This window comes from Nocardiopsis halotolerans DSM 44410, from assembly GCF_000341065.1.
Classification (GTDB): domain Bacteria; phylum Actinomycetota; class Actinomycetes; order Streptosporangiales; family Streptosporangiaceae; genus Nocardiopsis; species Nocardiopsis halotolerans.
This window is the reverse complement of record NZ_ANAX01000348.1, coordinates 1-46,868: the sequence shown is the minus strand read 5'-3', so window position 1 is coordinate 46,868 and position 46,868 is coordinate 1. Positions and strand designations below refer to the sequence as shown.

The following is a 46,868-nucleotide window of genomic DNA, read 5'->3' as shown; positions in this document are numbered from 1 at the left end:
GTGCCACCAGTGCGCCGCCAGCAGTTCGGCCACCAGCGGCTCCACCAGCAGGCTCACGTCCGGATCGGAGTCGCCCGGATAGCGCACGGTCAGCTCCGCCCCCGGCACGCGCTCGCGTCCGGGGGTGGGGCCCACCGCCACGAACGCGCCCCGCAACTGCCCCAGGTGCTCGGCGAACCTCTCGTCGTAGGCCGACCCCGCGAACAACAGCGCCCGGTAGTCCGTCACCGCCGCCAGGTACCGGTCGGTGTGCGACCACTCCCCGGTCTCGCACGCGTGCGCCACCCGCACCGGCCCTCCGCGCAGCGTCCGCGCCCCCTGCCAGGCCGACGCCACACGCTCGGCCGGAGCCACCAGGTGCACGCCGTGCGGCGACTCCAGCGCCCGGGCGGCCTCGGGCACCCACCCCGGCGCGCTCTCCAACAGCGACGTCGTCGCGTTCGCCACACGGCGCAACAGCCCCGGGAAGTTCTGACTGCTCCCCGACACCGGCGCTCCCAGACGATGCCCCAACAGCAGGAGCAGGGCCAACGCGTGCTGGTAGGCGCGACACCCCAGACCGCTCGCCTCCTCGCCCGCGTGCAGCGGAACCAGCAGGTCCGCCTGACGCCCCACCACCGCGTCCACGGACGGGGCCAGCACGATCACCGGCGACCGCGCCACGTAACGGTCCAGGGCCGTGTACAGCTCGCGCTGCCCGCCGCCCAGACTCACCGCGACCACCAGCGTCTCCGGGCCCGCGGGCGGCTCCTCCGCCGACGAGGAGAAGTCCGCGCTCGCCGCGATCCCCGCACGGCGCAGCCGCGCCGCCGCCACCCCACAGGCGTGCCGCGCCGCACCCAACCCGAGGAAGCGCACCGCCGCGGGCTCGTCCTCCAACAGGGCGGGCAGCGCCGCGTAGGGGTCCCACCGGGGGAAGCGGTCGGCGAGCCGGACCAGCGCGTCGGGCTTGCCCGCGAGGTCGAGGGACAGGGACTCGGCTGTCACGAAACCCCCAGGAGGCGAGGAAGGAGCGGCGACGGTACGGACGCACGAACTCTAGGACATCTCCCACGTGTTCCTCTCCCTCCCCTCCGACAGGCACCACCCGGTGCGGGACGCTCCACAGGCGGCCATAACCTGGACGGCATGAGCGTCACCAGCCTCGCCCCGGAGATCGCTGCCCGCCTCAAGCGGAACCCGGACGGCCTCGTCCCCGCCGTCGTGCAGCAGCACGACACCGGGGAGGTACTCATGCTCGCCTGGATGGACGACGAGGCACTGCACCGCACCCTCACCACCGGCGCCGCCACCTACTGGTCGCGCAGCCGCGGCGAGTACTGGGTCAAGGGCGCCACCTCCGGCAACACCCAGCGTGTGGTGTCGGTCGCACTCGACTGTGACGGGGACACCCTCCTGGTCCGGGTCGACCAGAACGGCGCCGCCTGCCACACCGGTGACCGCACCTGCTTCGACGCCGGGAGACTCCTGTGAGTTCCTCCACGTCCACGGCCCGCGTGCGCCGCGAGTACGGCCTGGCCATGCTCGTCCTGGTCGCCGGGGCCGCACTGCTGCTCGCCGCGGGCGGGCGCCAGTGGGTGACCGGCCAGCTCACCGCGCCGGGACCGGTCGAACCCGTACCCGTCACCCTCACCGGAACCGACCTCACCGGCGCCCTGAGCGGTCTCGGCTGGGCCGGCCTGGCCGGGATCGCTGGCCTGTACGCCACCCGGGGATGGGCCCGCCGCGTGGTCGGCCTCCTCGTCGCCGCGGGCGGCGCGGCGGCCCTCGACGCCGTCTGGGGCGCCACCCGCCCCGACGCCCTCCTGAGGGCCATGGTCGAGAACACCACCGACGTCGCCGGGACCGCCGAGGTGGCCGCCGATCCCCACCTGTCGGCCCTCGGCCCCGCCCTGGCCGTGGCCGGCGCCCTGCTCCTGGTCGGGGTCGGGCTCCTCGCGACGGTACGAGCCCCTGCCTGGCCAGGTATGGGCACCCGGTACGATCGGGACGCCGCACCGCGCGCGAACCGGGCCGAGACACCCTCCGACCTGTGGAGATCGCTGGACGCCGGTGACGACCCCACACTCGACGCCCCAGGAGGCGCCACGTCCTCGGACGCCGAGGGCCCCGGCGGCGCCGCACAAGCCCCGCTGGCAGCACGCCCAGCCGAACCGAAGGAGAACACCTGATGGCCGACGAACACCACGACGACCACGGAAACACCGTTTCCGCCTGGTTCCTCACCGGCTCCTGGATCGTGGCGTGGAGCGTGGCGGCCACCGCCATCGTCCTGGGCGGCTCCCTGCTGATGTGGACCGGCATCGCCCTCGGCGCCAGCGTCGTGCTCGCGGTGATCGCCGGGGTCATGAAGAAGGCCGGTCTGGGCCGCAAGGAGCCCCGTCCCGTGCCGCTCACCCGCGAGGAGTGGGAGGCCGGCCGCAAGGCCGCGACCCAGGCCGAGCCCGCGGCCGCCGAGCCCGCCCCCGCCCTGGACCCCGACGCCGAGTCGGCCAAGGCCTGAGCCTCCTCCGCATCACGGAAAACACCCAGCTCACAACAAGTGAGTCACAGAAAATGGACGAAGGTCCCACAGGGCGGGTAGATTCTCCCCACCGGCCACGACTGCCGCGTTGGCTCGGTTCGGTGGGAGTCTCACCGATCTGGCATGATCCGTTGCTGCCCGCGGTGTATGCGAGCCGGTGATCCAACCCTGCCCCATGTTGGGCCGGTGTGTTTTCCGTGCGCCGCGTAAATCCCTTGTCCTCTTCCTGAAAGTTGCACCGAGCATGAGTTACGGTCCCCCGCCCCCTGGTAACCCCGGCCCGCCCCCCGGAGGCTACGGTCCTCCCAGCGGCGGTTACGGCGCTCCCGGCGGCGGTTACGGCGGCGCTCCCAGCAGCCCCCCGCCGGACAACGGCCTCGTCTGGGCCATCGTCGCCATCTTCTGCTGCTGGCCCTTCGCCATCCCCGGCATCATCAACGCCACCAAGGTCAACGACCTGTGGAACCGCGGTGACCAGGCCGGAGCGATGGAGGCCCAGGCCCAGGCCAAGAAGTGGACCAAGATCGCCTTCATCTGCGGTGGCATCCTGTGGGTGCTGCTCATCGGCTTCTACGTCCTGCTCTTCCTCATCGGTCTCGGCGCCGCGGCCAGCACGCCGGCGTACTACTAAGCGGGTGGGGCCCCAGCCCCGCCGCGCCCATCCGCCCCCGAGCACCCCGGTGCTCGGGGGCACACTTTTCGTCAGCCCCGAGCCCTAAGCTGGTCACGTGTACCCACAGCACGAAGAGCCGTCCCAGAGCCCGCCCCCCGCGCCCCCGACCGCGCCCTCCCTCAAAGAGCGGACCAGACGCCGGATCGAGTCCCTGCACCCGGCCGTGTGGCCCCTGGGCCTGGGCGTTCTGGGCCTTGCGGGAGCCACCCTCCTGCACTTCGTGGACCCCAACGAGCCCGGGCACTACCCCACCTGCCCCTGGCTGTTGATCACCGGCACGTTCTGCCCCGGCTGCGGGAGCATGCGCGCGATCGCCCTGATCACCCGGGGTGAGTTCCTCGCCTCCATCAGCATGAACCCCCTGCTGTGGCTGCTGCTGCCCTACATCGCCTGGTCCTACGGACGCTGGCTCCTGCACTCCGTCCGGCCGCCCAGGAGATATCCCAAACTGACCCCGGGCTGGTTCCTGTGGGGCATGCTCATCGTCATCATGGCGCACTGGGTCCTGCGCAACCTGCCCTGGTTCTCCTTCCTGGCCCCCGAGACACCCCTCTTCCCCGGGTGGTAGATCACGACCGGGGCGGATCTCCTGCGGTCTGAGCCGACGGCGTCCTCACGAGATCCAGGACCACACGACACAACAGATTCCGGAGAACGCTCCGCATGAGCTACGACTCCCCTCCCCCCGGCAACTACGGCCCCCCGCCGCCTGGTGGTTACGGTCATTCTGGCGCCTACGGGCCGCCGGGCGGATACGGCTACAACCCCCAGCCGCCGGGCGAACCACCGAAGAACCACCTGGTGCTCAACATCCTGGGCATCATCTCCTGCATGCCGGTGATCGGCATCGTCGGCCTGGTCTTCGCGATCATGGTCAGGAGTCAGTGGATGAGCGGCGACTACCACGGCGCCCAGTCCTCGGCGCGCCTCGCCAAGATCCTGGGCATCATCGGCACGGTCCTCTTCGTCCCCGTCGCCCTCTACGTCCTCTTCATGATCACGGGCGTCATCATGGTCATCGTGACGGAGACCTGAGTCCCCGGAGCGTGACAGCCGTCCCACCCGCCGAAGAACACACGGAGCCGGGCGGGACGGCGCCCCTCCTCCCGGGGTGGTGACCGTGGGCCGCCCACCGGGCCCGACGGCGACGACGCCCACGACAACCCACCCCTTCAGCGGAAAGCGAGCCGGACATGAGCTACGACCCCCAACCGCCCGGCGGATACGGATACGGCCCGTACGGCGGGCCGCCGCCCAGCGGGCCTCCCAAGAACTACCTGGTGCACAACATCCTGGGCATCTTCGGCTGCACCGTGGTCGGGATCATCGGCCTGATCTTCGCCCTCCAGGTCAACAGCAAGTGGGAGATGGGCGACTACGCCGGAGCCGAGTCCTCCGCCCAGACCGCCAGGATCCTGGGCATCATCGGCCTGGTCGGCTTCATCCTCATGATCGTCTTCGCCGTGCTCTACGTGCTCTTCTTCGTGATCATGTTCGGCACGATCTTCGCGACCATGCCGTAGCCCGCCGCCCGGTGTGTCGGGACGACACACCGGGGAAGCGGGCCCCGCGGCGCCCCGCCCCGCCCGACGAACACCCGCAGACGGGTGGGGCGAAGGCCCCCCGGTCCCCACGGGTGGATACGATGACCAGCAACACGGTGCGGCGGCGGTGTTCTTCCGTCCCGCCGCCTGACGCGCCCGCCCCACGGGCCGCCACCGTGACCGGACCACTTTCACGAGGGAGCAGTAACTGGTGAGCGTGCTCGACGAGATCCTCGACGGAGTACGCGCTGACCTGGCGCGGCGGCAGGAGGACCTGCCCCTGGACCGCCTCAAGGCACAGGCCGCGTCGGCGCCCACCCCGCAGGACGCCGAAGCCGCACTGCGGCGCCCGGGCGTGCACGTCATCGCCGAGGTCAAGCGGGCCAGCCCCTCCAAGGGCCCCCTCGCCTCCATCGCCGACCCCGCCGTCCTGGCCCGCGACTACGAGGCGGGCGGCGCCACCCTGATCAGCGTCCTCACCGAGCAGCGCCGCTTCAAGGGCAGCCTCGCCGACCTGCGGGCCGTCCACCAGGCCGTCGACACCCCGCTGCTGCGCAAGGACTTCGTGGTCAGCTCCTACCAGCTGTGGGAGGCCCGCGTCTTCGGCGCCTCCGCCGTCCTGCTCATCGTCGCGGCACTGTCCCAGGAGGCCCTGGTCTCCCTGGTCGAGCGTGCCCGCTCGCTGGGCCTCATGCCGCTGGTGGAGGTCCACGACGAGGAGGAGGTCTCCCGCGCCCTCGACGCCGGGGCCACCGTCATCGGCGTCAACGCGCGCAACCTCAAGACCCTGGAGGTGGACCGGGACACCTTCTCCCGGCTCGCCCCCCTCATCCCCTCCGACATCGTCAGAATCGCCGAGTCCGGGGTCCGGGGCCCGCACGACCTGCTGGCCTACGCCGGCGCCGGAGCAGGCGCCGTCCTCGTCGGTGAGAGCCTCGTCCGCGGTCGGAACCCGCGCGAGGCCGTCGCCGACCTGGTGACCGCCGGAGCACACCCCGCCCTGCGCGACCGGAACTAGGGGAGAGCACGTGAGGGACCGGACGCAGGCACCGACGGCCGCGGTGGGGACACCCCCCGGCCGCGGACGTCGATGGCCCTAGGGAGCCCGCGGGCGTGAGCCGCGGGTTCCCGACGCCGCGTCGACCCCAGACGAGAACGCGCCGCCGGAACCGTGTGGCGCACAGACGGTCGGCGCGCGGACCCCGCGGCGCGAGGGCCGCGGGGAACCCCGCGTCCGGCCCTTCCCAGGAGAGCTTCCATGAGCCACGACCAACCACTGCCCGACCCGCACGGGCACTACGGCCGCTTCGGCGGCCGCTTCGCACCCGAGGCACTCATCGCCGCGCTCGACGAGGTCGAGTCCGAGTGGGACAAGGCCAAACAGGACCCCCAGTTCCAGGCCGAACTCGCCGACCTGCTCAGGGACTACACCGGGCGCCCCAGCGCCCTGAGCGAGGCCCGCAACTTCTCCGGGCACTGCGGCGGCGCCCGCGTCCTGCTCAAGCGCGAGGACCTCAACCACACCGGATCGCACAAGATCAACAACGTGCTCGGCCAGGCCCTGCTCACCCGCCGCATGGGCAAGACCCGCGTCATCGCCGAGACCGGCGCCGGACAGCACGGCGTGGCCACCGCCACCGCCTGCGCCCTCCTCGGCCTGGACTGCGTGATCTACATGGGCGAGGAGGACACCCAGCGCCAGGCGCTCAACGTCGCCCGCATGCGGATGCTCGGCGCCGAGGTCGTCCCCGTCACCATCGGCAGCCGCACCCTCAAGGACGCCATCAACGAGGCGTTCCGCGACTGGGTCGCCAACGTCGACCACACCCACTACCTGTTCGGCACCGTCGCCGGTCCGCACCCCTTCCCCAAACTCGTGCGCGACCTGCACTTCGTCGTCGGTGAGGAGGCCCGCGCGCAGGTCCTGGACCGCGTCGGCAGGCTCCCCGACGCGGTCGCCGCCTGCGTGGGCGGCGGCTCCAACGCCATGGCGATCTTCGCGGCCTTCATCCCCGACGAGGACGTGGCCCTGTACGGGTTCGAGGCCGGGGGAGAGGGCGCCCAGACCACCCGCACCGCCGCCTCCATCACCGCGGGCAGCCCCGGCGTCTTCCACGGCGCGCGCACCTTCGTGCTCCAGGACGAGTACGGGCAGACCCTGCCCAGCCACTCCATCTCCGCCGGACTCGACTACCCGGCGGTCGGCCCCGAGCACGCCCACCTCGCCGACACCGGCCGCGCCACCTACGAGCCGGTCACCGACGCCGAGGCCATGGAGGCCTTCCGGCTGCTGTGCCGCACCGAGGGCATCATCCCGGCCATCGAGAGCGCGCACGCCCTGGCGGGCGCCCGCAGGCTGGGCGAACGCCTCGGCCCCGAAGCCGTCATCCTGGTGAACCTCTCCGGGCGCGGCGACAAGGACGTTGACACCGCGGCCGCCTACTTCGGCCTCGTGGACCCGGAGGGACAGGCGTGACGACCGCCACCGCACTACAGAACACACTGACCGCGGCCCGCGAGGCCGGACGGGCCGCCCTGATCGGCTACCTGCCCGCCGGGTTCCCCGACGTGGAGTCCTCCATCCGGGTCATCGAGGCCATGGTCGAGGGGGGCTGCGACGTCATCGAGGTCGGCCTGCCCTACTCCGACCCCATGATGGACGGCCCCACCATCCAGCGGGCCGCCGACAGGGCCCTGGCGGCCGGGACCACCACCGACGACGTGTTCCGCGTGGTCGAGGCCACCGCCGCCACCGGCGCCGCCGCCGTGGTCATGTCCTACTGGAACCCGATCGAGCGCTACGGCGTCGAGCGCTTCGCCGCCGCCCTGGCCAAGGCGGGCGGCGCGGGGGTGATCACCCCCGACCTCATCCCCGAGGAGTCCGAGGAGTGGACGGCCGCGTCCCGGGCCTCCGGACTCGACCGGGTCTTCCTGGTCGCTCCCTCCTCCACGGACCGGAGGCTGGCCCTGACCACCCAGGCGTGCAGCGGCTTCGTGTACGCGGCCTCGCTCATGGGTGTGACCGGCACACGCGCGCAGGTCTCCGACACCGCCGCCGTGCTGGTGCGACGCACCCGCGAGGTCACCCGGGACTCCGGGCTCCCCGTCTGCGTGGGCCTGGGCATCTCCACCGGCGCCCAGGCCGCCGAGGTGGCCTCCTACGCCGACGGGGTGATCGTCGGCGCCGGGTTCTGCCAGCGGGTCCTGGACGCACCCGACCTGGAGACCGGGCTCGTCGCGGTCCGCTCCTTCGCCCAGGAACTGGCGGAGGGGGTGCGCTCGGGCCGCGCCTGAACGACCACGGGCACCCCGGGCAGCCGGGGATACCCACAGCACGAAAGGGAGGCCGTCCTCGGGGCGGCCTCCCTTTCTCGTGGGATCGGTCACCCGGACGGGACCCGGCGGTCCCACGCCGTTCAAGGGAATGGTTAAGGCGGTGAGAATCCGGTGAGAGAGCCCCCGAGAACCCTCACGACGCTCCCGTGACCAGGTACCCCTGAAGGTGGCGGTGGTGCCCGCGGTCCGGGCGCGTCGGCCGCTGCGCCCGAAACCCCGGACGCAGCGTCACGCACTCGCCACAACCAGTAGGATCTGACGCGACACGAAGGGCGACGAGTGCATCACCCAAAGAAGTCACGGGCCCTCTCCCCCGCAGGAGGAGGCGTCCGTCCCACGTGTCCGACGTCCGCCCTCGCCAGCACCAGCCGACATCCGGGGAGGTGACCCGTTGGCCGCGTTCCGCACAGGACGGCGGGCCCACCGGGCCGTGCCTCCCCACCCGCCCGCGTGGGAATTCGTTCCGCGTACCGGGGCTCACCCCCGCCGGGCGGCGGTGCACGGAAACGGCGACCACGTCCCGGGAACTCCGCACGCCCCGGTGACGACTCCATGGACGAACCCGCGTCCGCCCCTGTACGCGGACGGCGACGCCCACACCACACGGAAGGAGGCCGGGGCTCCCACTCCCGACCGAAGGCGGGACGTATCCGCCCCCACACCAGATGATCCGCCCCCTCTCCCCGAAGGCCGCAGTGATGGACACACCCGACCGAACGCCCGCCCCCCGATCGCGCTGGGAGGCCCTCCAACCCTGGCTCACCCTCGCCTGCCGCGTCGGGCTGGCCGCCGTCCTGATCTTCGCCGCCGTCTCCAAGTTCCCCCCGGCCCTGTCCATCCAGGCCGTCGAGGCCTACGACCTCTTCCCGACCGACATCGCGCGGTTCATCGGCTACACCCTCCCCCTGTTCGAGCTCGCCCTGGCCGTCCTGCTCCTGGCCGGACTCGCCACCCGCTACGTCGGCGCCGTCAGCGCGCTGCTCATGATCGCCTTCATCGCCGGGATCGTCTCGGCCATGGCACGCGGCCTGAGCATCGACTGCGGCTGCTTCGGCGGCGGGGGACAGGTCGACCCGGAGGAGACCACGTACGGGCTCTCCATCGCCCGCGACATCCTCTTCGCCGCCCTGGGCGGCTTCGTCGCGATCTGGCCCCGTTCGCCCCTCGCCCTCGACCGCGCCCTCGGACTGTTCCGGTGACCCCGGACCAGGGCACGACCGACCGTATCCAGCAGTGAGAAACAGAGGAAAGCATGGGGAGTGAAGCGCGCAGGCGCTCCCGCGAGAAGCTCAGGGAACAGCGGGAGAAGGAGAAGCGGTCGGCACAACGCAGGAAGACCCTCCTCGTCGTGGGCGCCGCCGTCGTGGTGGTCCTGCTCGTCGTCGGCATCGGCTACGCCATCCTGACCGCCGACCGGCGCAGCGGCGAGTACGAGGGGGCCCTGGCGCCGACGACCCTCCAGCAGGACGGCAGCGTCGTCATGGCACGGGAAGGCGTGGAGGCACCCGTCGTCGAGGTCTACGTCGACTACCAGTGCCCCGCCTGCCGCCAGTTCGAACTCCTCAACAGCGGCGTCCTCAAGGAGAACGCCGCCCAGGGCGAGGCCATCGTCCACTACCGGCCGGTGAGCATCTTCGCGCAACAGCCCGTCCCCGTCAGCAGCAACTCGCTGCGCGCCGGGGCGGCGGCCCGCGCCGCCGCCGACCACGACCGGTTCGTCCAGTACACCGACATCCTCTTCCAGAACCAGCCCACCGAGCGGACCGTCGGCTTCACCGTCGACGAGCTCAAGGAGTGGTTCGCCGAGACCGACCCCACCGAGGGCCAGCAGGAGGAGTTCAACCAGCGAGTGGACGAGGAGGCCGCCGTGGTCACCCGCTTCACCGAGGAGTACCTGCCCGCCCTCACCGAGGACGCCATGGCGCAGGTCGGCCAGGAGACCCTCGGCACCATGGTCCTGACCGACCTCATCGCCTGGGGCGACGAGCACGGCCACGACTCCTCGTTCCTGGAGGGAACGTACACGGGCCAGATCATCGAGGCCACCGGGAACGCCTACACTCGCTACAGCGGAGACAACGCCTTCCGCGGAACTCCCTCCGTGTACATCAACGGTGAGTTGCTCGACAACAACACCGCCATGACCTCCCAGGGCCTGGACGAGGCGATCCACTCGGCCGAACCCGGCGAGGTCGACACCCAGCCCATGGGTGACGGGGGTGGCGCGGAGTAACACCCTGAAGACACCCCCGCACGCGGGGCGAACCCGAGAGCAGACCAGTGACATTGTCGTCGACAGCTTCCGAGGGCGCGGTCGAGTTCGGCCGTGCCCTCGCGGCCTTCCCCAGTCCGCAGGTCAACTCCATCCCCATCGGGCCCCTGGAGATCCACTTCTACGCGCTGTGCATCCTCACCGGTGTCATCGTCGCGGTCGTCTGGAGTGAGCGCCGCTGGGCCGCCATGGGCGGTGAGAAGGGCACCATCATGGACATGGCCGTGTGGGCCGTGATCCTGGGCCTGATCGGTGGCCGCCTCTACCACGTCATCAGCGACGCACAGCTGTACTTCGCCGAGGGACGCGAACCCATCCGCGCCCTGTTCATCTGGGAGGGCGGCCTCGGCATCTGGGGAGCCGTCCCCATGGGCGCCCTGGGCGTGTGGCTGGTGGCCCGCAAGCGCGGGCTGTCCATGTCCAAGCTCTCCTTCGCCATCGCCCCCACCATCCCCCTGGCCCAGGCCATCGGCCGCTGGGGCAACTACTTCAACCAGGAGCTGTTCGGCAGGCCCACCGACCTGCCCTGGGCCGTGGAGATCAACCCCTACCCGAACGGCGCCCTGCGCCCGGGCATGGAGTTCGGCGTCAGCACCTACCACCCCACCTTCCTCTACGAGTCCCTGTGGTGCCTGGCCCTGGCCGTCTTCCTGGCGTGGGTCGGACGCCGCTACGAGCGCTCCCTCCAGGGCGGCCGACTGTTCGCCCTCTACGTCATGGGCTACTGCGTCGGCCGGTTCTGGATCGAGTACCTGCGCGTGGACCCCGCCAACGACTTCCTGGGCATGCGCCTGAACAACTGGACCTCCATCCTGGTCTTCCTCGGGGCCCTGGCCTACTTCCTGTGGGCGGGCCGCCGCATCGACTCCTTCTCCACCGCAGTCGCCCCGCACGGCCGCGACGCCGGGACGCAGGTGTTCGGTCCCACAACCGATGGTGAGACCGGCGACGACAGCACCGTCTACAGCGCCCTGGACAGCGAGGAGTCGGTGGTCGGATCGCAAAGGTCCAGCTCACAGGAGGCGGGCACGGAATACCACCCGCGTCCTGAGCGATCTAGTAGCGAGGGCTCGACCGACAGGGACGCCGGTGACACGGGAACCGAACCCGGGACGAAGCCCGAGTAGACACGGGGAAGCCACGTGGACCGGCCGTGTCCGGACACGGATCTGGGCGTACCCCGTACCTTCCGAGCAGACCACGGGTTGACGATTGAGAAAGACCGTGAGCAGAGCTGAGTCCGGTTACGGCCGCAGGGGCCGACGTGCCCGACGGGCCCACACAGAGGAGCACGCCGACGACTACGGCCAGAGCGGGGGCCAGGACGGCTACGACCCCGAGGAGGACTTCTCCGCGGAGTACGGCCACACCCGCCCCGCCGACGGCCACGTCGACGAGGACGCGTACGCCGACGACACGTACGACGACGAGTACGACGAGTACGGCGACCAGTCCGAGGACGACCAGGGCGCCGGATCCGGCCGCTCCCCGCGCCGCGGGAAGGGCCGCCGCGGCCGTAGGGCGGGCCCCTCACGCCGCAGGGCGGCCTCGGGCGGCAGGCGCACGGCGCCCACAGGGGTGGACAAGGTCTCGGCCTTCTCCGCCTCCGCGATCAAGAGGGTGTCGGTCCTGGGTGACCGGCCCAACCAGATCGTGTACACCCTCGCCGAGCAGAGCAAGCGCAAGCGCGGCACCGCCGTGCTGGGCGCACTGCTCGGGGCGTTCAGCATCGCCCTGATCGCCCTCCTGGGCCTGCTGTCCTACCAGCTCTTCGCCGCGCCCGGCGGCACCGTCGCGGGCGGGGACGAGTCCATCGTGGCCCCGCCCGAGGGCCACAGCACCCTCACCCCGGAGCTGTACCTGTCCGAGCCCAACCGCGAGGACGTGTTCGGCCCCATCGAGGAGCGTCCCGAGGGCGCCGAGCCGATGACCGAGGAGGCCGTGTTCGAGCCGGTCAAGGAGATCGGCCTGGAGGACATGAACCTCGAACTGCGTGAGGGATCGGTCACCGACTCCTGCACCTCCCTGGTGTGGGGCGAGGACCTGGCCCAGAGCCTGATCGACGCCAACTGCATCAACGCCGCCACGGGTGTGTACACCGACGCCGACGAGCAGTACGTCGCGCAGTTCACCCTGTTCGACCTGGCCAACGCCGAGGAGGCCGCCGAGGTCGAGCGTGCCCTGGACCCGACCAACGCCGAGAGCGGCGCCGGGTTCCTGCTCACCCAGACCGGTGAGGAGATCCCCGGACTGGAGGACGGATACAGCCAGGCCACCTCCCAGGTCATGGGCCACTACCTGGCCGTGTTCTGGGTGGCCGACACCGAGGGCTCCCCGCCCGGGGACGACACCGACATGGCGACCCTGAGCGTGGCCTCCATGAACGCGGCGCGCTACGTCTACGAGGAGGTCGTGGCATCGGGCCAGGCGTCGGACCAGGCATCGGAGCAGGCGAAGGAGTAACCTGTCCCCGCCTGTCGGACGCCCCGATAGGATCTGCGACAGACCGCCCCGCGGTCACACGAGGCGCGGCACAGCCCGGCCTCACACCCCCGAACACACCGGTCCGGCCCGCGCACGCGCGGGCCGGACCGCATCCGAGGAAAGGACCACTGGGTGTCCCCTTCCGAATCGCCGGCACCCGGCCCCGAGGGGCGCCGGAGGAAGAACAGTGAGTCCGACGCCGCATCCGAGGGCCGCTCCTCCCGGACGGGCGGACGCCGCAGGGCCGGAGGGCGTAGGAAGAAGGAAGCCAAACGCCGCGGCCCCCTCATCGCCGTCGTCGCCGGAGCGCTGGTCGTGGCGCTGGTCGCCCTCGGCGTGGTGCTCTACATGGAGCTCGGCCAGGGCGGGGACGGTGAGCAGGCCGCGCCCCGGACCCGGCCCGCCGTGTACGTCGTCCGCGACACCGGCAGCATGAACGAGGTGCTCGTCACCCGTGAGACCGACAGCCGCCCCCTCAACGAGGGTGAGCTGTTCGGGGACAACAACACCGAGATCTCCAGCCAGAGCATCGACTTCACCCTGCGCGACTCGAACCTGACCGAGGACTGCTCCGCCGCCGTGTGGGGCGAGCCGATCCGGAGCGCACTGACCGAGGCCGACTGCACCCAGGCCGGACGCGCCACCTACCTCTCCGACACCTACTTCGGCGTCGTGGCCGTGTTCAACCTGGCCGACGTCGAGGGCAGCAGGGCCGTGGCCGCCTCCATGGCCGCGCCCGAGGGCGCGGAGGGCGAGGCGGAGGCGGCCGAGGCCGGGCAGGGCCCCGGTTTCGTCCTGTCCCCCTCCGGAGCCGAGCCCTTCGACCGCATGGGCAGCGGTTACAGCGCCAGCGACGCGATCGTCAGCGGCCACTACCTGGTCGTGGTGTGGGTCCAGCCCACCGACTCCGAGTCGGTGGACGACAGGGTCAGCCTCTCCGCCCCGCTCGTGGCGTTGGCCAACTTCCGCGACCCGCTCTACCGGCGCATGGTGCAGTTCGACACCTCCGACGGCGGGACCGAGGGCACCACCGGGGACGGCACGGGCCAGGGCGGTACCGGGACCACCGGCACCGACGGGACGGGCACGACCGGAGACGGGACCGGGACGGGCACCACCGGCGAGGGCGCCGGGACCGGCACGACCGGTGGAGGCACGGGTACCGGTACCACCGGAGGCGCTGGCACCACCGGTACCACTGGCACCGGCTGACCCTCCCCGCGCACGTGGGGCGGTTGTCCACAGGCGGAAGCCGGGGCCTGGCGGCGGGCGGGAAGGCCGGTCACACTGGATTCGGGGGCGCACGGAGCGCCCGTGAGCGGCGCGGACACCCCCGAAACCGAGCCTGGTTCGCTCGCCGGGTGCCGCGTCAGCAACACTCCCTCCCTGTGGACGCCCCCCGCCTCGCGCACGCGGGGAAGCAGGACACAGGCCGTGCCGGGGAGCCGCCGACACCGGGGCCACCTCAGGCCGGGGAGGCCTCCACCGCGGTGAGAAGGTCGGCGGCCACCCGCCGCAGTTCCCGGAAACGGTGTTCGGGCAGGTCCAACAGACTGTGCCCGGGCACCCACCCCGGTGCCGCGGCCACCGCGTGGCGCGCGGTGCGCTTGTTCACCGGGTTCCCCGTCCGCCCCGACACCTCCACCAACCCCGCCCGCAGGGTCGCGGTGAGCCTGCCGTGCGCCCTCTCCTGCGCGTACCGCACCAATCGGTCCACCGCCGCCTCGGGCTCCGGACGCCGGGACAGCCGCACCGCCGTCAGGCCCGGCGCCCCGAACCCGCGCAGGAACCGCACCGCGAAACGCGGCTCGACCAGGGCCCGGAACCCGCGCTGCCCCGCCTCGTCACGCACACACTCCGCTGAGGAGGGCACCAGCACGTACACGGTCTCCGCGGTGGCGGCCAGGGCGGCCCGCGCCGCCAGCCGCTCCCACCCCCCGGTGAGGTTGACCACCGCGCACCCCCCACCCGGAACGGGGGCCTCCATCCAGGTGGACAGGCGCACCCGCCCCGACTCGGTCGCCCCGCGCGGCCACGCGCCCACCAGGGTCGGCTCCCGCCCCTCCCCGGACTCCTCGACCACCCGGTCGAGCACGGCACGGGCCCGGTCGGCGTCCAGCCCGCCCCGGGCCTCCCGGGCGTTCACCCCCTGGCTGTACACGCGCGCCGCCTCACCCGAGGGCGCGGGCAGGGACCGCGCGAGCGGGCGCAGCACGTACAGGTCCGAGGCGGCGCCGATCGACTCGGCCCCGTGGTAGCGGTTGAAGTCCGGCCACACCGCCTCCACCAGCAGATCCATCCGCACCAGCCGCGCCTGCGTCGACGCGGCCAACCGCGGGGTCGTCTCACTGGCGCCGTAGGCCACCAGCACCCGCCCCCGCCGGGGATCGTCCATCCCCTCCACACCGCGCCGCACGAACAGCTCCACCCCGTCCGGCGTGTAGGGGGGATCGGTGAAGACCACGTCCGCGCACCCGCGCACCGCGGACGGCAGCCCCAGCCGCAGGTCCGCCGCGTGCGTGCGCACCGCCAGCCCCAGTCCGGCCGCCAGCGCGTCGATGTGGGACAGGACGCGCTCGTCGATGTCCACGACCTCCACACGGGCGTCCGGGCACACCAGGGCCAGCGCGACCGAGGTCAGGTCGTGGTCGCCCACGCACAGCAGGGTGCGCTCGCGCAGGTCGAAACGGACGGACAGCAGCAGCGCCCGGCGCAGCGCCGTCTCGGCGGTCGCCGTGACGTGGTCCAGGTCCAGGTCCGAGGCGGGCCCCTCCGACACCGCGCGCGTCAACTCCGCCAGGGCACGGGTGTACCGGGGGAGCAGGTGGGCCACCGGATCGGCCAGGTCCTCCCGGGCCGCACCCGCGTAGTCCTCCGGCCGGACCAGGCGCGCCCGCCCGTCCTCGCCGACCAGCAGCTCACCGGCCTCGGACAGGGCTTCCACCAGCGAGGACACCAGCGCGTACGCCACACCGCTGCCGCGCACCAGATCGTTCGCGCCCCACCAGCGCCCGTCCGAGAGCAGCGCCAGCACACGGCGCAACCGGGGGGCGTCCACCCCGTGGCCGCGCAACAGCGCGGACGCGGGCTCGGGCGGTGACGGAGGGTTCTCGGCGGAACCGGTGCCACGGTCGGGGAGACCGTCCGGGACGGGAGGAGTCGGGTGCATGCACCGATCGTCCCACGCCGGGCGGGGTCCCCCGGGGTCCTCCGCCACCCCACACGGGTCGGTGCGGCCCCGGTCGGGGACGGTCCGGAGGCGATGAGGGACATGTCACGTGGTGACCGGGCCGACCGTCCCTTGGGGGCGGGCTCAACACCGGGGTAATGTGAGCGGGCGGCGCGTTGCGTCCGCATGTCCGAAGCGGGTACCACCGGTTTCCGAGACCGAGTTCATACCGCTTTGGGAGGTTTAACGGGGTTCCCTCGTGGAAGAACCGGCTAGGCCAGCTCTCATCGGGACCCACCCGCGAGAGACCGTGCCCCACGCGCGGCACGGCCCGGGGCCATGGCGCACCGCAGCGCCACAGGGTCTGGACCTGCGATTACCGTCGCGGCCGGACCAGCATGTATACAGGGAACCCGCCCGTCACGGGTGTCCCCACCCGCCACCGGCGACCACGAGGACGTGGCCGCACCACGGAGGTGGGCACGGAGCCCGACGACGGCAACCGCCGCACCACGCGGCGCACAACTCCATCCGCACGCAGCAGGGCCAACGTCGTCCCGGATGCGCTTTTCACAAAGCCGACGAAAGACGACAGGAGGGTAGATGCCTGCTGGCCAGGTGCGGCGTTCGTCCGTCCGAACGAACCCGGAGACCACTTCCCAGGGCCTGTACGACCCCGCCTTCGAGCACGACGCCTGCGGTGTGGGCTTCGTCGCCGACCTCACCGGACGTCGAAGCCACGCGATCGTCGAGCAGGCACTCACCGTGCTCCGCAACCTCGACCACCGCGGCGCCTCCGGCGCCGACCCCGACGACGGCGACGGCGCGGGCATCCTCACCCAGGTACCGCACGAGCTCTACGCCGAGGTCTGCGACTTCCCGCTCCCCGAAGCGGGCGCCTACGCCACCGGCATCGGCTTCCTCCCCGCCGACGCGGCCGAGCGCGCCGCCGCCGTGGAGCGCATCAACGCCATCGTCGCCGACGAGGGCATGACCCTCCTCGGCTGGCGCGAACTCCCCTTCGAACCCCAGTACAGCGGCCCCGCCGCCCGCCAGGCCATGCCCTACTTCGGGCAGCTGTTCATCACCGGCCGCGAGGGCACCGCCACCGAGGGCCTGACCGGCATCGAGCTGGAGCGCCACGCCTACTGCGTCCGCAAGCGCGCCGAGCACGAGACCGACGTCTACTTCCCGAGCCTGTCCCCGCGCACCATCGCCTACAAGGGCATGCTCACCACCCCGCAGCTGGAGCCGTTCTTCCCCGACCTGTCCGACCGGCGCTACACCTCCGGCCTGGCCCTGGTCCACTCCCGCTTCTCCACCAACACGTTCCCGTCCTGGCCGCTCGCCCACCCGTTCCGCTACGTCGCGCACAACGGCGAGATCAACACCGTCAAGGGCAACCGGAACATGATGCGGGCGCGCGAGGCCAAGCTCGCCAGCGACCTCATCCCCGGCGATCTCGACCGGATCTTCCCGATCGTCGACCCCGACGACTCCGACACCGCCTCCTTCGACGACGCCCTGGAACTGCTCCACCTGGGCGGACGCTCCCTGCCGCACGCGGTGCTCATGATGATCCCCGAGCCCTGGGAGAACCACACCGAGATGGACCCGGCCGTCCGGGCCTTCTACGAGTACCACTCCACGCTCATGGAGCCCTGGGACGGCCCCGCCTCGGTGTCCTTCACCGACGGCACCCTCGTCGGCGCGGTCCTGGACCGCAACGGCCTGCGCCCCGGCCGCTACTGGGTCACCGAGGACGGCTTCGTCGTCCTGGCCAGCGAGGCCGGAGTCCTGGACATCGACCCCGCCACCGTCGTGCGCAAGGGCCGGCTCCAGCCCGGACGCATCTTCGTCGTCGACACCGCCCAGGGCCGCATCATCGAGGACGAGGAGGTCAAGGCCGAACTCGCCGCCGAACACCCCTACCAGGAGTGGATCGACTCCGGCGTCCTGCGCCTGGCCGACCTGCCCGACGCCCAGCCCACCCCGGTCACCGAACTCAACCTCGCCCAGCAGGTGTTCGGCTACACCGAGGAGGAGCTGCGGGTCATCCTCACCCCCATGGCACGCACCGGCGCCGAACCCATCGGCTCCATGGGCACCGACACCCCGGTCGCCGCGCTCTCCGAGCGCTCCCGCCAGCTCTTCGACTACTTCTCGCAGAACTTCGCCCAGGTCACCAACCCGCCCCTGGACGCCATCCGCGAGGAGATGGTCACCAGCCTGGCCACCCTCCTGGGCGCCGAGCACAACATCCTCGACGCCGCCCCCGGAGACACCCAGCGCCTCGTCCTGCCCACCCCGGTCGTCGACCAGGCCGAACTGGCCGCCATCGTCGCCGCGGGCGAGGACAACCCCGCGCTGAGGACCTTCACCGTCGACGGCACCTACCCCGTCGACGGCGGCGGCGACGCCCTGTCCGCCCGCCTGGAGCAGATCAACACCGAGGTCTCCGCCGCGATCGCCGACGGCGCCCACATCCTCGTCCTCAGCGACCGCCGCGCCGACGCCGACCGCGCGCCCATCCCGTCGCTGCTGCTCACCGGATCCGTCCACCACCACCTCGTCCGCGAGAAGACCCGCACCGAGGTCGGCCTCCTCGTCGAGGCCGCCGACGCCCGCGAGTGCCACCACATCGCCCTGCTCATCGGCTACGGCGCCTCCGCCGTCAACCCGTACCTGGCGCTGGCCACCGTCCGCGACCTGGTCGAGGGCGGCCGCCTCGGCGGCGTCGACGCCGACCAGGCCGTCCGCAACACCGTCAAGGCGTTCGGCAAGGGCGTCCTGAAGATCATGTCCAAGATCGGCGTGTCCACGGTCAGCTCCTACACCGGCGCCCAGATCTTCGAGGCCCTCGGCCTGGGCCAGGACGTCATCGACCGCTGCTTCACCGGCACCACCTCCCGCCTGGGCGGCGTCGGCTTCGACGTCCTCGCCGAGGAGGTCGCCATCCGCCACCGCCGCGCCCACACCACCAACCCCAGCGCCCACCGGCGCCTGGAGGTCGGCGGCGAGTACCAGTGGCGCCGCGAGGGCGAACCCCACCTGTTCAACCCCGAGACGATCTTCAAGCTCCAGCACTCCACCCGCACACGCAGGTACGAGATCTTCAAGGAGTACACCTCCAAGGTCGACGACCAGGCCGAGAAGCTCATGACCCTGCGCGGCCTCTTCCGCATGAAGGAGGGCGTGCGCGAGCCCGTGCCGATCGAGGAGGTCGAACCGGTCTCGGAGATCGTCAAGCGCTTCTCCACCGGCGCCATGTCCTACGGCTCCATCTCCGCCGAGGCCCACCAGACCCTCGCCATCGCGATGAACCGCCTCGGCGGCAAGTCCAACACCGGCGAGGGCGGCGAGGACCCCGACCGCTTCACCCCGGACGCCAACGGGGACCTGCGGCGCAGCGCCATCAAGCAGGTCGCCTCCGGCCGCTTCGGCGTCACCTCGCACTACCTCAGCAACGCCGACGACATCCAGATCAAGATGGCCCAGGGCGCCAAGCCCGGCGAGGGCGGCCAGCTGCCCGGCCACAAGGTCTACCCGTGGGTCGCCCAGACCCGCCACTCCACCCCCGGCGTCGGGCTCATCTCCCCGCCGCCGCACCACGACATCTACTCCATCGAGGACCTCGCCCAGCTCATCCACGACCTCAAGAACGCCAATCCGTCCGCACGGGTCCACGTCAAGCTGGTCTCCGAGGCGGGCGTGGGCACCGTCGCCGCCGGCGTGTCCAAGGCCCACGCCGACGTCGTCCTCATCTCCGGCCACGACGGAGGCACCGGCGCCTCGCCGCTGACCTCCCTCAAGCACGCGGGCACCCCCTGGGAGCTCGGCCTCGCCGAAACCCAGCAGACCCTGCTGCTCAACGGCCTGCGCGACCGCATCGTCGTCCAGGCCGACGGCCAGATGAAGACCGGACGCGACGTCGTCATCGCCGCCCTGCTCGGCGCCGAGGAGTACGGTTTCGCCACCGCGCCCCTCGTCGTCTCCGGTTGCGTCATGATGCGCGTGTGCCATTTGGACACCTGCCCCGTCGGCGTCGCCACCCAGAACCCCACCCTGCGTGAGCGGTACTCCGGCCAGGCCGACCACGTGGTGAACTTCTTCGAGTTCATCGCCCAGGAGGTCCGCGAGTACCTCGCCCAGCTCGGCTTCCGCAGCCTGGACGAGGCCATCGGCTCCGTCGACCTGCTCGACACCACCGAGGCCGTCACCCACTGGAAGGCACAGGGCCTCAACCTGTCGCCGATCCTGCACGAGGTCGAACCGTGGGCGGGCGACCACCGCACCCAGCAGCGCACGCAGGACCACGGTCTGGAGAAGGCCCTGGACAACACCCTCATCCAGCTCAGCGAGGGCGCCCTGGACTTCGGCCAGCCCGTCAACCTCGAACTGCCCGTACGCAACGTCAACCGCACCGTCGGCACCATGCTCGGCCACGAGGTCACCAAGCGCTACGGCGCCGACGGCCTGCCCGACAACACCGTCGACATCTCCTTCACCGGATCCGCGGGCCAGTCCTTCGGCGCCTTCGTCCCCAGGGGCATCACCCTGCGCCTGTCCGGCGACGCCAACGACTACGTCGGCAAGGGCCTCTCCGGCGGACGCGTCATCGTACGCCCCGCCAACGAGTCCCAGCTCGTCGCCGAGGACCACATCATCGCCGGAAACGTCATCGGCTACGGCGCCACCTCCGGCGAGATCCTCCTACGCGGCGTCGTCGGCGAACGCTTCTGCGTCCGCAACTCCGGCGCCACCGCCGTCGTCGAGGGCATCGGCGACCACGGCTGCGAGTACATGACCGGCGGCCGCGCCGTCGTCCTCGGCCGCACCGGACGCAACTTCGCCGCGGGCATGTCCGGAGGCATCGCCTACGTCCTGGACCTGGACCACGAGCGCGTCAACACCGAGATGGTCGAGATCGAGGCCCTCACCGACGAGGACCGCGCGTTCCTCACCGACGTCCTCACCCGCCACCACGCCGAGACCGGGTCCGCGGTCGCCGAACGGCTCCTGGCCGACGGCGACACCGGACTGGCCCGGATCGCCAAGGTCATGCCGCGCGACTACAAGCGCGTCCTACTCGCCCAGGCCGAGGCCGAACGCGAGGGCCGCGACGTCAACGAGGCCGTCATGGCCTCCGCGCAGTCCTGAGCGTCAGCGAACACGAGAGGAGGAAGAACACATGGCTGACCCCAAGGGTTTCCTGAAGATCACCGAACGCGAACTGCCCCAGCACCGGCCCGTCGACGTGCGTATCCAGGACTGGCGCGAGGTCTACGAGGACTTCGACCGGGGAACCGTCACCAAGCAGGCCTCGCGCTGCATGGACTGCGGCATCCCCTTCTGCCACAACGGCTGCCCGCTCGGCAACCTCATCCCCGAGTGGAACGCCCTCGTCCACGACCACGACTGGGCCGAGGCGATCGAACGCCTGCACGCCACCAACAACTTCCCGGAGTTCACCGGCAGGCTCTGCCCCGCCCCGTGCGAGTCCGCGTGCGTGCTCGGCATCAACCAGCCCGCCGTCACCATCAAGAACGTCGAGGTCTCCATCATCGACCGCGCGTGGGAGGAGGGCTGGGTCAAGCCCCTGCCCCCCACCACCCGCACCGGCAAGAAGGTGGCCGTCGTCGGCTCCGGACCCGCCGGACTCGCCGCCGCACAGCAGCTCACCCGCGCCGGACACGACGTCACCGTCTACGAACGCGCCGACCGCGTCGGCGGCCTGCTCCGCTACGGCATCCCCGAGTTCAAGATGGAGAAGCGGCACATCGACCGCCGCCTCGCCCAGATGACCGCCGAGGGCACCACCTTCCGCACCGGCGTCAACGTCGGCGTCGACATCACCGCCGAGCAGCTGCGCGCCGACNGGCGGCGCCACCGCGTGGCGCGACCTGCCCGCCACGGGCCGCGAACTCGGCGGCATCCACCAGGCCATGGAGTACCTGCCCCTGGCCAACCGGGTGCAGGAGGGCGACTACGACACACCCGCCATCAGCGCCCGGGGCAAGCACGTCGTCGTCATCGGCGGCGGCGACACCGGCGCCGACTGCGTGGGCACCGCCCACCGCCAGGGCGCCGCGTCGGTCACCCAGCTGGAGATCATGCCCAAGCCGCCCACCACGCGGCCCGAGAACCAGCCCTGGCCGACCATGCCCATGCTCTACAAGGTCACCAGCGCGCACGAGGAGGGCGGCAAGCGGATCTACTCCGTCAACACCGTCGAGTTCCTCGGCGACGACGACGGCAACGTCCGCGCCCTGAAGCTGGTCGAGGTCAGGCGCACCGACAGGGGCTTCGAACCCGTCGAGGGCACCGAACGCGAGATCCCCGCCGAACTCGTCACCCTCGCCATGGGCTTCGTCGGCCCCCAGAAGGAGGGCATGCTCGACCAGCTCGGCGTGGAACTGGACGGACGCGGCAACGTCGTGCGCGACGCCGACTACCACACCACCGTCGACGGCGTGTTCTGCGCCGGGGACATGGGCCGCGGCCAGTCACTGATCGTCTGGGCCATCGCCGAGGGCCGCTCCGCCGCCGCCGGGGCGGACCGCTACCTCACCCAGGACAGCGCCCTGCCGGTCGCCATCCCGCCGACCGAGCGCCCGCTCGTCTAGACGGCCACACGGCACCCAAGCGCCGGGCACGGGGTTCCCCCCGTGCCCGGCGCTTCGTCTACCGCCACGAACTCCGGAGAGAACACCGAGGCACCGCGACGTACCCCCGCGGGAACGCCCCACGCGGCGGCGCGGACGGTCACGCGGCCGACCGCACCACCCCCGGCCACCCACGCGGGAAACGACCCCGCCCCCCACACGCGTCGGGCGCGCGGGGACGGTCGTCCACAGCCCCGAAGACGCACTGGCCCGGCGGGGGAGCCGCGGGAATACTGGAAAGCAGGGAGATCCACCACCCAGGAGGCCAGACGATGATCTACCGGCTCCTCGCCGACACCGCCATGATCGTGCACCTGGCCTTCCTCGCCTACGTCACCCTCGGCGGCTTCCTCGCCTGGCGCTGGCCACGCCTCATCTGGCCCCACGTCGCCTGCGCCCTCTACGGCCTCGGCATCACCCTCATCGGCTGGCCCTGCCCCCTCACCTTCGTGGAGAACTGGGCCCGCCAACGCGCGGGGGAGAACGGCCTCCCCGCCAGCGGCTTCATCGACCACTACCTCACCGGCGTCGTCTACCCCGCCGAACACCTGCTCACGATCCAACTCGCCGTCGCCGCCGTCGTCCTCGTCTCCTGGACCGGCCACCTCCTCCTCACCCGAAGACGCAGACGCCACACCCTTCCGGACCGCGCGTAAAGATCGCGAATGGATTGGCCCGCCACCCCTGCAACCGCCCCGGACACGGACGTACCGTCGAAGACATGACCGTTGTGACCTGGGACTCCCTTCGCGCCGCCGAGCACTTCACCATGCGGAACGCCCGGCTCATCGACCGGCACCGGTTCGCCCACCTGTTCCAGAACGGATCCACCGAACCGATCCGCTCCGCCCTCTCCGCCTACCGCAACCTCGACGGCGGCTACGGCAACGGACTCGACCCCGACCTGCGCGGACACTCCAGCCAACCCGTCGCCACCAAGATCGCCCTCCGCTACCTCGACGACCTCGGCCCCGTCCCCATCAGCCTCGGCACCGGCATCTGCCGCTACCTCACCACCGTCACCAACCCCGACGGTGGCCTGCCCCCCGTCCGCCCCAACGTCCGCCACACCGAATCCGCACCCTGGTGGCAGCACCGCGACGACTTCACCAGCGACCTCGGCCTCACCGCACTCATCGCCGGATACCTCCACAAACACAACATCAGCCATCCCTGGCGCGACAACGCCACCGCCTACTGCTGGAAACGCCTCAGCAGCCTGCACTGGACCAACCCGCACGAAGCCATCGGCGTCTGCACCTTCCTCCAGCACGTCCCCGACCGTCAACGCGCCATCGACACCATCAACCGCCTCCACCCCATGATCCGCGCCGTCCTCGACACCCACCCCACACCCGACCCCCGAAAGCACGTCCACACCCCGCTCGACCTGGCCACCGACCCCGGACACATCGCCAGGCCCCTGTTCACCGACGCCGAGATCCAGCGCAACCTCGACTGCTTCGAACGCACCCAACGCCCCGACGGCGGCTGGGACGCCACCTGGCAGCCCTGGGACACCGCGGCCACCCTCGAACGCGAGGGCATGCGCACCATCCAGCGCCTGCGCGTACTCAGCGCCTACGGCCGCGTCAACGCCTACCTCCCCCCGCCCCGCCACGACCGCTGACCCCGCCCACAGCGAGGAGCACGACCGGCCACAGAGGGAGAAAAACAAAAAGGCAAGGAGCTAAATTCTCTCCTTGCCACTTTTAATATATAGCACACCCCGGGGCTTGCGGCAAGACCCCCGTTATGCCGCAGAATCGTCAACCGAAGCCAGCGCCTGACGAAACCAGGAATTCGCGGAACACGTGTGCCCAGGCCGACATATGTCCCACGCAGGACCGGACCACAGTGGGAACCACGGGCAACCAGCGCGAAACAGCTGGCCCCAACACGACCCAGCCCAACGGGGGAACCATGACCGACGTGATCGTGGTCGGCGGCGGACCGACCGGTCTGATGCTGGCCAGCGAACTGCGACTGCACGGCGTCCACACGCTCGTACTGGAGAAGGAGACCGAACCCACCCCACACGTCCGCGCCCTCGGCCTGCACGTACGCAGCATCGAGATCATGGACCAGCGCGGACTCCTCGAACGCTTCCTCGCGCACGGCCAGCAGTTCAGAGTCGGCGGCTTCTTCGCCGGCCTCGGCAGAACCTGGCCCGACCTGGACAGCGCGCACGGCTACGTCCTCGGAATCCCGCAGACCCTCACCGAACGCCTGCTCAACGAACACGCCACCGAACTCGGCACCGAAATCCAGCGCGGCCGCACACTGGTCGGACTACACCAGGACGACCACGGAGTAACCGCCGAACTGGACGACGGCACACAACTGCGCTCCCGCTACCTCGTCGGCTGCGACGGCGGACGCAGCACCGTACGCAAACTCCTCGGCGTCGAATTCCCCGGCGAACCCGCCACAACCGAAACACTCCTCGGAGAGGTGGAACTCACCGAGGACCCCGAGACGATCGCCGCCACCGTCGCCGAAGTCCGAAAGACCCAACTCCGCTTCGGCGCCGGACCCCTCGGAGACGGCGTGTACCGCGTCGTCGTACCCGCCGACGGAGTCACCGGGGACCGCACCACCCAACCCACCCTCGACGAGGTCAGACGCCAACTGCGCACGTTCGCCGGAACCGACTTCGGCGCCCACTCACCCCGCTGGCTCTCCCGCTTCGGCGACGCCACCCGACTGGCCGAACGCTACCGGGTCGACCGGGTACTCCTCGCGGGCGACGCGGCGCACATCCACCCGCCGACCGGCGGCCAGGGACTCAACCTCGGCATCCAGGACGCCTTCAACCTCGGCTGGAAACTCGCCGCCCAGGCCAACGGCTGGGCACCAGACGAACTCCTGGACACCTACCACACCGAACGCCACCCGGTCGCCGCCGAGGTCCTGGACAACACCCGCGCCCAGATGCACCTCATGTCCACCGAACCCGGCCCCCAGGCAGTACGCCGACTCGTGTCGGAACTGATGGACCTCGAGGAGGTCAACCGCCACCTCATCGAGAAGATCACCGCGATCGGCGTCCGCTACGACCTCGGCGGGGGACACCCCCTGCTCGGCACACGCATGCGCGACCTGGAACTGAAACGGGGCCGCCTCTACGAACAGACACACGACGGCCGAGGACTCCTCCTCGACCAGACCGGCCAACTCTCCACGACCGGCTGGACCGACCGCGTCGACCACGTCGTCGACACCAGCGAGGAACTGGACGCACCCGCCGTACTCCTACGACCCGACGGCCACGTCGCATGGGTCGGCGACGACCAACAGGACCTGCTCCACCACCTGCCCGCCTGGTTCGGCGCCCCCACCGCCTGAACCCACGACCGCGACCCGAACGGGGCCCTGACCCACCCGTCCCAACGGCCGTCCATCGGCCACGACACCGGCCAGGGCCCCCGCCCCACCCCCCGACACGACCGAACACAGCCCCACTCCTCCCACACGAAACGGAAGCCACAGCGTCACCCAGCGCAACGAAACATCACCCAGGGTGTCCGCTGTTCGACTTCCCGCAGCCCCACATACCTCCATTCGCAACCTGGTTTAGACCACTCCATCCCCCAGACGCTCTAGAGTGTTATGCGTGACACGTCGAGCAAAAATCGTCGCGACCCTCGGTCCCGCCACGTCGAGCCCGGAGATCCTCCGCAAGCTCGTCGACGCCGGACTGGACGTCGCCCGACTCAACCTCAGCCACGGAACCCACGACGACCACACGGCCAACCTCGCCAACCTGCGAGCAGCCGCTGAGGCCGCACAACGAGCAGTCGGCGTCCTCGCCGACCTCCAAGGACCCAAGATCCGCCTCGGCACCTTCGCCGACGGATCCGTCGAACTCGCCGTCGGCGACGAGTTCACCATCACCGTCGACGACGTCCCCGGAGACGCCACCCGCGTCTCCACCACCTACAAGGGACTCCCCGGAGACGTCCGCCCCGGCGACCGCGTCCTCATCGACGACGGCCGCATCGCGCTGGAATGCACCAAAACCACCAGCACCGACGTCCACACCCGCGTCGTCGTCGGCGGCCCCGTCTCCAACCACAAGGGACTCAACCTCCCCGGCGTCGCCGTCAGCGTCCCCGCACTCACCGACAAGGACGAGGAGGACCTGCGCTGGGCCCTCCACCAGGGCGTCGACATGATCGCCCTCTCCTTCGTCCGCAGCCCCGCCGACGCCGAGGAGTGCCACCGCATCATGGACGAGGAGGGCATCACCGTCCCCCTCATCGCCAAGATCGAGAAACCCCAGGCCGTCGAACGCCTCCAGGACATCATCGAGGTCTTCGACGCCGTCATGGTCGCCCGCGGCGACCTCGGCGTCGAACTCCCCCTCGAAAACGTCCCCATGGTGCAGAAACGCGCCGTCGAACGCTGCCGCGACAAGGCCAAACCGGTCATCGTCGCCACCCAGATGCTCGAATCCATGATCGGAGCCCCCCGGCCCACCCGCGCCGAGGCCTCCGACGTCGCCAACGCCGTCCTCGACGGCGCCGACGCCGTCATGCTCTCCGGCGAGACCAGCGTCGGACAGTACCCCGTCGAGACCGTCGAGACCATGGCCCGCATCGTCAGCGCCGCCGAGCAGGAATCCCTGCGCGCCTCGCACATCCTCAACCGGGTGCCCGAGACCACCGGCGGAGCCATCGCCCGCGCCGCCGCCGAGATCGGAGCCACCGTCGGCGCCAAGGCACTGGTCGCCTTCACCATGTCCGGCGAAACCGCACGCCGCCTGGCCCGCTACCGCTCGCCCATCCCGCTCATGGCCTTCACCACCGAAGAAGCCACCCGCGGCAGGCTCTCCCTCACCTGGGGAGTCGAGAGCAGCATCGTGCCCTGGGTCGACAACACCGACGACATGGTCCGCCAGGTGGAGAACGAACTCCTCCAACTCGGCGACTACCACAAGGGCGACAAGATCGTCATCGTGGCGGGCAGCCCGCCCGGAACCATCGGTTCCACCAACTCCCTGCGCGTCCACCGCCTCGGCGACGCCGTCGCCCTCGGCACGCCCTAGGAACCGCGGGAACCCGTAGGAAACAGTAAGAAACACCGGCGCCCCACACAGGGCGCCCACTGACGTGCCGCATCAGGTCCGGCCCGGAGGAAACGGCGTATGAGCCGCGCCGCCTCCCGGGTCAGGACCAGGTGCGGCCGGAAACCCCCGGGCACGGAACCGGCCCGGCTCGGCCCCACACCGGCGCACCCCCTCCCGGACGCGGCCGACCCCAAGGGACAGCCGACCCTCCCAGGCACAGCCCCCAAGGCAGCCCAGCTCTCTCAGGCCGCCGACTCACCCCGGGACTCCTGGTTCGCTGCCGCACCACCCTCGGGCAGCGCCCGCTCCAACGGCATGTCCCACGGCAACAGGTTCCACGGACTCCGGGAATCCTCCGTCAGCAGCCCCAACGCCGCCCACACCCGGTCCGTCCCGCCGTGGTCACCCTCCACACCCTTCTCGGGCCACAGCAGATAACCCGCGTGGAAGGCCGTCGACAACTGCTGCCACGACGCGTACCGGCGCTGAAGATCAGAGGCCACCCGCCGCAGCAGCGTCTGCGTCTCCACCGGACTCAACCAGTCCAACGACGCCCCACCGCACACCAGCCGGATCACGTGCACCGACTTCCACCACTGGTAGGCACCGATGAGCACCGTCTCGTCCGCCTCGGTCACCCCCGTGACCGCACGCAACCGGGCCACCTGCTCCTCGGTCAGACGCACGTGCTCACCCGTGACCTGGCCACCCTGCTCGCGGGGGAGACGCGACCGGGCGACCCCGCCAGCCAGGTCCACCACCAGATCCAGCGTCGGGCCGGTGCGCAGATCCTCCAGCAGGGTGTTCACCGCGGTCATCAGCGAATCCCGGTCGGTCACCCGCCACTGGCGCTCCAGCATCCGCCGGTAGGCCCGGCGCAGCGAGGGCCGGGCGACCACGTCCCAGGGTTCGGCCAGCGCCACCCGGAACGGCGCGGCCACGGCCGCCGCCCAGCGCTCGGTGCTCAACGGGGCGTCGGGGTCCTTGGTGCGCACGGCGGGGGACTCCCGGGAGCCGATCACCAGCTCCGCGAAGGAGCCACCGGCCAACAGCACCACGGGCAGGAACGCCCACCCCGGCTGGCCGACGGCCACGAGCAGGGCGATGAGCAGCGCGAAGGGGGTCAGCAACCATGGTTGGCGACGCTGGGAACCCCAGGCCACCACGACCCAGGCGCCGATCACCACTGCGCCGACGATCCCGGCCACCGCGGTCAGCACCCGCCGCTCCTCTCCTGAGAACTCGGATCCGGACTCCAAGCATCAAGGACGCGCGGGCGCCGGGGCGACCGAACTCACGGGTTGTACTCAGGTTGTGGCCGTGATGTGACCGGTTCAGCCCGGTTGCCCCGGCATAAAGTGACAAAGGACCTATTTGGGGTAGTACTGGCCGGGTAGTTACGCAGGTTCTGGTCCGTCTGTCCGGTCCCCGCGCTAACCCTCCTCAGTACTTGGGCCCGACGAAGGCGTCCATCCGCGCCACGGCGTCCTTCCTCGACACCGAGACGACGAGCTTGTCCCGCTTGGGCGGTCGGGGACTGGTGTGGCGCTTCCACGGGATTTCGAGCTGGTCGAGGGCATCGGTGAGCAGGCCGATGATGTCCTCGGAGACGTTGATGAACTGGTAGCGGGGATACTCGTAGTACTTCCACTCGTCGCTGACCCGCCTGCGCACCCTGTTGGTGATCCGGCAACCGTCGGAATGGATCAGGCCGCGAACGAACGATTCGAGGTACGTATCGACGATCTCCTGTTGCCAGGGTTCCAGGGCGATGGTCCGCTCGTGCTTCTTGCCGGGGCCGTGCTGCGGGAACAGGCAGGGCCAGTGCTTCCAGTCGCTGTAGACCTCGGTGCACCCGACACAGCTGACCCGGCCCACCGAGTGAGAGGGCAGAACCTTCGCCATGGTGGTCTCGCACTCGCGGATGAGTCCGGGCCAGGAGTCGCCGCAGTAGATCCTCAGGCGCCACACGCCCCGACTGCTGTTACCGGCGAGGTTGATGGCGCCGTCGCCGAGGTACAGGCCCAGGAGATAGCTGTAGGCGTCGGCTGCCACGGGTGGTCGGGGGAGAGGCTCACAGCGGGGGCATTCACCGTTGTCCCGGTACTTGTTGACGAGCGAGCGGTCCCGTGACCACTCGCGGAGGGTGGACCGGTTGATGCCCAGGCGACGGCTGACCTCGGCGTAGGAGATTCCGGAATCGAGCAGGGAGACCGCCGAACGGCGGACGTGCGATGAGTACATGACGTGCATGCTTGCTCACGCCTGTGACAGTCCGTCGATGGATTAACTACAGTGGGTTGATGTGTCCGATATGAAGAGAGCCACCCGATTGGGTGGCTCTGTAGCTGTGTGCCCTGAGTGGGATTCGAACCCACACTGTATGGTGTTTGAGACCATTTCCTCTGCCATTGGGATATCAGGGCTATTTCTGGGGCGAATCGGACATCCTGGCTGGCGTCCATCTCCCTGTCAGGGTAGCGCTGCTCCGCCAACGGTGCTGTCACGATTGACGCGCATCGCCGTCCCGACGCTCAGCATACTAACGGATCTCGGTAACCTCGTGTACGTGACGAGGACGCAGAGCCGCGTGGTGATCGCGGAAGACGAGGCCCTGATCCGCCTGGACCTCAAGGAGATGCTGGAAGAGGACGGCTACGCCGTCGTCGGCGAGGCCGGTGACGGGGAGGCCGCCATCCGCCTTGCCCAGGAGCTCAGGCCAGACCTGGTGATCACCGACATCAAGATGCCCGTGCTCGACGGCCTCTCTGCCGCCGAGCGCATCGCCGCCGAGCGGATCGCCCCGGTGGTGATCCTGACCGCCTTCTCCCAGCGCGAGCTGGTCGAGCGTGCGCGCGAGGCCGGGGCCATGGCCTACCTGGTCAAGCCCTTCAACAAGACCGACCTGGTGCCCGCCATCGAGATGGCCACCTCGCGCTACGCCGAGCTGTCCGCGCTGGAGTCCGAGGTCAGTGACCTCCAGGAGCGGCTGGAGACCCGCAAGCTGGTCGAACAGGCCAAGGGTCTCCTCCAGAGCCGCCACGGGATGAGTGAACCCGAGGCGTTCCGCTGGATCCAGAAGAACTCCATGGACCGGCGGCTGACCATGCGCAAGGTCGCCGAGACGGTCGTGGAGACCCTCGGCGGCGGAGGTAAGTGACCCTTACGACCGCGCGTCAACCAGGCTGAACAGGGGTCGCACCCGACCGGGTGCGACCCCTTCGTCGTCTCCGCCGCCTTCCTGTCAGCCCCGCCCCCCGTCTCCGCCCCGAACTGTCCTCCAGGGCACGGGAAGGGCGGAGGGGATGTGCAGATCAGGCCTTGGGAGGGGTGGAAACGAGACGGATGTTCAGGGTCAATCCGCCTGGGGTACCAGTTTGGTCTCGTTTGCGCACGATGGGGTGACGGTTGGATCACGTGGCTTTAGCTCTGCTGAATGACCAGCCTAAATCGGGCTAAACTCGCCGCACCGAACAGCAAAGGACAAGCGGTGTCGAATGCCCTCATTCGGTGCCGCCACCCTCAGATGCGCAAGGAGCGCGCGTGCGCACACGTCTCCTGACCGTGCTGCTCGCCCTGATCACCGCCATCCTGGTGATCCCCGGGCCAGCGGCGACGGCAGACGAACAGGGCGGTGAGTCGCTGCACGGCCGGATCCTCCATCCGGAGAACCGGGACCAGGGTGTCGAAGGCATCGTGATCACGGTCCATGACGGCGAGGACGAGGTCGGAGCGGCCACAACCGACTCTGATGGAATGTGGGAAGTGGGGCTGCCCGGACCGGGCACCTACCGCGTGGTGGTGGACCAGGAGTCCGTCCCCAGTGAGTTCGTCCTGCGAGAGGGCATCATCGTCGACGGTGAGACCGAGGTGGAGGTCGAGGCCAACGACCAGCGGCCCCTCATCGTCGCGCTGATGTCCCCGGGCCAGGCCGAGTCCGAGGAGGAGTCCGCCTCCCCCTCGGAGGAGGAGACCGAGGACACCCCGGCGGCCGGGGACGAGTCCATCGAGACCAACGTCGACAGCGGGAGTTCCTTCGGGGAGCGGGTCATCCAGCTCACCGCGTCGGGGCTCTTGTTCGGCCTCGTCATCGCGGTCTCGGCGATCGGGCTCTCCCTGATCTTCGGCACCACGAAGCTGATCAACTTCGCCCACGGTGACCTGGTCACCTTCGGTGCGATGATCGCCCTGCTCTTCAGCACCGGCGCCGCGGGTATGGGCAACTCCCTGTTGGCGCTCTTCGCGGGTCTGGGGGGCGCGGTCCTCATCGGCGGCTTCCTGGAGAACAGGCTCTCCCGGACCGTGCTGCTCGTCGCGCAGGGGGTGTCGATCCTCCTCGGCATCGTGCTCGCCACCGTTCTCGGCGTGCTGGGCGACGCGGTCGGCTGGAGCGTTCCGCTGTGGCTGGCCGCGGTGGTCGCGGTGGTCATGGGCGCGGTCCTGGGCGGGTCGATGGAGCGCTACATCTGGCGTCCGCTGCGGCACCGCAACGTCGCGATGATCCAGATGTTCATCGTCTCGATCGGCCTGGCCCTGGTGCTGCGGCACGTGGTCCTGGTGCTCTTCGGGGCGGGGCGTGAGCGTTACGCCGGGTTCCAGCTCCAGGAGATGGTGCGGATCGGTCCGGTGGAGATGCCGCCCCGCGACCTGGTGGTCATGGTGGTGGCGATCGTGGTCCTGGTGGGCGTGGCCTGCCTGTTGCAGTTCACCCGTATCGGCAAGGCGATGCGCGCGGTGTCCGACAACCGGGATCTGGCCGAGTCCTCGGGTATCGACGTCGACCGGGTCACGCTGTACGTGTGGGGCCTGGGCGGCGGTCTGGCGGCGCTGGGCGGTGTGCTCTACGGGCTCAACCAGGTGGTCGAGTACGAGATGGGCTTCCGTCTGCTGCTGATGATGTTCGCCGCGGTGATTCTCGGTGGTCTCGGTACCGCCTACGGTGCGATGGTCGGCGGTCTGGCGGTCGGCCTGGTGGCGATGTTGTCCACCCTGTGGTTCCCGTCCCAGCTCATGCAAGCGTGGGCTCTGGCCCTGATGATCCTCATGCTGCTGATCAGGCCCCAGGGCCTGCTCGGTCGGCGCGAGCGGGTCGGCTAGGAGAGACAGACGATGGATATCCTTTCGATCCTCGCGGAGTCCACCCGATCGGCGATCGGTCCGATCGCGGCGATCTACGCGCTCGCCGCGATCGGCCTCAACTTCCACTTCGGTTACACGGGTCTGCTGAACTTCGGTCAGGTCGGCTTCATGCTGGTGGGCGCGTACGGCGTCGGCGTCAGTGTGGCGGTGCTGGGCCTGCCGTTGCTGGTGGGTTTCGGTGTGGGCCTGTTGTGCGCGCTCGTGATGGCGTTGTTGTTGGGTATTCCGACGCTGCGGTTGCGGGCGGACTATCTGGCGATCACGACGATCGCGGCGGCGGAGGTGCTGCGCCTGGTGTACCGGGCGGGCTTCGCGGAGCCGCTGACCGGCGGTGTCTACGGTTTGCAGAACCTGGCGTCGGACTTCCGTTCGATCAACCCGTTCGACGGGGGCGAGCGTTACGGGTTCGGGGCCTTGTCCTACAGCGGTAACAACCTGTGGGTGCTGGTGGTGACGTGGACCCTGGTGCTGTTGATGGTCGGGGTGTCGTGGCTGCTGATGCACAGTCCGTGGGGGCGTGTCATCAAGGGCATCCGTGAGGACGAGGACGCGGTCCGCAGCCTGGGCAAGAACGTGTTCGCGTACAAGATGCAGGCGTTGGTGCTGGGCGGTATGGCGGGTGCCCTGTCGGGGTGCATGCTCGCGGTGTACCAGGCGGCGATCCAGCCGGACCAGTTCAAGCCGCAGGTGACGTTCTTCCTGTGGGTGATCCTGCTGTTGGGCGGTGCCGGGCGTGTGTTCGGTCCGGTGCTGGGCGCGATGGTGTTCTGGTTCCTGATGAACTTCACCGAGGGTCTGCTCCAGGGCCTGGGCTCGATCGGGTTGCTGCCGTTCCTGGAGACCACGGACTACGGTGCGATCCAGCTGGCCTTCGTGGGCCTGTTGCTGGTGCTGCTCATCGTCTTCCGGCCGCAGGGGCTCATCGGCGACCGCAAGGAGATGCTGATCAATGTCAAGTGATGACGTGAAGGACGGCGTCGGAAGCGGCGTCGGTGGTGACGACCGTATGGTCGGCGCCGAGCCGGTGCCCGGGTCGGCCAAGTCGGATCCGATCCTGGTGGCGGACGGTGTGCGCCGTTCGTTCGGTGGTCTGACGGCGGTGGACGTGGAGCACCTGGAGGTGCAGCGGGGCACGATCACGGCGTTGATCGGTCCGAACGGCGCGGGCAAGTCCACGCTGTTCAACCTGCTGACCGGTTTCGACCGGGTGGACCGCGGCCGGTGGACCTTCGACGGGACCGCGATCAACGGTCGGAGCGGTCACCGGGTGGCGCGGGCCGGGATGGTGCGGACCTTCCAGTTGACGAAGGCGCTGACCCGGATGACGGTGCTGGACAACATGCTGCTGGGTGCCCAGGGGCAGTTCGGTGAGCGGATGGCCGGTGCGTTCCTGCGGTCGGTGTGGAAGGGCCAGGAGCGGGAGAACACGCGGCGTGCGATGGAGCTGTTGGAGCGGTTCAAGCTCGTCGACAAGCGTGACGACATGGCGGGTTCGCTCTCGGGTGGTCAGCGCAAGCTGTTGGAGATGGCGCGTTCGCTGATGACCGATCCGTCCATGATCATGTTGGACGAGCCGATGGCGGGTGTGAACCCGGCGTTGGTGCAGTCGTTGCTGGGGCACATCACGTCGTTGCGTGACGAGGGCAAGACGGTGCTCTTCGTGGAGCACGACATGGACGTGATCATGGGTATCAGCGACTGGATCGTGGTGCTGGCGCAGGGGCGGGTGATCGCTGAGGGGCGTCCCTCCGACATCCGGTCCAACCAGGAGGTGATCGACGCCTACCTGGGTGCTCAGGAGGAGACGGCCGTGGCCGGTGGGAGTGACGATGACTGAGAACGGGAGTCCGAACCCCAAGAGGGCGGCGGTGGACGAGGCCGCCGTGGTCCAGGAGCACCGTGAGGAGGCTCTGGAGCAGGCGGGTCCCGGGGCGGAGGTGGGTGGTCCGGAGGACTACCTGTTGTTGGCCCGGGACCTGGTGGCGGGGTACGTGCCGGGGGTGAACATCCTCAACGGGTGCACGTTGACCCTGTCCGAGGGTGAGGTCGTGGCGATCATCGGCCCGAACGGCGCGGGTAAGTCCACGTTGATCAAGACGGTCTTCGGGTTGATCCCGGTGCGTGAGGGTGGTCTGACCCTGCGGGGCGCCGACATCGCGGGTCTGCCCGCGCACGGTCTGGTGGAGCGGGGGGTGGGTTACGTTCCGCAGACGCAGAACGTCTTCCCGTCGCTGACGATCGAGGAGAACCTCCAGATGGGGGCGTTCCTGCGTCCTCGGACGTTCTCGGCCCGGTTCGCGGCGGTGGCGGAGTTGTTCCCGTTGCTGGCGGATCGGCGTAGGGCCAAGGCGGGTTCGCTGTCGGGCGGCGAGCGTCAGATGGTGGCGATGGGCCGTGCGCTCATGATGGAGCCGTCGGTGCTGCTGTTGGACGAGCCGACCGCGGGTCTTTCCCCGATCTACCAGGAGGAGGTCTTCCAGCGGGTCAAGGAGGTCAACGAGACGGGTGTCTCGGTGGTCATGGTGGAGCAGAACGCGCGGCGTTGCCTGCAGATCTGTGACCGGGGTTACGTGCTGGACCAGGGGCGCAACGCCTACACCGGTAGCGGCGCGGACCTGTTGAACGACCCGAACGTGATCGAGCTGTACCTGGGGACGTTGGCCAAGGGTTGACGTCCGTGTCGGCGGGGGCGGGGCCTGGGGCCCCGCCCTCCGTCGTTGCCGGGGTGTGTGTTCCCGCACCCGGGGGAGGGTTGTGGGAGATGGCGTCCCGGGGCCGGACAAATTACCCTGGGGGGACGAACACGTTCGTGTTCGGTCGGGGCCCCGGTCGCGCCGTGGGTAACGGGGTGGCGGGGAGGATGACGACGGCGGTACGACGGTTCGGTTGGCGGTGCGCAGGAATGCGGTACCGGGGCCGGGCGTTGGGATCCGTTGAAGAGGACGGGACCCGTTTCGGCGGGCCGGTCCAGACGCGACCAAAGGGGTCACCGGTCCAGCCGCGATCCCTTTTCAGAGGAGCTTTTCAGCATGACGGTTCAGAGCGAGACCACCGAGGGGATCATCCTCACCGACGAGGCGTCGAGCAAGGTCAGGGCGCTCCTTGAGCAGGAGGGGCGGGACGACCTGCGTCTTCGCGTGGCCGTTCAGCCCGGTGGTTGCTCGGGGCTGCGTTACCAGCTCTACTTCGACGAGCGTGAGCTCGACGGTGACGTCGTCAGCGACTTCGGTGGTGTGGAGGTCGTCACCGACCGGATGAGTTCCCCCTACCTGATCGGTGCCACCATCGACTTCGTCGACACGATCGAGAAGCAGGGGTTCACCATCGACAACCCCAACGCCACCGGTTCCTGCGCCTGCGGTGACTCCTTCAACTAGACGTGTCGCCGGGCGGGCCGCGGGTGTCGCCCGTTTTCCGGTGCCGTTCGGGGACCTCGGGGGAGGGCGGAGACTTCCGTCCTCCCCCTCGTCGTGTGTGCTGGCCGTGTGTCCGGTCGTCGCGGGTCCGGTTCCGGGGCGCCCGCGGTGGGCGGCATGTGAGGCGGCGGGAGCACTGGATACCCTGGGGCGGTCCGAGGCGGGCACGTTCTCGGCATGCCCGCGCCCCCGTCCGGTCAGTAGACCGACACCTGCCGACCAAGGAGTCTTCGTCCCGTGCGTATCGCGGTTGCCGGATCCATCGCCACCGACCACCTCATGTCCTTCGAGGGGCGGTTCGCGGAACAGATCATCCCCGACCAGATCGAGCAGTTGTCGCTGTCCTTCCTGATCGACGAGTTGGATGTCCGGCGCGGTGGTGTCGCCGCCAACATCTGCTTCGGTATGGGCGGGTTCGGTCTCCGTCCGGTCCTGGTGGGCGCGGCGGGGGCCGATTTCGAGGACTACCGGTCCTGGTTGGACCGCCATGGTGTGGACACCTCGGCGGTGTACATCTCGGAGTTGCGCCACACGGCCCGGTTCATCTGCACGACGGACCGGGACCAGAACCAGATCGCGTCCTTCTACGCGGGTGCGATGGCCGAGGCGCGCAACATCGAGCTCCAGCCGATCGCGGACCGTCTGGGCGGGTTGGACCTGGTGCTGGTCGGGGCGGACGATCCGGCCGCGATGGTGCGCCACAGTGAGGAGTGCCGGACGCGCGGTATCGCCTTCGCGGCGGATCCCTCGCAGCAGTTGGCCCGTATGGAGGGCCCCGAGGTGCGGGGGCTGGTCGAGGGTGCGGCGTTCCTGTTCACGAACGAGTACGAGAAGGCGCTCGCGGAGCAGAAGACGGGTTGGTCCGACGCCGAGGTCCTGGACCGGGTGGGTACGCGTGTGACCACGTTGGGGGCCAAGGGCGCGCGTATCGACCGCCGGGGTGAGCCGAGTGTGCACGTTCCGGCCGCCGCGGTCGGTGAGCTGGTGGACCCCACGGGTATGGGTGACGCCTTCCGGGCCGGTTTCCTGGCCGCGCACTCGTGGGGGCTGTCCCTGGAGCGTGCCGCGCAGGTCGGTAACGCGACGGCGGTGCACTGCCTGGAGGCGGACGGGCCCCAGGAGTACACGCTGACGCCGGCTTCGCTGCTGGACCGTCTGGAGCGGTCCTACGGTGCCGTGGCCGCGGCCGAGGTGAAGCCCTTCGTGTAGGGGTCGGGTGCCGTCCCGGTGTGTTCCGGGGGCGTCCCGGGTCGGGGTGGTGTCCGCGAACCCGTAGAGTAGGGAGTCGCGACCCGCACGACCCGGTCCGTCTCCGGATCGGGCCGCGCCCCGCACGGCCCCCGCTCCCCAGGGAACAGGTGGCCCGCACGGGGAGCCCCGTGCCCGCCGGTGCGCTGAAACGCGTGCCGGTTTCCCAGCCCAAGCCGTCCGCGTGGGGTCGCCGCGACGGTGGGGAACCCGCCCTGCTTCCGTGTGCTCCGGCATGCCGGTGGGGCTCGGGCGCCGTGAGCGCCTCCCAGATCTAGGCCAGCCTTACCTGGGATTCCCCTGATTCATCCGGAAAGGACATTGCATGCGCTACACCGGACCGAAGGTGCGGTTGTCCCGGCGCGCCGGTACCCCGCTGACCCGTAAGGCGGTCAGCTACTTCGAGAAGCGTCCCTACCCGCCCGGTGAGCACGGCCGCCGCGTCCGCCGCAACAGCAGCGACTTCGCGGTCCGCCAGGCGGAGAAGCAGAAGGTGCGCTGGTACTACGACCTGACCGAGAAGCAGCTGCTGCGGGTCTACGAGAACTCCAAGAAGCGTCCGGGCCGCACCGGTGAGGAGATGCTCGCCGAGCTGGAGCTGCGTCTGGCCACGGTCGTACTGCGCGCCGGTCTGGCGGCTTCGATCTACGCCGCCCGCCAGTTCGTCAACCACGGTCACATCACCGTGGACGGCAAGAAGGTCGACATCCCGTCGTACCAGGTCAAGCCGGGTCAGATCATCGGTGTTCGGGAGAAGTCCCGCAACATGGTGCCGTTCGTCGAGGCCGCCGAGGGCATCCACGCCGACGACAAGATCGCCGGTTTCCTCGCCGTGAGCCACAAGGACCTGCGCGTCGCGGTCACCGACCGCCCCAAGCGCGAGCAGATCCCGGTGCCGTTCGACGAGCAGCTGGTCGTGGAGTTCTACGCCCGCTAGTGGTGGCGTCGGGCTGACGCCCGGCGTCCCCGGACGCCCGAGCGCACGACGCGAGGCCGCGCGAACCCCGGGTTCGCGCGGCCTCGCTGTGTTCGGAGGGGCGGAGTGTGGATCTGGCCACGTCCCTTATTCGGCGGGGCATGAATTGTTATCGCAACGGAACCGAAAACCGTCGGGTGTTCTGCCGCGGGGTTTCGGTCACCCTGGCCCGCCCCCGGAACGGGTCAGTACCTGCGTCTGATGTGGAAGGCGCTGCCCCGTCCCAGGGGCTGTTCGGCGAGGAAGTCGTGCATCTTCATCCGGCACCAGGCCGGGATGTCCGCGCTGGCGGCGGGATCGTCCGCGGTCACCGCGATGACCCCGCCGATGGGGACCTCGTGCAGCCTGGCGGCCAGCATGATGATGGGGATGGGGCATTTGCGGCCCACCGCCTCCACGGTGACCAGAGGCGGCTGGGGCTGCTGTGGCGGGTGTTCGGGCACGGAAGAACCCCCGTGTGTCGTCGTCCTGTGGTGCCCATCCTGTCCCGCTCACGCCCGTAAGGCGAACCCGGTTAAGGGCGCCGTAAACCCAGCGATACGCTCGCCTTGTTCTCTCCTCGTGAGACGTCCGCACCGCCCGTGAGGGCGGCGGGGACACGATCGACGAAAGGAAGAGGGCCCGGGGGGACGCCGGGCCGCGCTCCGTAGCCAGCCGGGAGGGCATCCTCCGCGGGCGAACGGGCCCGGCTCCGCGCACCGCCGTACGCTCCGTTCGGGGGTGTCTGGCAACACGCTGACCAGGCAAGCCCCTGAACCGGGCGTTGGGCGATTCGCGATAATGTTTCCCCCTGAAAAGCTTTGGATACTTAGGCCGCCCGTGGAGGATCCACGGGCTACACCGCTGGGAAGGCAATCCGTGAGTCCGACCCGCCAAGAGAATCGGCGCCGCAACCTGCGCCGATGGGCACCACGCGGCGCCGCGCTCGCCGTGCTGGGGCTGGCCGCGACCGGCTGCGCGTCGAACGATCTCACTCGTTTGGGCATGCCGGAACCGATCACCGACCAGGCTGAGCGTGTTCTCTCGCTCTGGCAGGGCTCCTGGGTGGCGGCTTTCGCGGTCGGCATTCTCGTGTGGGGACTGATCGCCTGGTCGATCATCTTCCACCGCAAGCGTTCTGAGCAGTTGCCGCCCCAGGTGCGGTACAACATGCCCATCGAAGCGCTCTACACCGTCCTGCCGATCGTCATCATCTCGGTGCTGTTCTTCTTCACCGCGCGTGACCAGGCGATCCTGCTCGACACCGACGAGCCCGCGGACGTCAACATCGAGGTCGTGGCCTTCCAATGGGCCTGGCAGTTCAACTACCTCGACGACAAGAAGGAGAACGGCGGGGAGGTGCTCTTCTCCGAGACGGGTATCCCCAACCCCGACGGCACCGCCGATCCCTCGACCCAGACGACCCTGGTTCTGCCCGAGGGCGCGACCGTCCACTTCGACCTCCACTCGCCGGACGTCATCCACTCGTTCTGGATCCCCGCGTTCGGCTTCAAGATGGACGTCATCCCCGGCCGTGACAACGCCTTCCAGGCCGACCTGCAGGACGACAGTGAGGGCGAGTACATCGGCCGTTGCGCCGAGCTGTGCGGTGTCGACCACGCCCGCATGCTCTTCAACGTCACGGTCCTGCCCCAGGACGAGTACGAGGCGTGGGCCGCCGAGCAGCGCGAGGAGGCCTCGCAGGCCGAACTCGAGGCCGCCGAGATCGAGGGCAACGAGTCCGGGGACGCCGAGTCCGGGGCCGCCGAGCCCACGGAGGACGTGGAGTCCGGTGAGGGCTCGGGTGCCGAGGGTGCGGGTGCCGGCGGCGCCGGCACCGACGAGGAGGGCACCGGCTCCGGCGGTTCCGACGCCGAGGAGAATGAGCAGTAATGAGCAGCACGCCAAAGGGCGGCGGTCACGTTCCGTCGCGCAAGGGGTCGATGGTCGTCAAATGGATGACGTCCACCGACCACAAGGTCATCGGGTACATGTACCTGATCACCTCCTTCGTCTTCTTCCTCTTCGGTGGTCTGCTCGCGGTGCTCATGCGCGTCGAGCTGTTCTACCCGGGTATGCAGGCGATGAGCAACGAACAGTTCAACCAGCTGTTCACCATGCACGGCACGATCATGCTGTTGATGTTCGCGACCCCGCTGTTCGTCGGGTTCTCGAACGTGATCATGCCGTTGCAGATCGGTTCGCCCGACGTGGCGTTCCCGCGGATGAACCTGTTCAGCTACTACCTGTTCCTGTTCGGTAGCCTCATCGCCATCGGCGGGTTCCTCACCCCGGGCGGCGCGGCCAGCTTCGGCTGGTTCGCCTACACGCCGCTCTCGGACGCGGTCCGCTCGCCCGGTCTGGGCGGCGACCTGTGGATCATGGGTCTGGTCGTCTCGGGTCTGGGCACGATCCTGGGCGCGGTCAACTTCATCACCACCGGTCTGTGCATGCGCGCGCCCGGTATGACGATGTTCCGCATGCCGATCTTCACCTGGAACACGCTGCTCACCAGTGTCCTAGTGCTCATCGCGTTCCCGGTCCTGACCGCGGCCCTGATCGCCCTGGGCGCCGACCGCATGATCGGCACGCACGTGTTCAACCCCGAGCACGGCGGCGCCATCCTGTGGCAGCACCTGTTCTGGTTCTTCGGCCACCCCGAGGTCTACATCATCGCGCTGCCGTTCTTCGGTATCGCGACCGAGATCCTGCCGGTGTTCAGCCGCAAGCCGATCTTCGGGTACAAGGGCCTGGTGGCGGCGACCATCGCCATCACCGGTCTGTCGGTGACGGTGTGGGCGCACCACATGTTCCCCACGGGCGCGGTCCTGCTGCCGTTCTTCTCCTTCATGAGCTTCCTCATCGCGGTGCCGACCGGCGTGAAGTTCTTCAACTGGATCGGCACGATGTGGCGGGGCCAGATCACCTTCGAGACGCCGATGCTGTTCGTCATCGGGTTCCTGGTGACCTTCCTCTTCGGTGGTCTGACCGGTGTGCTGCTGGCCTCCCCGCCGATCGACTTCCACGTCACCGACTCCTACTTCGTGGTGGCCCACTTCCACTACGTGGTGTTCGGCACCGTGGTGTTCGCCATGTTTGCGGGCTTCTACTTCTGGTGGCCCAAGTTCACCGGCAGGATGCTCAACGAGAAGCTGGGCAAGTTCCACTTCTGGCTGCTGTTCCTGGGCTTCCACGGCACGTTCCTGGTCCAGCACTGGCTGGGTGCGGCGGGTTTCCCGCGCCGCTACGCGGACTACCTGCCCACGGACGGCTTCACCGGGCTGAACCAGATCTCCTCGGTCTCCTCGTTCGTGCTGGCGGCCTCCACGCTGATCTTCTTCTGGAACATCTACGTCACCGCGAAGAAGGCTCCGCTGGTTACCGTGGACGACCCGTGGGGGTACGGCTGCTCGCTGGAGTGGGCGACCTCCTGCCCGCCGCCGCGACACAACTTCACGTCGCTGCCGCGCATCCGGTCCGAGCGTCCCGCGTTCGACCTGAACCACCCGCACGCCGCGGCCCCGGGCGTGGTCCCGGTGTCGGCGGGCGTCACGAAGGAGTAGGGCGCAATGAAGACGCAGGCCTATCTGTTCATGGGCGTGTCGACCTTCTTCGGTCTGGCAGCCGCCCTGTACGCGTACTGGTCCTGGCAGGACACCGGCACGATCGAGTGGACGGGTACCACCGCCCTGGTGGTCTCCATCGGCTTCGGCTGGATGATCGGTTTCTGGCTGTGGCAGGCGGCCCGTCGCAGTGAGCACTTCCACGGGCTTCCCGCGGAGGAGCGGCTGGACGGGGAGATCTCCGAGAACGCCGGCGAGTACGGGTTCTTCAGCCCGCACAGCGCGTGGCCGCTGTGGGTGGCGATGGCCGTCGCGTTCACCGCGGTGGGTGTGACCATCGGCTGGTGGATGGTGTTCATCGGCTTCTTCGCCATCATCCTCACCGCCATCGGTTGGATCTTCGAGTACTACCGCAACGAGTTCCAGCACTAGCGGGAGCGGTTGCCGGCGCCCCGTGCGCCGGGAGGCCCACCTCACCCCGGCGGCTGGTCGTGTCCACGTGATACGACCGGCTGTCGGGGTAGGTTTTTGTGTGGGCCTGTCCTGGCAGTGGTCCCCTCGGGTGCGAGCCCGCCGTGTGCGCACCGGGGTTCCGCCTCAACGGATGTTGGAGGTCCTTGGCGTGAAGGGACGAGTTTCCCGGTCGGTGTCCCGCCGTCTGGCGGCCGTGACCGCCGCCGTGGCCCTGACGGTGACGGCCTGTACCACCACTCCGGAGGAGGAGCCCGAGGCGGCTCCCGGGGAGGAGCGGCCGTCCGGGCCGCGGATCACCATCACCCCGGAGGCGGGAGCCGCCTCCGTCGCCCCCGACACCCCGGTACGGGTGTCGGTGGAGGAGGGGGCCGTCACCGACGTCAGCGTCGAGCAGGTCCCCGCCGAGGCGGCGAGCGCGCCGGAGGAGACCGGCGGGGCCGGGGAGGAGTGGGAGTTCACCGGCACCCTCAGCGAGGACGGCACGCGGTGGGTGAGCGACTGGAACCTCCGCCCGGGGGCCTCGGTCACCGTGCGGGCCACCGCGGAGGACGACGGCGGTGAGGAGTCCGAGGCCGTCGCCGAGTTCACCACCGAGGCGGCCGTGGCGGGGCGGCGCCTCGAACTGGCCTCCAACTTCCCCAACTCCGGTGACACCGTCGGTGTGGGCATGCCCGTCATCGTCAACTTCGACATGCCCGTGCGCAACAAGGTCCAGGTCGAGAACTCCATGGAGGTGACCTCCGAGCACGTGGTGGAGGGCGCCTGGAACTGGACGAGCGACAAGACGGCGGTGTTCCGTCCCCAGGAGTACTGGGAGCCCCACCAAAGGGTCACCGTGGACATGCGCCTGGCCGGGGTGGATGCCTCCGAGGGGGTCTACGGTGTCGAGAACCACCGGCTGACCTTCGAGGTCGGCCGTGAGCTGGTCGCGACCATGCACGTGCCCGACCACCAGATGCGGGTGGCGGTCGACGGCGAGGCCGCCCGTACCATCCCCGTGAGCAACGGTGAGGCCTCCGAGCGGTTCAACACCACCACCTCGGGGACCCACCTGACCATGACCAAGCACGAGTCGCTGGTGATGGACGCGGCCACCCTCGGCATTCCCGAGGACTCGCCGGACTACTACAAGCTCGACGTGGACTGGGCGGTGCGCACCTCCAACAGCGGCGAGTTCGTCCACGCGGCGCCCTGGAACGACCGGATCGGCGAGGCCAACACCTCCAACGGCTGCACGAACCTGAGGGTGGAGGACGCCCGCTGGTTCTACGACACGGTCCTGATGGGTGATGTCCTGGAGACCACCGGGACCGACCGGGAGCTGGAGTGGAACAACGGGTGGGGTTTCTGGCAGCGCTCGTGGGAGGAGTGGTTGTCCCACAGCGCCACCGGCGAACCCGACGTGACCGACGGGGAGGGCACCCCCGCGTCCGTGCACGGCGAGGGCCTGTGACCGGTGGCCGGAAAGGCGCACCGAACCGCCCCGTCCGCCCCGGGCCTGGGGCGCTTCAGTCGCACCGGCAACGTTTCCGGCCAGCTAGTCGGGGGCCTCGGTGCCGTCCAGGAGGGCGCCCAGACGCCGGGCGGTGTGCTCCCAGGTCCACTTCCGGCTCACCCATTCGCGGCCCCGAGCGCCCATCGTGGCGGCGCGCTCGGGGTCCTTCAGTAGCCGGATGACGGCCCGCGCGGCGGGTCCGGGCAGGGTACCGTCCACGACCAGGCCGGTCTGTCCGTCCAGGACCGTGGCGGGAGCTCCTCCGGAGTCGCCCGCCACCACGGGCAGGCCGCAGGCGGAGGCCTCCAGGTAGACGATCCCCAGCCCCTCGGCCTCCAGGCCGCCCTTGCGGCTGCGGCAGGGCATGGCGAACACGTCCGCGGCGTCGTAGTAGGGCGGCATGTCGTGGTGGGGGACCGATCCGGTGAAGACCACCGAGTCCATGCCGCGCGCGGCGGAGAGCAGGCGCCGCCGGTGGGGGCCGTCGCCCACGATGAGCAGGACGGCGTCGGGTACGTCGGCCAGGACGCGCGGCCAGGCGCGGATCAGGGTGTCCTGTCCCTTGCGCGGTACGAGTCGTGACGCGCACAGCACCACCGGCCGGTCGCCCAGGCCGTGGCGTTCACGGACCTCGTCGCCGCCCGCGCCGGGGCGGAAGGCGTCGGTGTCCACGCCGGGGGTGAGTTGGCGCATGCGTGCCGCCGCGTCCGGGGACAGGGCCCGGGCCAGGTGGCGCCGGGTGTACTCGCCCAGGTAGGTGAGGGTGTCGGTGGTGTCGCCGATGCGGCGCAGCGCCTCCCGGGAGCCGGGGAGGGCGGACCACCAGGTCTCGTGACCGTGGCTGATGGCCACCTGGCGTGTGACCGGGGTGTGCTCGCCCAGTCGGGCGGCGAGCAGGCCCAGCGGGGCGGAGGCGCCGTAGAGCACCGTGTCGCAGCCCTCCAGTTCGGCGATGGCGCGTGCCCGTGCGGCCACACGGGGGGTGGGCAGGAGGACGCGCGCGGCGTCGCGTACGACGGGGAAGGGCTGGCGCAGGTCGAAGTGCGGGTCGGCGGCGGCGTCGGCCGGGGCGGGGGAGGAGCAGTAGACCACGACCGATCCCCGCGGGCGGCGTAGGGCCATCTCGTGGACGAAGGCCTCGATGCCCCCGGCCTTGGGCGGGAAGTCGTTGGTGATGATCAGAGTTCGCGGCACGGGGGTGAGTCTAGGACCTGTTCCCGGAACGGGGTCTCAGCCTTGGGGGCGGTTCGGGCGCCCGGACACGGAAAGCGCCGCGCGGAGCGCGTGGTGGGGGTGCCCGGCTGGGTGACGGGGAGGAGAGGACTGCGCGGAGCGGAGGCCCCGGAAGAGCACCAACGGCGCCGTGTTCCGCGCGTGCCGGGTCCTCGGGCCCGTCGTGTTCGGTGGGCCGTGTCCGGGTGCGGGGCCGACACGACGGTGCCCCGCGACGGGGTGTCGCGGGGCACCGGGGCGCGGGGCCGGTCAGGGACGGACGGCGGTGACGAAGTTGTTGCGGTAGTAGCTGTTCAGGGTCACCGTGCCGATGGGGCGGGACGAGGTGGAGGCGTGCACCATCACGTTGTCGCCCGCGTACATGCCCACGTGGTCGGGGCCCTGGGGGCTGGAGTAGAAGAACAGCAGGTCGCCGGGCTGTTTGTTCTCCCAGGAGACGCGCTGGCCGGCGTTCACCTGCTGGTAGGTGGTGCGGGGCAGGTTCACGCCCGCGGCGCCCCAGGCGGCCTGGGTCAGGCCGGAGCAGTCGTAGCCTTCCGGACCGGTGCCGCCCCAGACGTAGGGCTTGCCGACCTGGTCGTAGGCGAAGTCCAGGGCGACCGCGGCGCTGCCCGTGGCGGGGCCGGTGTAGTCGGCGCCTCCGCCGCCTCCGCCGCCTCCGCCGCCTCCGCCGCCGTCTCCGCCGGTCTGACCGATGTTCTCGGTGGCGGCGGCCTGTTCCTCGGCGGTCAGCTCTTCGAGTAGTTCCTTCTGCTCCTCGAGGGCCGCGTCGGCCTCCTCGGTGGCCTCCTCCGCCTCCTGGAGGGCCTCGGCGGCCTCCTCCTCGGTGGAGGCGGCCTCCGCCCGCAGGATCTCCAGGTTCTCCAGCTCCGTGGTGTACTCCTCCAGGTTGCCGTCGTGCTGCTCGGCCAGGTAGTTCAGGTCGGCCTGGTGGGCCAGGGCGTTCTCGGGCCCGGCGGAGCTGATCAGACGGTGGAAGGAGGTGAAGTCGACACCGGTGTAGGTGGAGTTGGCGAGCTGGCGCGCGCCCAGGCCGAGTTCGGTCACCTTCTCCTCGGCGGCCTCGATCTCCTCCTCGATGCCCTCCAGCTCCTCCTGGGCGGCCTCGTGGGTCTCCTTGGCCTCGTTGTAGGTCGCGTTGAGTCCGATGTACTCCTCTTCGAGGCTCTGGATCTCTTCGCGGACCTCGTCGGCGGTCGGATCCGCGTGGGCCGCCGCGACGGGGACGAGGAGGGTGGCCGCGGCGAGGGAGGAGACGATCGCCGTGCGGCGTCTGCGGACATGACGGGATGCCAACACGTGGGGTAACACCTTTCTCCCCTTGTCCCAGGCCGTGAAGGATCAAGGGATGCGCCGGGTGGGAGAGGCCTCGGAAAGCGGGGCCGGTGATGGGCGGCCGTGGCCCGAAAAGGGGGATGGGGCGGCCCGACCCGGTGCGCGGCTGTCACCGCCGGGGGGCGGTGAAGAGGAGCAACCGCGCTCGGCGTTGAACACTAGTGCATGGGTCGGGTGGCTCTCAACCTTTTCGTGATGTTCTGCCGGTTGGTGCTGTGTGTCCGAAAACCTTTTTTCTGTCCCTTAGAGCTCATCTCATTTGGGTTCTCGGT

At 70.0% G+C, this 46,868-nt stretch carries 39 protein-coding genes, 1 tRNA gene and 1 pseudogene; 33 read left to right on the top strand and 8 right to left on the bottom strand.

What is annotated here, in order from left to right; genetic code table 11:
• The coding region (locus D455_RS0125855) for a phosphoheptose isomerase family protein (protein ID WP_017573564.1) at positions 1-987 on the bottom strand (987 nt) is incomplete at its 3' end.
• Between the two features lie 141 nt (positions 988-1,128).
• Here D455_RS0125855 and hisI point away from each other — a divergent pair.
• The 15 genes from hisI (at position 1,129) to D455_RS0125780 (ending at position 14,045) form a co-directional block, all read left to right on the top strand.
• Entirely contained in the window at positions 1,129-1,473 is a 345-nt protein-coding gene (gene hisI, locus D455_RS0125850) for a phosphoribosyl-AMP cyclohydrolase (protein ID WP_017573563.1), read from the top strand.
• A gap of 47 nt (positions 1,474-1,520) precedes the next feature.
• Positions 1,521-2,171, top strand: a complete 651-nt coding sequence (locus D455_RS0125845; RefSeq protein ID WP_051064709.1) for a Trp biosynthesis-associated membrane protein — start codon at positions 1,521-1,523, stop codon at positions 2,169-2,171.
• Positions 2,171-2,503 carry an HGxxPAAW family protein gene (locus D455_RS0125840; protein WP_017573561.1) on the top strand — a complete coding sequence of 111 codons (333 nt, stop codon included), beginning with the start codon at positions 2,171-2,173 and terminating at the stop codon, positions 2,501-2,503. Before D455_RS0125845 ends, D455_RS0125840 begins: the two co-directional genes overlap by 1 nt.
• A gap of 265 nt (positions 2,504-2,768) precedes the next feature.
• Entirely contained in the window at positions 2,769-3,155 is a 387-nt protein-coding gene (locus D455_RS0125835; RefSeq protein WP_017573560.1) for a CD225/dispanin family protein, read from the top strand.
• A 97-nt stretch (positions 3,156-3,252) separates the two neighbouring features.
• Positions 3,253-3,765, top strand: a complete 513-nt coding sequence (locus tag D455_RS0125830) for a DUF2752 domain-containing protein (RefSeq protein ID WP_083922451.1) — start codon at positions 3,253-3,255, stop codon at positions 3,763-3,765.
• A gap of 95 nt (positions 3,766-3,860) precedes the next feature.
• Positions 3,861-4,232 (top strand): CD225/dispanin family protein, encoded by a 372-nt coding sequence (locus D455_RS0125825; RefSeq protein WP_026122981.1) that lies wholly within the window; start codon positions 3,861-3,863, stop codon positions 4,230-4,232.
• Between the two features lie 158 nt (positions 4,233-4,390).
• Positions 4,391-4,720 carry a CD225/dispanin family protein gene (locus tag D455_RS0125820; protein ID WP_017573557.1) on the top strand — a complete coding sequence of 110 codons (330 nt, stop codon included), beginning with the start codon at positions 4,391-4,393 and terminating at the stop codon, positions 4,718-4,720.
• Positions 4,721-4,952: 232 nt separating this feature from the next.
• Positions 4,953-5,759: an indole-3-glycerol phosphate synthase TrpC gene (trpC, locus tag D455_RS0125815; RefSeq protein ID WP_017573556.1), complete on the top strand. Its 807-nt coding sequence runs from the start codon at positions 4,953-4,955 to the stop codon at positions 5,757-5,759.
• 240 nt (positions 5,760-5,999) lie between these two features.
• On the top strand, positions 6,000-7,217 hold the full coding sequence (gene trpB / locus D455_RS0125810; protein ID WP_017573555.1) for a tryptophan synthase subunit beta: 1,218 nt from the start codon (positions 6,000-6,002) through the stop codon (positions 7,215-7,217).
• Positions 7,214-8,035 (top strand): tryptophan synthase subunit alpha, encoded by an 822-nt coding sequence (trpA, locus tag D455_RS0125805; RefSeq protein ID WP_017573554.1) that lies wholly within the window; start codon positions 7,214-7,216, stop codon positions 8,033-8,035. The genes trpB and trpA overlap by 4 nt, the downstream gene beginning before the upstream one ends.
• A gap of 740 nt (positions 8,036-8,775) precedes the next feature.
• Positions 8,776-9,276 (top strand): MauE/DoxX family redox-associated membrane protein, encoded by a 501-nt coding sequence (locus tag D455_RS0125800; protein WP_017573553.1) that lies wholly within the window; start codon positions 8,776-8,778, stop codon positions 9,274-9,276.
• Between the two features lie 53 nt (positions 9,277-9,329).
• Positions 9,330-10,310: a DsbA family protein gene (locus D455_RS0125795; RefSeq protein WP_017573552.1), complete on the top strand. Its 981-nt coding sequence runs from the start codon at positions 9,330-9,332 to the stop codon at positions 10,308-10,310.
• Positions 10,311-10,363: 53 nt separating this feature from the next.
• Positions 10,364-11,476 carry a prolipoprotein diacylglyceryl transferase gene (gene lgt, locus D455_RS0125790; protein WP_017573551.1) on the top strand — a complete coding sequence of 371 codons (1,113 nt, stop codon included), beginning with the start codon at positions 10,364-10,366 and terminating at the stop codon, positions 11,474-11,476.
• A 97-nt stretch (positions 11,477-11,573) separates the two neighbouring features.
• Positions 11,574-12,812: a hypothetical protein gene (locus tag D455_RS0125785; protein ID WP_017573550.1), complete on the top strand. Its 1,239-nt coding sequence runs from the start codon at positions 11,574-11,576 to the stop codon at positions 12,810-12,812.
• A 153-nt stretch (positions 12,813-12,965) separates the two neighbouring features.
• On the top strand, positions 12,966-14,045 hold the full coding sequence (locus D455_RS0125780) for a hypothetical protein (RefSeq protein WP_017573549.1): 1,080 nt from the start codon (positions 12,966-12,968) through the stop codon (positions 14,043-14,045).
• A gap of 253 nt (positions 14,046-14,298) precedes the next feature.
• On the opposite strand, the gene D455_RS0125775 is transcribed toward D455_RS0125780, so the two are convergent.
• A complete protein-coding gene (locus D455_RS0125775) occupies positions 14,299-16,002 on the bottom strand; it encodes a bis-aminopropyl spermidine synthase family protein (protein WP_017573548.1) in 1,704 nt (567 codons plus the stop codon).
• 603 nt (positions 16,003-16,605) lie between these two features.
• Here D455_RS0125775 and gltB point away from each other — a divergent pair.
• From gltB to pyk, 6 genes and pseudogenes are all read left to right on the top strand, one after another.
• Positions 16,606-21,162 carry a glutamate synthase large subunit gene (gene gltB / locus D455_RS0125770; RefSeq protein WP_026122980.1) on the top strand — a complete coding sequence of 1,519 codons (4,557 nt, stop codon included), beginning with the start codon at positions 16,606-16,608 and terminating at the stop codon, positions 21,160-21,162.
• 31 nt (positions 21,163-21,193) lie between these two features.
• Positions 21,194-22,628: pseudogene (locus tag D455_RS31705) on the top strand (glutamate synthase subunit beta).
• 311 nt (positions 22,629-22,939) lie between these two features.
• Entirely contained in the window at positions 22,940-23,323 is a 384-nt protein-coding gene (locus D455_RS0125760; protein WP_017573543.1) for a DUF2784 domain-containing protein, read from the top strand.
• Between the two features lie 74 nt (positions 23,324-23,397).
• A complete protein-coding gene (locus tag D455_RS0125755; protein ID WP_017573542.1) occupies positions 23,398-24,297 on the top strand; it encodes a prenyltransferase in 900 nt (299 codons plus the stop codon).
• Between the two features lie 293 nt (positions 24,298-24,590).
• Positions 24,591-26,015 (top strand): rifampin monooxygenase, encoded by a 1,425-nt coding sequence (rox, locus tag D455_RS0125750; RefSeq protein ID WP_017573541.1) that lies wholly within the window; start codon positions 24,591-24,593, stop codon positions 26,013-26,015.
• Between the two features lie 268 nt (positions 26,016-26,283).
• Entirely contained in the window at positions 26,284-27,717 is a 1,434-nt protein-coding gene (gene pyk, locus D455_RS0125745) for a pyruvate kinase (protein ID WP_017573540.1), read from the top strand.
• Between the two features lie 263 nt (positions 27,718-27,980).
• Here the strand turns inward: pyk and D455_RS0125740 are convergent, their stop codons facing one another.
• The 3 genes from D455_RS0125740 to D455_RS0125730 all read right to left on the bottom strand — a co-directional run bounded on the left by D455_RS0125740 (position 27,981) and on the right by D455_RS0125730 (position 30,164).
• A complete protein-coding gene (locus tag D455_RS0125740) occupies positions 27,981-28,958 on the bottom strand; it encodes a DUF1266 domain-containing protein (protein WP_017573539.1) in 978 nt (325 codons plus the stop codon).
• Positions 28,959-29,181: 223 nt separating this feature from the next.
• Positions 29,182-29,982, bottom strand: a complete 801-nt coding sequence (locus tag D455_RS0125735; protein WP_026122979.1) for a transposase — start codon at positions 29,980-29,982, stop codon at positions 29,182-29,184.
• 109 nt (positions 29,983-30,091) lie between these two features.
• Positions 30,092-30,164 (bottom strand) — tRNA-Leu (locus tag D455_RS0125730).
• 164 nt (positions 30,165-30,328) lie between these two features.
• Between D455_RS0125730 and D455_RS0125725 the strand changes: the two genes are divergently transcribed.
• The 8 genes from D455_RS0125725 (at position 30,329) to rpsD (ending at position 38,478) form a co-directional block, all read left to right on the top strand.
• The gene (locus D455_RS0125725; protein ID WP_017573537.1) at positions 30,329-30,898 is read left to right on the top strand and encodes an ANTAR domain-containing response regulator; all 570 of its coding nucleotides are present in this window, start codon (positions 30,329-30,331) and stop codon (positions 30,896-30,898) included.
• Positions 30,899-31,281: 383 nt separating this feature from the next.
• Positions 31,282-32,835: a branched-chain amino acid ABC transporter permease gene (locus D455_RS0125720; RefSeq protein WP_017573536.1), complete on the top strand. Its 1,554-nt coding sequence runs from the start codon at positions 31,282-31,284 to the stop codon at positions 32,833-32,835.
• Between the two features lie 12 nt (positions 32,836-32,847).
• Positions 32,848-33,837, top strand: coding sequence for a branched-chain amino acid ABC transporter permease (locus tag D455_RS0125715; protein WP_017573535.1), 990 nt, complete (start codon positions 32,848-32,850; stop codon positions 33,835-33,837).
• Positions 33,827-34,714, top strand: a complete 888-nt coding sequence (locus D455_RS0125710; protein ID WP_026122978.1) for an ABC transporter ATP-binding protein — start codon at positions 33,827-33,829, stop codon at positions 34,712-34,714. Before D455_RS0125715 ends, D455_RS0125710 begins: the two co-directional genes overlap by 11 nt.
• The gene (locus tag D455_RS0125705) at positions 34,707-35,549 is read left to right on the top strand and encodes an ABC transporter ATP-binding protein (protein ID WP_017573533.1); all 843 of its coding nucleotides are present in this window, start codon (positions 34,707-34,709) and stop codon (positions 35,547-35,549) included. The genes D455_RS0125710 and D455_RS0125705 overlap by 8 nt, the downstream gene beginning before the upstream one ends.
• A 357-nt stretch (positions 35,550-35,906) precedes the next feature.
• Positions 35,907-36,254 (top strand): HesB/IscA family protein, encoded by a 348-nt coding sequence (locus tag D455_RS0125700; RefSeq protein ID WP_013154170.1) that lies wholly within the window; start codon positions 35,907-35,909, stop codon positions 36,252-36,254.
• A 276-nt stretch (positions 36,255-36,530) separates the two neighbouring features.
• Positions 36,531-37,502 (top strand): carbohydrate kinase family protein, encoded by a 972-nt coding sequence (locus tag D455_RS0125695; RefSeq protein ID WP_017573532.1) that lies wholly within the window; start codon positions 36,531-36,533, stop codon positions 37,500-37,502.
• Between the two features lie 364 nt (positions 37,503-37,866).
• Positions 37,867-38,478, top strand: coding sequence for a 30S ribosomal protein S4 (gene rpsD / locus D455_RS0125690; RefSeq protein ID WP_017573531.1), 612 nt, complete (start codon positions 37,867-37,869; stop codon positions 38,476-38,478).
• Between the two features lie 224 nt (positions 38,479-38,702).
• On the opposite strand, the gene D455_RS0125685 is transcribed toward rpsD, so the two are convergent.
• Positions 38,703-38,960 (bottom strand): sulfurtransferase TusA family protein, encoded by a 258-nt coding sequence (locus D455_RS0125685; protein ID WP_017573530.1) that lies wholly within the window; start codon positions 38,958-38,960, stop codon positions 38,703-38,705.
• A 376-nt stretch (positions 38,961-39,336) separates the two neighbouring features.
• Between D455_RS0125685 and ctaC the strand changes: the two genes are divergently transcribed.
• From ctaC to D455_RS0125665, 4 genes are all read left to right on the top strand, one after another.
• Positions 39,337-40,389 (top strand): aa3-type cytochrome oxidase subunit II, encoded by a 1,053-nt coding sequence (gene ctaC, locus D455_RS0125680; RefSeq protein WP_449289322.1) that lies wholly within the window; start codon positions 39,337-39,339, stop codon positions 40,387-40,389.
• The gene (ctaD, locus tag D455_RS0125675) at positions 40,389-42,059 is read left to right on the top strand and encodes an aa3-type cytochrome oxidase subunit I (RefSeq protein ID WP_026122977.1); all 1,671 of its coding nucleotides are present in this window, start codon (positions 40,389-40,391) and stop codon (positions 42,057-42,059) included. Before ctaC ends, ctaD begins: the two co-directional genes overlap by 1 nt.
• Before the next feature lie 6 nt (positions 42,060-42,065).
• Positions 42,066-42,491 carry a cytochrome c oxidase subunit 4 gene (locus tag D455_RS0125670; RefSeq protein WP_017573527.1) on the top strand — a complete coding sequence of 142 codons (426 nt, stop codon included), beginning with the start codon at positions 42,066-42,068 and terminating at the stop codon, positions 42,489-42,491.
• A gap of 190 nt (positions 42,492-42,681) precedes the next feature.
• Positions 42,682-43,986, top strand: a complete 1,305-nt coding sequence (locus D455_RS0125665; protein WP_026122976.1) for a L,D-transpeptidase — start codon at positions 42,682-42,684, stop codon at positions 43,984-43,986.
• A gap of 84 nt (positions 43,987-44,070) precedes the next feature.
• Here the strand turns inward: D455_RS0125665 and D455_RS0125660 are convergent, their stop codons facing one another.
• Together D455_RS0125660 and D455_RS0125655 are read right to left on the bottom strand one after the other, a co-directional pair.
• On the bottom strand, positions 44,071-45,222 hold the full coding sequence (locus D455_RS0125660) for a glycosyltransferase family 4 protein (RefSeq protein ID WP_017573525.1): 1,152 nt from the start codon (positions 45,220-45,222) through the stop codon (positions 44,071-44,073).
• Positions 45,223-45,510: 288 nt separating this feature from the next.
• Complete coding sequence (locus D455_RS0125655; protein ID WP_017573524.1) at positions 45,511-46,560, bottom strand: C40 family peptidase; 1,050 nt, start codon at positions 46,558-46,560, stop codon at positions 45,511-45,513.
• Positions 46,561-46,868 lie beyond the last annotated feature (308 nt).

Coding starts and splice junctions, on each gene's coding strand:
- D455_RS0125845 (WP_051064709.1), top strand. CDS start 1,521: ATGCTCGTCCTGGTCGCCGGGGCCGCACTGCTGCTCGCCGCGGGCGGG.
- ctaD (WP_026122977.1), top strand. CDS start 40,389: ATGAGCAGCACGCCAAAGGGCGGCGGTCACGTTCCGTCGCGCAAGGGG.
- rpsD (WP_017573531.1), top strand. CDS start 37,867: ATGCGCTACACCGGACCGAAGGTGCGGTTGTCCCGGCGCGCCGGTACC.
- D455_RS0125705 (WP_017573533.1), top strand. CDS start 34,707: ATGACTGAGAACGGGAGTCCGAACCCCAAGAGGGCGGCGGTGGACGAG.
- D455_RS0125710 (WP_026122978.1), top strand. CDS start 33,827: ATGTCAAGTGATGACGTGAAGGACGGCGTCGGAAGCGGCGTCGGTGGT.
- D455_RS0125670 (WP_017573527.1), top strand. CDS start 42,066: ATGAAGACGCAGGCCTATCTGTTCATGGGCGTGTCGACCTTCTTCGGT.
- rox (WP_017573541.1), top strand. CDS start 24,591: ATGACCGACGTGATCGTGGTCGGCGGCGGACCGACCGGTCTGATGCTG.
- D455_RS0125775 (WP_017573548.1), bottom strand. CDS start 16,002: ATGCACCCGACTCCTCCCGTCCCGGACGGTCTCCCCGACCGTGGCACC.
- D455_RS0125715 (WP_017573535.1), top strand. CDS start 32,848: ATGGATATCCTTTCGATCCTCGCGGAGTCCACCCGATCGGCGATCGGT.
- D455_RS0125840 (WP_017573561.1), top strand. CDS start 2,171: ATGGCCGACGAACACCACGACGACCACGGAAACACCGTTTCCGCCTGG.
- D455_RS0125735 (WP_026122979.1), bottom strand. CDS start 29,982: ATGTACTCATCGCACGTCCGCCGTTCGGCGGTCTCCCTGCTCGATTCC.
- gltB (WP_026122980.1), top strand. CDS start 16,606: ATGCCTGCTGGCCAGGTGCGGCGTTCGTCCGTCCGAACGAACCCGGAG.
- D455_RS0125835 (WP_017573560.1), top strand. CDS start 2,769: ATGAGTTACGGTCCCCCGCCCCCTGGTAACCCCGGCCCGCCCCCCGGA.
- D455_RS0125760 (WP_017573543.1), top strand. CDS start 22,940: ATGATCTACCGGCTCCTCGCCGACACCGCCATGATCGTGCACCTGGCC.
- D455_RS0125820 (WP_017573557.1), top strand. CDS start 4,391: ATGAGCTACGACCCCCAACCGCCCGGCGGATACGGATACGGCCCGTAC.
- D455_RS0125700 (WP_013154170.1), top strand. CDS start 35,907: ATGACGGTTCAGAGCGAGACCACCGAGGGGATCATCCTCACCGACGAG.
- D455_RS0125795 (WP_017573552.1), top strand. CDS start 9,330: ATGGGGAGTGAAGCGCGCAGGCGCTCCCGCGAGAAGCTCAGGGAACAG.
- hisI (WP_017573563.1), top strand. CDS start 1,129: ATGAGCGTCACCAGCCTCGCCCCGGAGATCGCTGCCCGCCTCAAGCGG.
- D455_RS0125825 (WP_026122981.1), top strand. CDS start 3,861: ATGAGCTACGACTCCCCTCCCCCCGGCAACTACGGCCCCCCGCCGCCT.
- D455_RS0125800 (WP_017573553.1), top strand. CDS start 8,776: ATGGACACACCCGACCGAACGCCCGCCCCCCGATCGCGCTGGGAGGCC.
- trpB (WP_017573555.1), top strand. CDS start 6,000: ATGAGCCACGACCAACCACTGCCCGACCCGCACGGGCACTACGGCCGC.